The following is a 56,645-nucleotide window of genomic DNA, read 5'->3' as shown; positions in this document are numbered from 1 at the left end:
TTCTGTATCTGTTTTCTTAGCCAATTCAATGGCATCATTTTCATCATCTAATGCTTCCCATCTGTGCTTGATTCTGATTTCCTGTAAAGCCTCTGTGGCTAGTTTTTGTACATGAAAACGGTCAGTAACTCTGGTAGCATTAGGAAAGGCTCTCTTGGCAATTAACTCCATATTAACTGCCATGTCTAAGGTAATTTCTCTGACTTTCTTACGAAGATTGACATGAATTTTCTGTAACACATCAATCACTGTTTCTGCCTTAGTACCTGCTATAATGGCAACAATACTACTTTTCTTGCCCTTTGCTGCCTTGTTAGTCAGGATTGTATAAAGTTCTCCATCTGATAAACTTGTCTCATCGATGGATAAGTGTTTGCCAATATTCTGAGGGAAAAGAAGCCATTTCTTTGCATGACTTTGCTGAGACCAACTCTTAAAATCACTTAGATAGTTTTTATACTGCTCTTGTAGTCTTTTACCATTGACTCCATAATAACTACCTATCGATTGTGTAGCATCTGCATTAGAATCGATTGATAGCTTTTAAAAAAGAAGCAAACTCGTTTGTCATTCGAGTGCCGTCTGCTACTAAGTCCCAGTTCCTATAGACTACTTTACCAAGTGTATGGCTATACCACCTGCGGCGCTTGATGTGTAGAAAAACTTTATGACCTCTGATGGGAAAGTCCTGTACTGTAATCTCATCAAAGAATCCCTTGGATTCTAGTTTTTGACCTTCAAATTCTTTAGGTATTCGATTAATCTCTTGTAGATATAAATGCAGTACTTCTGCTGTAGTCTTATTAGAAGTAAGCTCAAAATTCTCAATAATAATCGCAGGTAGTAATAACTTTATTAATTCTCCGTAACCCTGTTGCATTTTCGCTTTCTTTAAAATGCAAAGATCGAAATTATTCTATCACCCCACAACTTTTAGGGTTGATCCACTTTTTCGATAGAAGAAGTACTAATGCTTCAGCAGAGTCTTTTAATGCAAAAGTAAAAGCGTTAAGAAATCAGTTCAGAGGTGTAAGAAATATTACTTTCTTCCTCTTCAGGCTAGCTAAGATTTATGCTTAGTCCCCAACTTTTTCGCTTGAGCCCTTTTTCAAGAGTATGGCTATACCACCTGCGGCGTTTAATATGTAGAAAAACTTTATGCCCTCGGATTGGAAAGTCCTGAACCGTAATTTCATCGAAGAAGCCTTTGGATTCTAATTTCTGATTCTCAAATTCTTTCGGTATTTGATTAATCTCTTGTAGATATAAATGCATTACTTCTGATGTAGTCTTATACGAAGTAAGCTCAAAATTCTCAACTATGATGGCTGGTAATAATAACTTTAAAATATCCTGGTAACTCTCTTGCATCTATCTTTTCTTAAAATGCAAAGGTCGAAATTATTTCATCTCCCCACAACTTTTAGGTTTGATCCCCATTTTTTATATTCTCCCCAACTTTTTAGATTGATCCTTTATTCGCCCCACAGGTTTTAGGCTTGACCCGTGATACTTGCAATGATACTAAAATTAATATAAAACAAAAAAGCACCTAACATTTCTGCTAAGTGCTTGATTACTAGTATTTTACTAAGAGCCCCCAGCCGGGATCAAACCAGCGACCTACTGATTACAAGTCAGTTGCTCTATCAGCTGAGCTATGGAGGCATTTATTTTTGATTTCAGACTTTCGTTTACCCGTTGTTCTGATTTCGTGATGCAAAATTACGGCTTTCAGATATACTATGCAAGCGTTTATTTGAAATATTTTTTAACAATTTCTTAACTCGCTGACGTCCAGCGAGTTAAGAAATAAAATATTTTTAGTTCGCTGCTACGATGATTTTCAACTTCTGTTTCATCTCAGCCAATTCTTTTTCGGCACCTTTAATCTTCTCTTCGTACTCGGCACGAACAGCAGCGGCGTTTTTAGAACGTGCAAAGAACTCGATATTGTTTTCCCACAAATTGATGTCGTCTTCCAACTTCTTCATCTTGCGGCGAATATCGTTTTCTTTCTTATCCAGTTCTTTAGAGTTGCCTTTGTCACCTTTCAAGGTTACATCGACCTCGTTTTGCAACAACATTTTCTCTTTCTCCGTACCACTCACACCCGAGCTGGCTTTTACATAAGCATTGATGGCATCTACAAAACGGCGTTGAATATTCTGCATTTCTTTGCGTGGTACAAAGCCTATCTCGTTGTAGCGAGACTTATAGCCACCCAGTTTGCTCAAATCAGCTTCGCCTGCTTTCGCTGCTGCTTCAATTTCTTCGCATAGAGCCAATTTTTGTTGTAGGTTCGTTTCGTATTCTTTCTCTACCTCGTTTCCTTTCGCACGTTTGCCATTAAAGAAGGCATCACAGGCTTTTTTGAAACGGTCGTATATTTTATCTTTGAATTTTTCCGGTACATGCCCGATAGTCTTCCAGGTTTTTTGTAATTCTACAACTCTGTCTGTATTGGCAGGGGAGAAGTCGCCTGATTCCAACAATACTTCTACTTGCTCGCACAACGAAGTTTTGGCTTTCAGATTGCTTTCTCTTTCTGCTTCCAGTTTATTGAAGAAATCTCCTTTATTACGGAAGAAAGTTTTCAATGAAGACCAGAATTCACGGCTGATTTCTTTGCCTTTTTCTTTAGGCATAGCACCTTTAATGCCATTCCATTGGTCTTGAATCGCCAGAATCTCTTTAGTTTTGGCATTCCACTCATTGATACTATCGGTATTGAAAGAGATATAAGGTTTCAGGTTCTCAACCAGACGAGATTTAGCCTGAAATATTTCTTCCTGCAAAGCACCAGCCTGCGATGATTGTTCACGACGTTTGTTATGAATAATATCAAAAGCAGCTTTCAGACGTTTCCACAATTCGTCTTGTGCCTCACGTTGCGCAGGGCCAATATGCTTGTATTCTTCTAGTAAATCATTTGCCTGACGCAGCGTAGTATTGCTCAATCCACTTTCTTCCAAAGTTTTGGCTATAGCTTCAATGCGCTCTACTATTTCAGTTTTGGCAGTAAGATTTTTCTTACGGTCAAGGTCTTTTAGCTCATTCTGGATATGACGGATACTGAAATATCTATCAACCAAAGCATTATAAGCTGACCATAAGGAAGTATTATGCGGAGAATTTACATTTCCTGCTGCTTTCCAGTCTTCCTGTAATTTCTTGAATTCCTGCCAGTTGTTTTTAGTACTACCTTGCTCTTCTTGCTCAACTATTTCACGCAAGCGTTGCAATAAATTGGTTTTACGTTCGAAATAATCTTCTTTCTGGCGTTCTATTTTCTGGAAAAAACTGTTTTTTGCATCACGGATTTGTGCGCTCAGAGATTCAAAACGTACAACATAGTTATCGTTTTTGAATTCAAAGCCTTCGTTATTCCCGTTATCTGCAATATATTTTTTTAATGCCTCCGATTTTTCGCGTGCTTTCAGGTCATCAAATATAGGTTTGATTTCCTTCATCACATTGTCGGCATTTTTTACGTCCGATACATTTACGCCATCAGCTTTGATTGAAGCCAATAGTTTCTCACCCAGGTCTACAAAATCCTTTTTAGAGAAGCTACTATAATCCACTTCTTCTGTTGGAGCAGAAGTGGTGTCTTCTTCAATTAAATCTAATGATTGTGGAAGCTCTTCTACAGCAGCTGTTTCAGGCTCAATAGGTTTTGGAGAAACCTCTACCATCGCAGTCGGGTCGTTGCTTACTACAATTTCTTCCATTGGGCTCTCGTCTGCACCTAAAACAGGTTTTGGTGTTTCTTCAATTGCCTCGTCTGGATTGGTAGTAATGGCAACATTTTCAATAGGAGCTTCAGCTGTGGTATCCAATGCAGCAGTAGCCGGCTGATCAGTAGTGGTATCTACTGCGGCAGGCTCAGTTGAAGTGGATACTGGAGTTTCGTCGGTGTTTTCAGCAACGGGCGCTTCATCTTTCACCTCTTTTGTGCTGTCTTCAACAGTTTCATCAGTCGAAGTGTCGATGGAATCTTTCGGTTCGTTCATAATTTCTTTAGAGTCTTGAGTATTGGCCGAAGCCTCTGCATCTGTTAAAGACGAATCTTTCACTTCAGCAGCATCAGAAACAGGTTCTGCTAAATCCAGTTCTTTATGCGTCATTTGTAATTGTTACGATTCGTAGTAACGTGGAATGTTTTCATTAGATTTGCAAATGTAATAAATATACAAATACTTTTGCCTAACAATCCACGCAGAGTAGGTGTAAAAATTATTAATCGGAGAAAAAGGGCTTTTTTCTGCCAGATTAAGCAACATTTATACTAACTCTGTTCTATTTAAAAATAAATCCGCTTATATTTATATACGTAAAAAAAGCCTAAAACGTTGCAAAAAATGAATAAAAAAACAGATGTAGCCGCGCTCCGACTTAATTATTTACTCAACGAATTAGTCGAAGAAAATGTTTTAGATAACCCCATTAAACAATTCGAAAAATGGTTCAACGAGGCCTTAGAAGCCAATGTGCTCGAGCCAAATGCCATGCACTTAGCTACTATATCAAACGGTAAACCTCATGGGCGAATTGTATTGCTGAAAGGATTTGATGAAAGTGGATTCGTTTTTTTTACAAATTATGAAAGCAATAAAGGAAAAGAAATAGCGGAAGTACCCTTTGCCTCACTCACTTTTTTCTGGGGAGCAATGGAACGACAAGTACGGATTGAAGGACAGATCGTCAAGACAACCCCATCAGAATCAGACGAATATTTTCAGGTTCGTCCGCGTGGTAGTCAGATAGGCGCATGGGTCTCGCATCAGTCAATTGTAACAACAAGGGAAGAATTAGAGAAAAGACAAGCGGCACTGGAAGCACAATTTGGCGATGGTTTTATTGCTCGTCCGGCTTATTGGGGAGGTTATCGCTTGATACCTGAAAGAATAGAATTCTGGCAAGGCCGCCCAAGCAGGTTGCATGACAGAATTTTGTTTACGGATATGAATGGTAATTGGAAAATTGAGCGTTTGAGCCCGTAATCAATGATAAGAAGGATAATATTTTTATTGTATGGGTTCAAAATTTTGAACCCATACAAATCCCTGATTTGGTAATAGATGGAGAAAATGCAATACCATTGTCTATAAAAATCTGATAAATAAGTTACCCTAAAACCTATTCAACCCTATGCCATTCGACTACATTATCATCGGTGCCGGTTCGGCAGGCTGTGTAATGGCCAATCGCCTTTCAGAGAATCCAAATCATAAAGTATTATTGATTGAGGCCGGAGGGCCGGATAAGAAAATGGAAATCCATATTCCTGCCGGTTATGCAAAACTGCATAGAAGTGAGGTTGATTGGGGATATTGGTCAGAACCACAAGCACATGTATTGAATCGCAAAATGTATTTGCCAAGAGGTAAAACGCTTGGAGGTTGTAGCTCAACCAATGCAATGGCGTATGTACGTGGTAATAAAGAAGATTATAATGATTGGGCTGATATAGGCAATGAGGGGTGGAGTTATGAAGAGATATTGCCCTATTTCAAGAAATCGGAGCATAATGAGCAAATCAATAATATTTTTCATGGCAAAGATGGCTTGCTGAATGTAACCTATGCCAAACATTTCAAGACCCCTTTTACCGATGCTTTTGTACAAGGCTGTATTGAAAATGGCTTCAAAGAAAATAAAGATTATAATGGAGATAAGCAAGAAGGAGTAGGGCTTTTGCAATTTACTATTAAAGATGCTAAACGCCACAGCGCTGCCACTGCCTTTCTGAAGCCTGCTATGAGCCGGCCCAACCTGACCGTATACACCAATACGATAGTAAAGCAGATTCTGATTGAAAATGATAAGGCTATTGGTGTGGAGGTTATCAGAGGAAAAAACACGACTGAGAAAATATTAGCTAATAAAGAGGTAATTCTGTCGGCAGGATCTTTTAATTCGCCTCAGTTATTAATGCTTTCAGGAGTTGGGGATAAAGACGAACTCAAAAAAGTGGGTATTGCTTGCAAGAAAGAATTGCCGGGAGTAGGTAAAAACCTACAAGACCATCTGTTTATGGGTGTTACGGCTTTGTCTCGCCAACAATTCGGACAAAATCATCATTTGTCTAAATGGAATCAGGCAAAAGCTTTATTACAATATCTTTTTACAAAGAAAGGCATTCTTACTATTGGCCCATTGGAAGCCGTTGCATTTGGTATGACAATCGATAGCCCTGATAGAGTAGATTATCAGTTTCATTATGCTTCTTTACAAATAGGTGATGATTATACAGTTGATATGTATGATACCAATACATTTCCACAAAATGATGGTTTTACGATTCTGCCAACTTTATTAAGACCTAAAAGTAGAGGATATTTGGGTTTAAGGAGCAATAACCCATTAGATGCGCCAATTATTCAACCGAATTTTCTTTCAGAAGAACAGGATAGAATTACATTGATAAAAGCGACAAGAAAAGCCATTGATGTCATTAACTCAAAAGCCTTTGAGCCTTATCGGGACAGGTTAATCACTCCACCCGACAGAAGTTCAGATGAAAGTATTTTACTTCATATTCAAAAGCAATTAGAGACAGTCTATCATCCGGTTGGAACTTGTAAGATGGGCAATGATGAAATGGCGGTAGTAGACAATGAACTTCGCGTAAAAGGGATAGAGGGTTTAAGAGTAATTGATGCCAGCATTATGCCCACGATTGTATCAGGTAATACCAATGCTCCTGTGTACATGATTGCTGAGAAAGGGGCTGATTTGGTGTTGAAGTAAAAGAAATTTAACTAAAAGTAACTGCGATTTATATGAACAGTGATTTGATATTTGAGGAAACTAAGATTGCTACTAATGAAAGCGAAATAGCAAGTTTAGAAAAGCGACTAAATACTACCCTGCCAAGTCAATATAGGGAACATATATTAAAATATAATGGTGGTTTTCCTAATAAAGAATGCTTTAATACTCAAGGTGGAGGTAGATCAAAAATACACTACTTTTATTCTATCTATGATGGAAAATATTCAAATTTCGAAAAGTCTTTCAAGACGTTTAAAGTAATAGAGAAGAGAATGTTGTCTCATATTTTTCCAATAGCGTATGATGATGGTGGGAATCAGATTTGTATTTCTACTGATGATAAAGATTATGGCGCTATCTATTTCTGGAATCATGAGGAAGAAACAGATGAACCGAGCTATGATAATATGTATCTAATTGCAAAATCATTTAATGATTTTTTGAATTGTTTATTTGAATGTCCACCTTTACCAGATAATTTATAGATAAAGTAATGAGCAAGGATCTAAAATCCCACTGGGAAGAAATATATAAAACCAAAAACTTTGAAGAAGTCAGCTGGTTTCAGGCAACTCCAGAAACCTCTATTCAGTTTTTTGAAAAATTGAATTTGCCTAAAACGGCCAGCATCATTGATATGGGAGCAGGAGAAAGCCGTTTTGTTGATTATTTGCTTGATAAAGGATACGAAAATATCACGCTTGTTGATATTTCAGAAGAAGCCCTTAAAAAGACGCAAGCGAGATTAGGTGATAAAGGCAAACCTATACAATATATAGTGGCAGATGCCGGAACATTCAAATCTAAACAAAAATACGATTTCTGGCATGACAGAGCTACCTTTCATTTTCTGACGGGTATTGTAGAAATTGAAAATTATACGCAGAATATCTGTCGGTCTCTTAATTCAGACGCTCATTTTTTGATTGGCACATTTGCAGAAGGCGGCCCAAAAAAGTGTAGTGATTTAGAAATTAATCAATATTCGGCTGATGATTTAAGTGAAGTCTTTGCCCGTTGCCTGACATTAAAAAAATCTATGAAAGTTGAACACAAAACACCAACTGGAGTTAGTCAGAAATTTATGTTTTGTTTGTTTAAGTATGATGGGTGAGGATATATAGCGTCCTTGCTTAGTCAGAGCAAATGATATAATAGTAAGAACAACACACGTTGTTACCTCCTTTAGCAAATCGTCTGTATTAGTTAAGATTGAAATAAAACCTTTAATAATAAGAGAAAAAAGATTTTCTTTGCACAAATCTTATTGAATCAAGTATTTTTAACCCGACTAAATTGCTGCGATGAAGAAAATATTATTGCTGTTTCTTACTCCAATTGTTTTTTCAAGTTGTCAACAAAAGCTAATCCGCCCTTTAAAAGGTTCGTATCCAAGCGATTATACTGTAGTTTCTGAAAAATCTTCCGACGAAATTTGGAATAATGTATTAGCGTTTTGCTCTAAAAATAATATTCCGATAAAACTGACAGATAGGAAGACAGGATTAATCATCTCCAGACCATACAAACTTTTAAGTTATACATACGAGAATCAGGACGGAACGCCACAGGAAAAAGAGGCTAACGTAATTATTGGTTGCGAATCAGTGGGGACTCTTATTGCTGATTGCCAGTTACCTACTATTATCTGGACTAATATAATTTTTAAGTTAAATGAAGAAAACAATAAAACTTCGTTGACTGTCAGATTATCTGATTTAACGGCTTGGTATTCACAATGGAGATATTTGAAAGAAGCTAAATCAACAGGTCGTTTAGAGAAGCAGATTATCAAAGAAATCTTTTAATGCCAATTTTACCCCAAAAAAAGCTGTAATGAAAAAGACCTTTAACTTTCTGATATTAGTATTTTTGATGTCAGCCTGTCGAATCGTATATACTCCTTTAAAGGGCAATTATCCAAGTGATTATACAGTAGTTATTGATGAACCTGCCGACCAGGTAATGACAAATATTATTGAGTATTGTTTGAAAAATAATATCTCCTTAAAGGCAATAGATAGAAAAAGTGGACTAATTATGTCTGAGCCTTATAGAATCGATTCGTTTACATTTGAGAGTCAGAATGGAATGCCTGAAGACAGCAGCTCCCGTGTAATTATTGGCCGGGAAAAATTAAAGGATTATTCCTATGAACCTGAGGTTGTATATACTGATATTATTTTCAGAGTAAAGGAAGAGGATAGTAAAACCTCCATGACTATTATGCTTGCGAATACTGCAGCGTATCTTAGTGCAGGAGGGTCTTGTTTAAGAGAAGTAAAATCTACGGGGTATTTAGAAAAGAAGATTATTGAGGGCATGAAGTAGTTCTGATTTAAAATAAAGCCTGAGATAAGGAACTCTTGGATGGGATTTCCTTATCTCTTTTAACTATAGCTATATTACTTCATCACCACCAGAATAATCCCCGCAAGCACAATCCCCACCAGATGATAGCTTCCACTAATAACACTGTATAATATAGGCCGTGGAATATTAGGGTTAATAGCAATATTGGTTGTATTGGCAACCAGAAAACCTGTTCCAATCAATAATGAAAACCCTATTGCTTCGGTAAAAGATTGGATATTCAGCGCATAGAATAAAATAGCAAAGGTAAGAGTAACTACAAATGTACAAATGGCCGGACCGGCAATGAAGATGGGTTTGTTTGGTAAAGTTTCGTTTTCTTTTCCTAAAGAGATTTTATAGGGTTTAGTAAAAAATAAAGTAAACCATAAGGCGCCTACTACATTATAGACAACAAAGGCAATAATGAAACTAATCCAATTCAGGTTTGCTAATTGATTAATCATAAAATTATGTTTTAAGTTTATGATGCAAACTTAGAGGGGACTTGCGACAACCATATGTCAAAGGTATTTTGGGCACTATTAACTTTTATCAAAAAATTCCTGCAGGGTCATCTGATGAGGAGAGAATTTCTCGGGCAATACGTCTAAATGCTTTATTCTATCAACTCTGAAATACCGGAAATCTTTTCTTAATCTGCACCAAGCGATCAAAAGCCAGTTGTTTTCCATTGTAATTACCAAGGCAAAAGGTTCTATTAATCGAGAAGTAGATTCTTCCTCTTTATTAGTATAGGCAATTCTGACCACAGTAAAATTGGTAAGTGCCCACTGTAAATCTGATAAAATATGACTATTTCTTTCTCTGTTGAGGTTTAAATCAAATCTGGTTCTTTCGGCTAATAAATTGGCTTTATCCCTTTCGCTATATTTAAGTACTGATTTTATTTTATCTATTGCTTCCATATAATCTTTAATAAAAGCAGCATCCGGGTTTTTCAATACTAACTGCTCCGCCAATATCAATGCATTTGCCTGATTTTCGGTGAACATGATAGGAGGTACCCGATAATCTTCCATTAAAGAATATCCTTTGCCATCTTCTGTTACAATTGGTACTCCTGCTTGTTCCAGCGCTTTCATGTCCCGATAAATAGTTCGGGTACTTACCTCAAATCTTTTCGCCAGTTCAGCCGCAGTGATAAGTCGTTTCGTTTGCAATTGGGTTAAAGTTGCAGTTAATCGGGAAAGTCGTTTTATATCGTTACGGCTCATTTTCTGGATTTTCAAACGTTTATAAACAAATATAAAACAAAAAAGAGACAAGGCTTATTCCTTGTCTCTGATAGATGTAAGACGAGCCTATGAATCGTTTATAAATTCTAATTCAGACTATTCAAAATCAATTAGAGTTGGATACTATTAATAGGAATACCGTAGAAATAGCAGTGCCGATAGCCCAGTTTTTCCAGATCTTTTTTGCTTTTGTCTTTTTGGCCTGTGTCATGTATCCTCTGGCATACTCAGGATTACTCTGGTAAGCAGCAATATTTGGTACATTCATGTTATGCATCTTAGGATTTGAAACACTACATGCTACCGCAGGCACCAAGCCAAACAGGCCGTTCAAAAGTAATGAGGTAAGTAGAACGCCAACTTTGCCACTATTCTGGCCTGAATAATAGGTTGAGGCATCAGCTACTCCTTTATCATAAGTGTAGAGAGAAGTTTTGCCCATTGGATTTAACTCAAAAGAACTGCTTTCTACAAAAGCTTCGTTAGCAATCGGTTTATCATTCGAAAAAATATCTTTCTGGCCATTTTCATATTTTATCATCAATATCGATGATTTTAAAATAGTGTAGGTTGGCCCTTGCAGATTGTCAAATTTCAGGTAGCTGATTTCCTGGTCTTTTACTTCTTTTACTTTTGATTTAATTTCTTCTCCGTTTTTTAGGAAAATGACATCTTGTGCATAAGTGTTAATAATTAGTACGCAGCATAGAATGGTAGTGATAATGGTTGGTCTCATAATAAGTGTCTGTGCAAAACTGGTTTTCGGTTAAAAATACAAAAATAGATAATAAGCCAAAATTATACCAATTCGGAACACTTTTCTATGATTAATTTATCACGTCATGATTTTAAATAGCGCTTCCTTAACAAATCTTTCATATATACGTTTATTCCCCATTGATCTGCCAATGGTTGTTTAGTGTAGGGTAGCGTAGGTAAATAATTAGGTGGGCCAAACTCAGTGAGGATTGTCAGAGCATCACCGGATTTTACTTTATATTCAACTACTTTATCCCACCATGCCAGGTGCACTTTTACAACATTTTCCCATTCAGGTGCCCTTGGATCATTTACCTGTGGTCCTTCCTGATGCCCGATTCTTGAGTGAATATGATCTACTCTTGCCAATGCAGCTTGCACGGCTTCAGTCTGGTCTTCTAATAAAGATTCATGCACATTGCACCAATGTGATATATCTAAAGTCAGGCGAAGAGCGGGGTTTTTCTCAATAAAATTATGTGCAATATGGGCAGCAAAAAGCATTCTTCCACGGTGAGTTTCATGTAGAATTTTAACACCGCTTTTCTGACTAGCTTCTGTTGTCAGGTCAATAAATAGTTTATTCTGTTCATAGCTAAAATAATCCCGGCCGCTATGGCAATTAATATATAATGGTTTTTTAGGAGATTGCGTAGCAGCATTAATCGCTTTTCTGAAAGTTTCCAGATGTTCTTTCGGGTCTTTCTGATAGCCTCCACACAGGAAACCCACTTCTAACTGGTGCTTTTCCAAAGCGGCAAATAATTCCATCTGGTCTTTTTTCTCGTTAGGCCACCAGACTTCAATGCCATCATAATTTTCCTTTTTGGCGGCTGCACAAAAGGCATCTGTATTTCCGGGGAATCCCCAGTTGGTAGCCAGAACTTTCAGTTTTAAGTCGGCATTGGGTAGAGTCTGGTAAGGGTTTTGCTGAGCAACAGTCTGAATAGCATTCATCATCATGCCTCCTCCGGTGCTGGCACCAATAAAATCTCGGCGGTTCATAGTTAAAGGTAATGGTTAAAATGGGCTTGATTCGATAAAACCATGTAATATAAACTAATTTGATTGCTTATACCTACTAAATATCAGACGATAGTAAAGAAATTTATTATTAACGCAAAACCACTGAGGCCTCCCATTGGTTATAATGCTGAAATTTATATTTTTATGTTTTCTTCGTTTATTATTTCTAAAACTGTAACCCATGAAAAAAACTTTATTCGCCCTTTTATTTATTACCACACAAGTTTATAGTCAGTCAAAAGTTGAAGCTGTTGTCGGGAGTTCCGAGTCAGGGGCAGCTATCAAAGGTATAAGTAGCAACGCAACAGGTATTGGTGGGCATTTCCTGAATACGGGTTCTGGTAAGGCATTGATTACCTCAGGTGCCTTAAGGTTTGGAGGGAGTAATGTAGGCACAATAGCCAGTGGTAAATTCTTAAAAACTATTAATACAGATGGCGATGCTCAGTGGGCTGATTTATTTCCGGCCGATTATTTTGGGAGTTTAAATAATAACTTTCTGAATCTTCAGAATACAAGCACTACCACTGGCAGCAGTGGTATTTATGTAGCTATCAATTCAACGCAGGACGCAACGGCTGCTTTCCAAGGAAGAGCAAGTAATGTGAGCCCGACAGGACAAACAAGTGCGGTCATTGGAATCAATGAGTCTACCAATGAGAATGGGTATGGTGTTTATGGTATTCATAAGGGTGGAGGCTCAGGAATTTATGGTAAAGCCGATGCAGGAAAAGGTGTAGTGGGGTATTCAGAAGCGGGTATTGGGATGTATGGAATAAGTTTTGGATCAAGTGAGAATAGCATCGGAGTTGAAGGGCTTTCTACTGAGGGGAAAGGCGTATATGGAGTTACTGCCTTCGGATATGCAGTTTATGGCTCTACTGTAGCAAGTGGTACTGGTGGATATTTTAGTTCACAAACCGGATACTCATTGATTACTGGTAAAGGAAGAGTCGGAATAGGTCTCGATACACCTAAGGAAATACTGGATATTAATGGTAGAGTAAGAATTCGGCATACTACAAATACCTCAGGAATTTGGATGAGTAATTCGACTAATAGTTTAGATGGGGCTGATGGCGCGTTTTATGGAATGAAAAGTGATACTGAAACAGGTGTTTACATTGGCAATGCCTGGCGTTTCTGGGTTAATAGTGCTGGGAATGGTTATCTTGGAGGTAATATTATCCTGACTTCAGATAAAAGACTTAAAAAAGATTTTTCCCGATTGAATAATTCTCTTACTACCATTACGCAACTGCATGGCTATCATTATAAATGGATAGAAGAGAGCCGTAATAAAGATTTACAAACCGGTTTGATAGCACAGGAAGTACAACAGATTTTTCCTGAACTGGTTCAAACCGATGAAAAAGGTTTTTTATCCGTCAATTATATAGGACTGATTCCTCATTTGATTGAGGCTGTAAAAGAGCTTCGTCAGGAAAATAGTAATCTGAAAAATAAAAACCAATCCTTAGAAAGTCGTCTTGATAAAATTGAAGCCCTGTTGTCGGCTCAACAACAACAGATGGAAACTACTAAGAGCAAATAGATTATTTGTGGCGCTATCTGTGCAGCCACCGCTCAGATAGCGCCATAACTGCCGGGGTCTTGATACTTCTGCTATAAAAAACTCACCTGTGCATCAAAGCCCGATAGACCAGTCATGGAGTTTAAGGGAATTTTATGTAACTGACCCAAACGGGAATATCCTCAGATTCAGACAGTGGATTGGGGCGTGATTCTCAAGCCAAATTTGCCGACTCAGTAGTTTTACTCACCAAAATCTTCCAACCAATTTCCCTGAATTATCTGCCATTTACCGAAGCCGACTTACCACTTATCTTTCAATACCGCCAATTGTCGAAAATAAGTTACCACTTACCGGAATTTTCTGCCAATTAACCCGGATTTTCTGCCATTGGCCGAAAGTATTCGCCAATTAACCGTCGTTTCCTGCCACTTGTCGATATAACCTGCCAGTTATCTCCTTTATGCTTCCATTCGTCGCCGTTTAATACCAAATAACTTGCAAATGTTTCCAAAAAAACTTTAAATTTGTCACTTCGTCGAAAATCGTCCCAAACCCCTCCTCGAATGATGTAATTTTGAATCATTAAACCAAGAGGGAAAAATAACCCAATAACTATTGAGTAACATGAAAAAGTTTTTGACAATTGCTATTGTAACAATTTTAACTTCAACTGCCGCTTTTGCTAACGATGACACTAACAAATCAACTACTGCAGATTCAACTCAGGAATCTTCTAAAGTTGTAATCACAAAAGAGACAATGAAGTTGATCAAGAAAGAAAGAAAGAAAATGGCTAAGATGTTTAAAGAAAAAAATCTTGTTTGCTAATTCTTAACCGGAGAAAGGAACACGGAAAAAGTAGAAAGAAAACAAAACAACAAAGCTGAAAAAAAAGAACAAAATTAAGAGAGAGCGGAAGAGGAGAAAAAAACCGAAAAATGCAAAAAGTGAAACCGAAAGGGTTGGGTAGGGGAGATAATAGAAAAGTAAAGAATTTGGAACTTAAAAAAGTGATAAAATATAAAATTGAAGAGGTAATGGAGGAGGAGAACGGAAAATAAATAAAGAATTTACAACCACTATAAGGATATTCACTAATTCACAATTAAAAAAGCGAAGCACCTCTCGATACCTCGCTCTTTGAAACAAAACCTAAACTCAAATTTAATCAGTTACACTGGAAATTACACCTTTTGACAATTGATTATCAGGAAAGACCTCACGTCCATTTTTGTTAATAAATCCATTTCTTCCGAAAAGACTAATTCTTGCCATACCTTCTGAAAAGTTATAAGCGTCGTCATAAATTAACGGAATAATTTCTTGTCCGGTTTTGTCAATGTATCCGTACTTACCATTATTAATAGCTCTTGCATATCCATCTGAATAGCCCCAAAGATTATCATACTTTAAAGGCACAATTTCTTTACCGGTTTTGTCAATCACTCCAAATTTTTTGTTAGCATATACGATAATCATCCCTTCAGAAACTCCCTGAATAAATTCATAAGTACTTGCCACTAAATCACTACCGGTTTTGTCAATTACTTTCCATTTATCATTATTGCGAACAACCGCAAGACCCTCTGCATAATTATCTACTTCATCGTATTTAGCAGGAATCACCAGATTGTTGTTTGCATCAATAAATCCCCATTTTTTTGCATCGTTTTTCACCGCTGCACGGCCTTCGATAAAACTTTTAGCTCCTTTGTGTACCATAGGGATCACCTGATTCCCTTTGGCATCAATGAAACCGTATTTTCCGGCAACTGCTACCATCGCTAAACCCTCAGAGAAACTTTCTACTTTATCGAACTGAGGTTTTACAACAAAATGATTTTTAGCATCAATTACTCCCCATTTGCCATCTTGTTTTACAAACGCCAGGTTTTCTTTGAAACTCAAAACTTTATCATAATCGAAAGCAACTTTTACTTTTCCTTTTTTATCTACAAACCCCCATTTGTCGCCCAGTTTAACTGCGGCCAACGATTGAGAGAAATTCTGTACATCTTCGTATTCAAATGGGATAACTTCCTTCCCTGTTTTATTCATAAATCCCCATTTCCCATCTTTACGAATCGCCGCCATATCTTCGGTCATGTCATAGGCACTTTCGTATTTAAGCGGAGCAAGCTCTTTACCTTGTTTGTCAAGAAAACCAACTTTGTTGCCTTTCTCGATACGTACTACACCAGATTGATAGTCAGTAAAGCTTACGTCTGAAGGGAGCTGAGTTTTTGCAGTTATTTGTCCTAATGCAGTTTGTGCGGCAAAAAGAGTCAATCCTAAGATTAAACCTTTGCCATTTGTTATGTTCGTTCTCAAAGCCATTGTTTTTATAGAGTTAAAGCGCTTATTCACTTAATACCTTATTTCATACTAATGCGAAACGTATGCCAATAATTATTATTCAGGCGTAATCTTAGCAAACGGATACATTTTTTTTATTTTCGCAGAGAAACAATAGGGGAAAATTAAGAAATCTTTAGGGTATATTATACAGATTGACTCTATACAAACGAAATGCCAGAATTTTGTTCTTACGTATAATGTTATTAAATGGATACAAAATAATTTTTTTTAGATTTTTTTCTTTCTGGCATAGTATGTCAAATGAGAGTTCTTTCCAATGAGTTTTCTTTTGCCGCCGGTTAATTTTTACTATATTTGGCATGAATCATTCGCTTGTGACTAAATGTTATCCCCTAGACACAAATGGATCCTGACACTATTTCTAAACCCTATGAGCAGACTTCTTCTAATAAAGACTTTATTAGCTGTTACTATTTTAAACATACCTTTTAAAGCATGGTCACAAACCATCACTATTACTGATACAAACCCACAGATTATATGTCCCGGTGTTACGCTTACCATAAATTTTACTCATGCTAATATAGCGCAGGGTAATGTTTTTACGGTGATGATTTCGGACCAGAATGGCTCTTTTGTCAACCCGCTTACTTCTACACTTATTCAAAATAATACGGCTACATCGGCTACGCTCACCATACCTGCAAATGCCACTAGTGGTTCAGGTTATTATCTGAAAGTTGTATCCTCTATTGACTATACCAGCGACACTAAGCCAATTCGGATTGGCGTGCCAACTCCGTATATTGTCAACCAAGCTTTATACTGCCCGGATGGTACCATTACCCTTCAGGTAAAATTATCTTCTGACACCCCTTTTCCTGAAGGTTATACTTTTCAGTGGTTTAAAGATAATGTGGCTATTGCTAATGAGTCGCTAAGTTATGATACCTATTTTAAAGGTCACGCACCTACCAATGCCGATGCGGGTAATTATCAGGTGAAAGCCAGTGCACCTGCAGGTGCTTGCAGTGCTATGTCAGCCCCTGTAAATATGCTTATGCTGGCAAGCTCTCGAACTCCGTTAGTGAGCGTATCTCCTGGTACGATACTCAGTGGTAGCACAGCCACGCTTACAGCAACCGGATGTAGCGGAGAAGTATCTTGGTATAATAGTTATACAAGTTATCATCCAACCGAAACAAGTTATCAGTCACCTTATACTTTTATTACGGCAGAAATAACCAAAGATAAAACCTATTATGTGTCTTGTACTGAAAACAATGATTGTCCGAGCGCAAAAGTGCCTTTTACTGTAAAATCCGATACAACTCAGGCACCACAACCGCCTTCATTGTCTGCATCTGCCAATAATTTTTGCTATTCTACTGTTTCAACAGTTACTATCAGCGCTGCTAATTGTGACGGCGTTGTGCGATGGTATAAAAATACCTATGCCGATGTGATTGAGCTTCTTGAAACAGACGAAAACGCTCCTTTTGAATATGTAATGACATCACCAGATATCAGGACTTACTACGCTGATTGCCGCAGGAATGGGGTACTAAGTACCAGCCGGGCAAGTATTAAATTAAACATAAAACCCTGGACTGATAGCCCCTCTTTATTCCCTTATTCTATTACGGTGAATTACGGCAGCGATGTAACACTCTATGCAAAAGGATGCGAAAATGGGACAATTAACTGGTATGATAATTACTTTGTCAGAAATGTAATTCATACAGGAAGTAGTTTCAATAAAGCTAATATAACGCAGAGTTCATCTTTCTTCTGTAGTTGTGTAGTAAACGGCTGTGAGAGTTATCTAATGGCAGCCTATGTTTATATACCTCGTTCAGGAGCACCTGAACAACCGACATTATATGTAAGTAACAGTACTGTATGCGGTACGGAGTCGCGTACTATAACAGCCATCGGTTGTTCGCAGGGAGTAGTTAATTGGTATAATCAACCCACAGGAGGGAATTTGCTTGGAACAGGACAGACTTTTACAACTACCATAAGTTATAATCCCTTAGGATCAAATTATTCTTATTATGCCGATTGCACAATTTCTGGTTCTTCGCCTAGCAATAGGGGAGAAATCTCTTTTACAGTATTAGAGGCACCGAATATTCCGGTTCCAGCCTCAACTCATATCATCACAGCCTGTGGAATGAGCCCCTCACTTTCTGCATCTGGTTGTAATGGAACTGTAAGATGGTATACCCATTCTACAGAAGTTGGCTTTGAAACAGGCACCACTTTTCAGGCGTATGGTAATTCTACGATATATTATGTAAGTTGCTACATAAATGGCGGCTGTGAATCTGTACGAGTACCCGTCTATATCACCTACTTATGTCCGTCTACTCCAATAATCAATACTATTGGAGGTAATAGTGTCTGTAAGGGAAGTAGCATAACATTAACCGCTACCGGATGTAACGGGTCTATAGTTTTATGGAGTGATGGAGGTACAGGAAATAACCGGGTGATAACACCAAACGAGAATTTTACCCTGGCTGCCAGTTGTACAATCAACTATTACACAACACCGCAGTCTAATACGCTCCCTGTTTCAGTTATTCCCAAACCCGTACTTTCCATTACCAATCCGTCTTCAGTTACCTATCCGGCAACTATCAATCTCACTTCACCTGCCATCACTACAGGTAGTTTTTTGCCATCAGGAACGATTTTGAGTTATTATACAGATATTGCCGGAAATATACCCTTATCCAATCCTTCTGCTATTGTCAGTTCCGGTACTTACTATGTCAAGGCTAGTAATATGGGTAATTGCAAAGACATTAAGTCAGTTTTAGTCAAAGTTTCAAATTGTAACGCCTCTCTGAACTTAATAAGTACACAGGATGACTACATGTCTGGGTTACAGATAAAGAATACAAGTCAGAATATTACTGCTACTAATAAAATAACGGGTGAGGCCAATGTAATTTATCGTTCAGGCAAATCGATTATACTCAATCAAGGTTTCAAAGCTGAAAAAGGAACAATTCTTAAAGCTGAAATAGGCAACTGTGATTAAGTATATAACAGGAAGGCATAGAAAAGGGATTCTATTTATGAGACCTGCTAAACAATCAGATAGAAAGCGAGATTCTGTCTGATATTGGTGCATGAATAAATTAGACCTTTACAAACTATTTAAACCTAAATCCCTATCTTTGCGAAAATTTTGTGGCGGAATTAATCAGTGAAAACTACTGATACTTGTAAGATAGTGGATATTAAATCAATCACTAACTCACTCAATCACTAATTCACTCAATTGCTCCCCCCATTTCACTACAATTATTGTTTGCATGAAAATTTCGTATAATTGGTTAAAGAGTCTGATAGAGATTAAAGAATCACCAGAGGAAATCGGAAAATTATTAACAGGCACAGGCTTAGAAGTTGAAGGAATTGAGGAGATAGAGTCGGTAAAAGGCGGATTAAAAGGCTTTGTGGTAGGAGAGGTACTTACCTGCGAAACTTTCATGGTGAAAGACAAGCAACTAAGCTTAACCACTGTTGATATTGGCGCCGAAACCCCTTCAACGATTGTCTGTGGAGCTTCCAATGTACGCGCAGGGCAAAAGGTAATTGTGGCCACTTTGGGAACAACGATTCATTTTGCCGATGGTAAATCGTTTACGATTGAAAAACGTAAAGTATACGGTCATCCATCAGAAGGAATGATTTGTGCTGAAGATGAAATGGGTATCGGTACTTCGCACGAAGGTATTCTGGTTTTGGATACTGACTTACCTAATGGTACACCAGCGGCTAAATATTTCTCTTTAGAACCTGATTTCCAGATTGAAATTGGTCTGACACCTAACCGTGCCGATGCGGCCTCTCACTTTGGTGTAGCCCGTGATTTAAAGGCCGTATTAGGTCGTGAAATCAAATTGCCTTCTATTGAAAAATTTGCTACCGCTGAACAGAAATCAACATTTGAGGTACTTGTTGAAAATACTGAGGCTTGTCCTCGTTTCTGTGGATTAGAGATTCAAGGCATAACAGTGCAGGAATCACCAGATTGGTTGAAGAAATCATTGCAATCTATCGGGCTGAATCCGATTAATAATATTGTAGATATTACCAATTATATATGCCATACTTTAGGGCAACCAATGCATGCATTTGATGCAGATGAAGTAAAAGGCAAAAAGATTGTAGTTCGAGTACCTGAAAAAGGAACGAAATTCGTAACGCTTGACGGTGTTGAAAGAACGCTTTCAGGTCATGATCTGATGGTATGCAATGCCGAAGAACCAATGGCCATTGCAGGCGTATTTGGCGGACAAAAATCGGGTATTAAAGCAACGACTGGCAATGTATTTTTAGAGGTAGCCTATTTCAGTCCGGTATGGGTGCGACGCACCGCTACATTCCATAGTCTTAAGACGGATGCTTCATTCAGATATGAACGGGGCACTGACCCGAATATGCCACCTTTTGCGATCAGACTAGCGGCCTTGTTGATACAGGAACTGGCAGGAGGAACGATTATGGATGGAGTGATAGATAATTATCCATCACCTATCGAAAACCTGACTATCACGGTTAAACATAAAAACATCAACCGTCTGATTGGTAAAAATCTGGAAGATGAATTGATTCATACAATTCTTGAAAGCCTTGATATAAAAGTATTGAGCGACGATGCCTACGAAATGACTGTAAGCGTGCCGCCATACCGTGTAGATGTAACCAGAGAAGCCGATGTGATTGAGGAAATTCTGCGTATCTATGGCTTTGATAATATCGAACTTTCGGAAAACTTACAGGCTGATTTCTTATCGAGCTTCCCTGATAAAGATGCAGATAAATTACAGATGCGTTTGATTGAATTATTGGCTGCAAATGGCTTTAACGAAATTCAGACACTTTCTATTACGAAACCTGCCTATAACGAAGCCGTACAAAGCATTGCCAAAGGCGGACAAGTTACTTTATTGAATCCATTGAGCGAAGAGCTTTCAGTAATGCGCCAAAGCTTGCTATTGACAGGTATGGAATCAGTGGCTTATAATATCAACCGTCGCCAGAAAGATTTGAAATTATTTGAGTTTGGTCGTTCTTATTTCACCAAACAAGAAGAAGGACAAGAGAAGAAATATAAAGAAAGTAAACACCTGGGTTTGTGGCTTACAGGTAATCAACAAAACGAAACCTGGTTAGCGGCTAATACGCCTGTTACTTTCCACGATTTGGCTCTGGCAGTACAAAAAGTGTTGAAGAGCATGAAAGTAAGCAAATTTGACACGCAAGAGGCTAACACAGGTATCTTCCAATATGGATTGACTTATATTGTTAACAAAAAGCCTGTTGTAAGCCTGGGTTTAGTGAAACCATCTGTGGCAAAATTAGCCGATGTAAAACAAGCTGTTTTCTATGCCGATTTTGACTGGGATTTCTTATTGAAACAATATTCTGATAAAGTAGAATACGTAGAAATACCAAAATTCCCGGAAGTACGCCGCGATTTATCGTTGGTATTAGATACAACAACCACTTTCGAACAGGTATCGGCCATTGCTTACAAGGTAGAACGAAACCTTTTGAAAGCCGTAAACGTATTCGATATCTATGAAGGAGAGAAATTAGGCGAAGGCAAAAAGTCTTATTCAGTAAGCTTCACGCTTCTGGACAAAGAAAAAACCTTAACCGACGAAAGCATTGATAAAACCATGCAACGTCTGATAGGAGCTTATGAGAAGGAACTGGGGGCGATAATTAGAAAATAAAGTTATTGCTTGAGATAACCACAGAGGTGTTTGATACAACTCTGTGGTTTTTTATTTAATATTTCCGCTCCTGACACAACTCAACCAATACTCCATTGCTACTCTTAGGATGTAAAAAACATACCAGTTTATTGTCAGCCCCTAGTTTTGGCTCAGCGTTCAGCAAAATAAAACCTTCACTTTCCAGTCGTTTCATTTCTGCCAGAATATCATCTACTTCAAAGGCAATATGGTGAATACCTTCGCCTTTTTTTTCTATAAATTTAGCAATGGCACTATCAGGATTACTAGCTTCTAATAATTCGATTTTTGTTTCATTTACCTTGAAAAATGAAGTCAGCACTCCTTCACTCTCTACGGATTCAGATTTATAAGGGGCTACGTTCAGTAATTTAGAAAACAAGGCATTAGAAGCCGCCATATCTTTCACGGCAATGCCGATATGTTCAACATTGGTTAGCATGGAAATCAGATTTTGTTTGCGGCAAGTTAGGGATTATTTTACCATAATTCCTATTGTAGTTCAACCCAGATTAAATGATGATCGCTGGCGGCATGAATTTCTTCTACCAGTTCAGGATAAACGTCCCATTTTTTTGGACGAACACCTGGCCAGGCCCCTTTTCTGAAAAGACCACAGGCAGTAATGCGTGCAAATAACGCGGGTGAAAGCAATATGTAATCTATCTTGTTTGCATCTGTACCTGAACCAAAAGTACCTTTTCCTTTAAATCCATTAATTCCAGGCGCATCAAAATTAGGGTGTTTCGATACGTCCTGCAAATCGGTATGTTGAAGCAGAGGACTTAATTCATTGCTATCAGGTGTATCATTCATGTCGCCCAGAATTACTATTTTATCCTTTCCTTCGGCCGTTAATCTCTCATATATTTCTTTAACTCTTGTAGACTGTGAAAGTCTTTTCTTTTTTGATGAGGCATTATTCCCACCGAATTTGCTCTTTAAGTGATTGGGCAAAATCCATATTTCCTCATTTGTTGGAGTATGAATTAAATATTCAGGACAATCTCTGCTGAATATCGATTCTCCAGTCGTAGCATTTTTATCATGTACGTGGCTTTGCATAATCCCAATTCTGAATCCATTTTTTGTCATAATCCCGACATCAATTCCGCGGGTGTCATTCCCATCAATAATCATTACCTCCTCATAAGGGCTACCGCCTACGCTCTTTAAAATTATATCACTATATTGTTTAAGGGCAATTCTATTTTCAGCTTCTATTGCAACAAATATATCCGCATTTACATCTCTGATCACCTGCGCTGTATTTGTAATAGCAGTGGCATTGACTGGTGCAGTTTTTAATTCAATCCAACCGATCCAGTCTTGTCTGCCATTGGCTACAATTTCGACTGATCCATCATTATGTCTTGATATGAGCTTACCACGGTTTTGTCTTAGAAGCACAAACTCACTTTCATCTTTATCTTTTAAGTCTAAATCCGTCAAGAGTTCAAGTATTCTTGCCTTATCGGCAGCAGTATATATGTCTAACTCTAGAAGATTATTCAGTTTAGTGACAATATCATTTATTTTATTACTTTCTTCTTTAGGCTCATTAAATATTTTGGGCCTGTCAAATAGATTTTCAACATTGAAAGATGCAATTTTCATGATGATAATAGATTTATATGAATTAGGTAAAACTTATTGCTGTACACTATCTGTAAACAGAATACGATAACCAATTGTCCAAATAAATATAAGAAGTCAAAATTTAAATAACTATATTTTTTTATTAAGCGGTGTGTGTTTTTTGTGTCTAAAATTATAGGATAGGTAAAGCGGTTTGAAGGTAATATTTAAGATATATTAGCTTAATGTTTACGTAATATTGTAGACAATCATGGTTGTTTATTGCCGAAAATATTATTTCCAATAAAAATTAAGCATATGCCGGGCAGCAGGTATAAGGTCGTCTTGACGAACAATTCAAGGGAATATAATTGACTATTTTAACTTCCTTAATCGCTCACTAAAATAATAAGGCAAGTAGTGTTTAGTAGTTTTGAAGGAGTCATGCCGATAATTTTTAGCAGGAAACTTCTCATACTAAATAAGGTTACAGACCTTACAATGCTTTCTTCTTAAACCAATCAAAAACACTGGGTGCACCCATACAAAGCCATAAAGCTAAAATCGGATCACAGATGGCGCATCCGGCGGAAGAGGAGGGAGACATCGGTACAATCGTATTGCCATAAAGATGATGCAGAATATCATAAACTGTATGCACTAACCAGCCAAGTGCCAGAAATTTATAATCTTTAAGTCCTTTAAACGCCAGATAAATCATTATTACTCCTAATGGAAATTCGTAGAAACCAAGACCACTGCTCCAATAAGTAGCTCCTGCTCCGGCAATAATAAGCGCATTGATAATTTGTCTGTTAGGTTCTTTTACTAACGAAAAGAGGGTAATGTATAAGCCTGCAATGAGTATTGCGGCCAGAGCAGTAATCAAAGTAAATTCCTTTGCCATTTTTTATTGTTTTTAATACAATGGCAAAGTTCAGCGTTTGCAGAGAAAAGAGTTAGGACACTTGAAGCATTCTTTAGGATTTCTCAATCATTTATGCTTATTACATTACCACGCCTCTGGATATGGATGAAAAATCTTATAAATCCGCCATACAATGGCCCCAATCCCAAAGCAGAATAGGGCAGCTGTTTGCCATTGAAAGAAGAGCCGGGCATCTATCTTCTCTATAATAGTCTCTGGTAGCATATAGAACCTTCTGATGAGCCAATACTGAAATGTAAGGAAAGTACCGAATACCAGACTGATGATGATATTGATGCTAAGCCTGCCTAGAATATAATTTTCAGGGGCACCCGTATATAATTCAAACATGGCATCAGGAGATAACAAGGTTTCAGCCGAGATAAAAGTGGTATTAAGTAGCAAAACCACAAAACCCCAGACTGCAATCTCACAATAGCCAAAACACATATAGAGAATAATTCCTAAAAGGGGCTTCATCAGGTTATGGGACTTTTAATTTACAATGTTTATTGCTTCTTGTTCTGCTTTTGCTGAGCCTCTTTTAACCCATTTTTAGCTTCATCTAGATTCGGGTCAAGAGCAAGAGCTGTCTTATAATCTTCAATGGCTTCTCTGTATCGCCTCAAATGATTCAGGACTTTTCCTCTGTAAGCATAATAATTTGCCTGTCTTGGAGTCATTTCAATGGCTTTGTTGAAATCTTGCATTGCTTCATCATAACGTCCGATATTATCTAAACAGATACCTCTGTAATAATAGGTCAAAGAGTTATCTGTTTTGAGTGAAATGGCTTTATCAAAATCCTGAATGGCTTCTGTGTATTTTGTGAAGTTTTTATAGCTTGTTCCTCTATTATGATAAGGCTCTGCGATTTTGCCTTCTTCAATATCTATTACTTTGCTGAAATCTGAAATGGCTTCATCGTAGTGCCCTAAAGCATCCAGACTTAAGCCTCGTTTATTGTAGATATTGACTTTGTTTGTATTAAACTTTATAGCTTTATCAAAATATTCTATGGCTTCTTCATAATCTCCCTTGATATATTTCTTTTCTCCCACCATCTCATAATCCTCAACTGTTTGCGCTTGGACAAATATTATTGATAAAAGAAAAACGAGAAAAAAAACTAAAAAGCTCTTCATTAAACTGAAAGGGTTTGGGTTGATAAGACTTAAAGAAAAAATTAATTTTTATTTAATTTGAGAGACGTCATTTTTCTTCACAGATATTTCAGGTAATTCTACCTGTTTATCATAAATAAAAATACTTATGCAATCTGAGTAAAAAAAGTATATACGTAAGAAATTGCACTAAAGAAAAAAAATCTACCGTTTAATCACGAAAATCGGTATAATATTTGTCTTATTAATAGCATATAAGTACGAAGAAATACGGAAAAGAATCGCTTTTTCCATATTTAAAAGGAAAGTAGAAGAATACACGATAATTTGACCCGATTGACATAAAGACTTCTCGTCAGGATTTACAATGACAAAGACCATGCCAATCAAAATTGAACCCACAGCTATTCATAAAGAGTGATTATCTATAAGAAATTATTTGTACCTATCAGTTCTTACTAAAAAATAAGCTTGTGTTTAAGGCAACTTAAATACATTGATTGTTTTATTTCAATAGATATGGTATTAAGCTCAATAATTTGCTTATCACCATCACTCCGACTGAATTTTTATAGAATACGGCCATCCAAATAAAACTAAGGTAAAACACATTACCAACCCATTTATAAAAAAAGTGCTTTCGTCATAACTTTAATAGTATCGTGTGCGCGCTACTATTTATATTTTAATCATAATTACACTCAAAATCTTTTTTGCTAAAGAGTATGAAAAACGTTATGGATGCCGAAAATTACCATCTATTGCTCGCTGAACTGATTAACGAACATTTGCCTAAAAACCACTCAAGATATAAATTCATGGATGGTTTTTTGAATTCGGTAAACGACCTGTTTGTCAGGTTTGAACACGAAAAAGAACAGCTGAAAGCATTAGTACGCCCGAGTGAAAGAAAGTATGCTGAAACCAACCGTAAACTGAAAGAAGAGATACAACAAAGACGTGAATCTGTTCAGAAACTTTCGGAAGGTATCAGCAAGCTTGATTTACCGAAAAATTACAAACTGCCTGATTTTGATGGAGACAACCTGTTTGAGCTGGCAGTCTTTATCAAAAAACTGTTGATTTATCAGCAAGGAATTGAAATTCAGTTGAGAAAGGCAAAGGAAGATGCCGATAAGGCCTCTGATGCTAAAACGGAATTCTTATCAATGATGAGCCACGAGCTCAGAACACCTCTCAACGGCATTGTGGCCATGACCTACCTCATGCAACAGGAAAATCATAGCCCGGAAATGCTCGAGAATCTTAAGATTTTACAGTTTTCAACCGAAAACCTCAACGTATTGATTAACGACATTCTTGATTTCAGCAAGATAGAAGCAGGTAAAGTTGAGCTTGAATGTATTGATTTCAATATTAAGGATCTGGTTACAAACATCAAGAAATCGATTGAAGTACACGCGGCTTCTAAGGAGGTAGAAATTGAATTAGAATTTGACGACAACATCCCTGAACAACTCATCGGAGACCCATTGCGCCTGAGCCAGATTATGAATAATCTGGTGAACAACGCTGTGAAGTTTACTGATAATGGCCGCATTACTATCAAAGTACAAATGAATCATTTCACAGATGACTCGGTGGCGCTTGATGTTTCGGTGAAGGATACAGGAATCGGAATCGCTAAAGAAAATCTGTCGAGAATTTTTGAGAAATTTGCTCAGGCTGATAAGCAAATTACCCGCCGTTTTGGTGGCACTGGTTTAGGTTTGGGTATTACAAAAAAACTACTGGAGTTGTATGGTAGTAAAATTCAGGTCGAAAGCAAGGTAGGTGAGGGTTCAAACTTCTATTTTACCATCAATCTGAAAGCAACTTCCCAGCCAACTACGATTGTTAGAAAAGAAGAGGTTTTTGACCAGCACACCCTGAAGGGTACAAAGGTTTTGTTAGTAGAAGATTACCCGATTAATATCAAAATCGCAACCCGGTTTTTAGAAAAATGGGGAATGCATTACGATACAGCTGCCAACGGAAAAATTGCTGTTGAAAAACTGGCTACCAACGATTACCAGATTGTATTAATGGACCTTTTAATGCCCGAAATGGATGGTTATACAGCTACTGAAAATATTAGAAAATTCGATAAAAGAACCCCGATTATTGCCCTGACTGCTTCTGTATTAAACACCCAGGACAGAGTTTATCAAGTAGGTATGAACGGTTTTGTAACCAAGCCATTCAACCCTAAAGAATTGTTTCAAAAAATTAACAAATACGCCTTAAGAGCCTAACACCCTGGGCTATTAACGCTTACCACCTTAGTAAAAAGAAAAACATTAACTCCCTGCAAAAGCCTCATTCTCTGGTAGAATTGAGGCTTTTGATTGTTATTAAGGGCTCCATAATCATACCACCATTTTCCTGATTCTATCTAGCTTCCCTCGATAAAAATGCGTAAATTTGTAGTTTAAGGAGATAAAAATCGTATCAAGTGGCACGTCCGTCTAAAGAAGAGTTAATAAAGCAAGCGAAAGAGACCCCTCTCAACCGACAATATAATCAAATCAAATCTAAGTATCCCGGAGCAATGCTATTGTTCCGCGTAGGGGATTTTTATGAAACATTCGGCGAAGATGCCATCAAGGCTTCAAAAATATTAGGCATTGTTCTGACACGCCGCAATAATGGTGGCGCACAAGAAGAATTAGCCGGATTCCCACACCACTCATTGGATACCTATTTGCCTAAATTAGTAAGGGCAGGTCAACGCGTGGCCATATGCGACCAACTCGAAGACCCAAGCACCGCCAAGGGTATCGTAAGAAGAGGCGTTACAGAATTGGTTACTCCTGGTGTATCATTTAATGATAATGTACTGAACACCAAGCAGAATAATTATCTGGCCTCTATCCATTTTGCCAAGCCTGATTACTTTGGTGTGGCGTTCCTGGATGTATCTACGGGAGAGTTTCTGACTACAGAGGGCAACACGGCTTATATTGATAAGCTTTTACAAAGTTTTGCTCCATCAGAAGTATTATACTGCAAAAAACATCGTCAGGAGTTTCAGGGTACTTTTGGAGATAAATTCAATGAGTTCTGTTTTGAAGACTGGGCTTATAAATATGATTTTGCTTATAATTTGCTCACTACTCATTTCAGAACTTCGTCACTGAAAGGCTTTGGTGTCGAAAACCTGGCTGATGGTATTATAGCGGCCGGGGTTATTCTACGCTATTTGTCTGATACAGAGCATAAAGAAATGGGCCATATCTCTCGTCTGACGCGCTTAGATGAAGATAAGTATGTCTGGCTTGATCGGTTTACCATTCGTAATCTGGAGCTCGTCTTTGCACAGCATGAGGGTGGTGTACCTTTGATTCAGGTATTAGACCAGACTATTACGCCAATGGGAGCTCGATTACTCCGCAAATGGTTGGTATTACCTCTGAAAGAAAAAAGCCTGATACAGGAGCGATTAGATACCGTAGAGTTTTTTGTGCAGAACGATGAAATGGCAGAAAACCTCTCGGTTCTTCTAAAGCCAATTGGCGATTTAGAGCGATTAATCTCGAAAGTAGCGGTTCGTCGAATCAATCCGCGTGAAATGGTGCAGCTGAAAAGAGCCCTTTCGCAAATATTACCAATCAAAAAACTATTAGAGATAGGCAGCAAGGAGTTTACTATTTTACAGAAGTATATTCATCAGCTTACCGATTGCCAGTATCTGGTAGATAAAATCGAAAAAGAAATCAGGGATGAACCACCGGTGGTGACTAATCAGGGAAATATGCTCAAATCAGGAGTGGATGCTGATTTAGATGAATTACACAAGATCGCTTTTTCAGGTAAAGACTTTCTGATTGAAATTCAGAACCGTGAGGCACAACGTACAGGTATTCCTTCGCTGAAAATCTCTTATAATAAAGTATTCGGTTATTATCTGGAAGTTTCCAATGCACACAAAAGCAAAGTGCCAAATGACTGGATTCGTAAACAGACCCTGGTAAATGCCGAGCGCTATATTACTGAAGAACTGAAAATCTATGAGGAGAAAATCCTGACGGCTGAAACGAAAATTTTTGAGATTGAGCAGAGATTATTCAATGATCTGGTAGTAACTGCAGGCGAGTTTGTTGCACAGATTCAGCAGAATGCCCGTATTATATCAATTCTGGATGCTTTATCGTCTTTTGCTAAAGTCGCTCTCAAGAATAACTATTGTAAGCCTAAAGTTACTGAAAATAAGATCATTCATATCAAGGAAGGTCGCCATGCTGTAATTGAGCAACAATTGCCTTTAGGTGAAAGCTATGTGCCGAATGATTTATTTCTGGATGATGAAACACAGCAGATCATCATCATTACAGGCCCGAATATGGCCGGGAAATCAGCTTTATTGCGTCAGACGGCTATTATTGTGCTAATGGCACAGGTGGGTAGTTTTGTGCCTGCCCAAAGTGCTGAATTAGGTTTGGTCGATAAAATATTTACCCGCGTAGGGGCAAGTGATAATTTATCAAGGGGAGAATCGACCTTTATGGTTGAAATGACCGAAACGGCCAGCATCCTGAACAACCTGAGCGATAGAAGCCTGATAATTATGGATGAAATCGGGCGTGGAACCAGCACTTACGATGGCGTAAGTATCGCCTGGAGTATTGCCGAATACCTGCACAATCATCCTAAAAACAAGCCTTGGACACTTTTCGCAACTCATTACCATGAGTTAAATCAATTGACAGAAGATTTTACCCGTATCAAGAACTTCAATGTGGCGGTAAAAGAAGTTGATAATAAAATTGTATTCTTACGTAAACTCAAAGAGGGAGGAAGTGAGCATAGTTTCGGTATCCATGTAGCTCAAATAGCCGGAATGCCCCAATCAGTAGTACTGAGAGCCAACGAAATATTACATCATCTGGAGCAAGACCATATCAAAGAAGATAATAAAGAGAAAATACAACAAGCCCCTAAAAATAATATTCAGCTGAGTTTCTTCGAGCCACAAGACCCGAAACTGGAAGAACTGAAGAATAAACTAAAAACCTTGGATGTCAATACCTTATCGCCAATTGAGGCTTTGTTAAAATTGAATGAGTTGGTGAAATTGGTGTAAGTTATTCCTATAAATAAATGTTGGAAATCTCGTATATATAGGATAGATTTACATGAAGAAAAAATTATAAAAATCTAAATGCGGAACACAAAGCCGCATTTTTAGGTTTTATAGAAACCGGCAACTGCATATGTCCACAATTTTTTTGAATCCGCAGTGGCAGAATATTTTCAATTTTAAACGCTAACAGCTATGGCATCATCATTTAACATTGACTTCCCTGGCACTTCCAATCAATTTGTTGTTACAGCCAATAATGCCATCACCCAAAAAGGTGGTATTTTTAAAGGTGATAATAACAAAGGAATGTTTAGCCTTGATACACCTATTGGTGATATCAAAGGCAGTTATCTGGTACTTTCTACAGTAGATAGTCCTCAGACTCATATTGAGGTAACTATCACAGACAAACCTTTTCTGGTTCCCATGAGAAAAATAGAAAATACCATTGCTGAATTTCTTACATAGGCCTATTATTAAATTTTACATAAAAAAGGGCTGTAAAAGCCCTTTCTTTTGTGAGTGCACAAAGCTTACTCTGCCACACCCATTGAGTTTATCTCCGTTAATTCTTTTCTTTGATGGATGTCGGCCAGCCTATCATTTCGGATGTAGATTCTTTGCTGGTCTATCTCTGCCAGAAACTGATAATTTTCATCAACTATTTTTTTTAGTTCCGGCACAGTTTCATAGCCACAATCCTTTCGAACGATAAACGACCCGGCATTTACATGTGTATCAATAAAAACAGGGGCAAGAATCCGTTGAAATTGCTCTACATAGGCTTGCCGGAATAATTTCTGTTGAGGCTCACTATACATACCCCAATAGGTATGGCTCCATCTCACGCCCTGCTTACGTTTCGTTTCCAGATAATGTTTCCCGGATTCTCCCCAGATAACCAGGGGTTCATTTGGCAAAGTATACCGGAGTATTTCCTGACTAATGGGCGAAATATTCATGGGTCTTACCGAATGATTTGCCGTCACATATTCATTTTTGCCTTGAACGTTTACCGTAAATGCTAAAATTACCAATAGTGTAGTGGCTATAACTATTTTTTTTAGTCGGAAATCGGGTAAAATCAGGAATTCATTCAGGAAATAGCCAAATAATAGAACAGTAGGGAAAACTAAAAATAGTAAATAATGATGAAACATAAACCCGGGTTTGAAGACGGCGAAAATGCTGCTACTAATGAAAACCAGTATAAATAAGGAAGTAAAGGTAGGTTTAAACTGCTTTTTATAAAAAAACTGATAGCCAATAAGCATCCCTCCCAGAACGACAATAATCTTAGTGAAAATATTAATCGGGTCACTAAATGAGTGAATGAAACCTGACAGAATAGAAACATTGCTGCCATAGCTCAGATTATTTTTGATGTAAAATACCCAAAGATTTTCAAGAAACCCGAAATAAGCACCAAACACAACGAGCAAACACGGTACACAAAGACCGCCTAAAGTAAATATGCTGAAATAAGAGATAGATTGTTTTTTCTTTTTTTGATAGATAAGCCAATAAGTAATTAATGCCAATAAAGCTGCAATCGGAATTGCCTGTAATTTCGTAAAAGGAACCATGCCTGCCACAAAACCAAACCAGAAAAGATGGCTTTTCTTTAATTCTTGATTTTTGACCATCAGTGCACATAAAAAACTCATGATACTCAACAAAAATATAGGGAGTTTTTCGCTGCTGAAATGTACAAAATCTGGAAGCCTGGTTGTACTCAGAAATGCCATTACGCAAAAGATACTGATAGCAGCAACACGGGTTGAGAAAAACTTTCGCAGGGTAGAGAAATTCAATATAAAATTGGCTATCATCAAAAATAAGCCAACGATGCGCGCAGATACATAATCGTACGGTTGTTTAAAAAGCTCGCAGAAAGCAGTGATTGAATAAAAACTGAACGGTCCACTGGTACATCCATCTACTGATTCCCAATACACTGGGTTTTCGGCAAGTGTCATGGCACCTACAATAAACATGCTTTCATCAGGATTTAACGATGTATTATAGAAAACGACAGGCAGACGAAAAGCCACGTAAGTGACGGCAAAAACGCAGAGCAACAAGTAGTTATAAAACTTAAGCTTTTCCGCAGGATTACGTAACAGAGGATAAAAGCTTAACAAGGCAGAGGCAACCAAGAGCAAGTTACATATTGCCAGATACAATCTGGGTTCAGAGTCAAAGTTTATCATGTGCAGTTTCAGTAATATGGATGAAAGGGTAATCTAATTTAATAAAACTTTCAACCATAAAATAAGTTTTTGACTCTTTAATAAAATTTTTTTTATTAAATGGCGTTACAGCAGATTTGAAAGAGAGAATTGGATAGAGAAAATAGGTTTTTTCAGAACTGGTTAATTATAAGGCTCTTATAAAAGATTTTGTTGGTAACCCATAAACAAAAACGGCCTTTGGATTCCAAAGGCTGTTTTTTTAAGAAAAAAAGCATTATTAGCTGATTTTCAATTTTTGTCCGGTTTTTACGCTATTAGAACGTAAGCCATTCATTTTTTTGATTTTTTCGATAGAAATCCCTCCATATCGTTGTGAAATTTTCCATAGAGTATCACCTCTTTGCACGACATGATACTTAGGTTTGGTTCTTTCAATTTCTTTTTTGGTTTTTCTTTCAGCTTTTATTGTGCGTTCTACTTCTGCTACCTCGTCGTTGTCATCATCCAGAATCACCAATCTCTGGCCTTTCATGATTTTTGAAGACTTCAACTTGTTCCAGACTTTTATGTCATACATATCTACGTCAAACTTATCGGCAATTCTGTTTAATACATCACCTTTTTTTACAACGTAAATCCGTTTCTTAACTCTATGTATTTTCTTTACATCATCTTCTGTTCTTGCGGGTTTCACATTGGCATTGTCGTCCCCGTCGTCATTATCATCATTAGCTGCCGGATATTTGGCATTACCTCCGATAATAATCACACCTGACTCTGTCTGCGGATTGTTAGATGCCAGCATCGCAGGTCCATGATCTTTTGAGGCAGAGTCCAGAATCATCTGACGATTAGCTTCAAAATAAGCAAAACTTTCAGAAGGAATTCTCAATTCCAGTCCGCGATTCCATGATGGAACATAGCCTTTCAATAGATGCGGATTCAACAGTTGAATATCATCAATACTGATGCCACTGGCAGTACAGAAAGCCTCAACATCTACATATCCATCAACCGTTACCGTCTGGAACTCTCTAGGGCTCATTCTCAAAGAATCCTCTGCCGTAATCCCATACTCATCCGCATGATGCATCATATACATAATGGCAGTGAATTGCGGAACATAAGTACGGGTGTCTTTGTGAAGGTAAGGGTGAAGTTGCCAGTAGTTAGTGATGTTTCCGGCGCGGCGGATGGCTCTTCTTAAATTGCCCGGGCCTGTATTATAAGAAGCTAATACCAGTTCCCAGTCACCAAAAATGCGGTATAATTGTCTGAAATATCTACAAGCAGCATCTGTTGCTTTTTCGATATCCATTCTTTCGTCTACATACTCATCAATTCTTAGGCCATGTTCTTTTCCGGTTGGTTTCATGAATTGCCAGAGACCTACGGCTTTAGCTCTTGAAATGGCTTTTGGATTCAGACCTGACTCAATCATTGAAAGGTATTTCAATTCGTCAGGCATTTCATACTTTGCGAGATATTTCTCGAAAATCGGGAAATAAAAATCTTTTCTTTCAAGCATACGCTTGGTGAAGCTCGGTTTTTTGTAGATGAAGTAATCTACAAAACTGTGTACAGCGGCATTGTATTCCAGAGGAATTGTTTTTTGCATTTTCTGGAAACCATCACGTACTTTGTTTACATCAGCTGACGGAATAAATGATTCAACAACTGCTATCTCTTCTTTTTCTTTAAGAGTGTCTTCAGAAGAAACTGTGATAGCTTCTTGAGGAATTACAGACTGAGCGTGCGACGTAAAGCTGGCACTGCCAATAAGGCTCGTCAGGACGAGAAACTTCTTGATTAATGTCATAATTTCAATCTCTTTTACTAAGGGACCTTAGCCTTTGTTATGGATATAGGAAGCAAACTTTTCCAAAAATAGTCCATAACCTCTTGTTTGTCAAGTAATTGTAAAGTTTTTTTTAATATTTTCAATTTTTTCTGAAAAAATAATAAAGGCTTCAGGGTTAGTTTGAGTTATTTTTTTTATCTCAAAATGAGTTATATAAGGCTTCATTTTCAATGAAACAGAGTCATTTTGAGGTAAAGGCATCGTTTTTTCAAACTACTTCTGTGCTTATTATCACTGCAAAAATTTGGCAAACGCGAGCATTTCGCTTTCCTCAAAATTTCTGCCAAGCACCTGAATTCCAATCGGTAAACCTTCAGAATTCTGGCCGTTTGGTATAGAAATACACGGGTTTCCAATTACGTTTGCTTGCACTGTAAAAATATCAGCTAAGAACATCTGCAACTGATCCTCCGATTTTTCTCCAATCTTAAAAGGTGGTGTAGGAGTAGTAGGCGAAATCAAAAAATCGTATGACGCTAAGATTTTATCTGTTGATTCTTTTATTAAACGACGAACACGCTGTGCTTTGGTATAATAGGCATCATAATAATCTGCACTTAATACAAAAGTGCCTAAAACAATGCGTCGGCGCACCTCAGCACCGAATCCCTCTGCACGGGTTTTCTTATATAAATTTTCCAGATTTTTTATTTTATCTGCACTGGCCCTATAACCGTATTTAACGCCATCGAAACGCGACAGATTTGAACTGGCTTCTGCAGTGGTGAGTATATAATATGTAGGTAGTAGATATTTCAGCAATGGGTAGTCGACAGCTTCCACCACATGCCCTTGGTCTCTCAACCAATTTATTTTCTCAAAAGTTCGCTGCTTCACATCTTCGTCAAGTCCTTCACTTTCAAGGGCTTCACGCATATAGGCAATGCGGTATTGTTTTTTAGGTGCCAGTTGTTTAGAATATTCAGGCACCGCTCTGGTTGAAACCGTTGTATCATATTCATCGGCTCCGGCAATAATTTCCAGTAAGAGGGCGGCATCGTCAATATCTCTGGTAATAGGGCCTACACAATCAAATGAGGAAGCATAAGCAACCAGCCCCCATCTCGATACTCTTGAATAAGTAGGTTTTACGCCAATTACGCCACAAAAAGCAGCAGGTTGGCGAACCGAGCCACCTGTATCAGAACCTAAGGAAGCCAGACACATATCAGCTTGCACAGCCACGGCTGATGCTCCTGAAGAACCGCCGGGTACACGAGAAGTATCTGCATAGTTGCGTACTACTCCAAAAGCAGAATTCTCATTAGATGAACCCATCGCAAATTCATCACAGTTCTGGCGGCCAATGATAATCACGTCTTCGTCGATTACCCGCTGTACTGCTGTTGCTGTAAACTGCGATTCAAATTTATCCAGTATTTTACTGGCTGCCTGCAAACCATGGTTTTCGTGCGCCAATACATCTTTTACACCAATCACCATTCCGGCAAGGCGTCCGGCTGTACCGTTCTTAATTTTATTATCAACCTCCTCGGCGTGCTTTAAAGCCTCGTCGGCATATACTTCTAAAAAAACATTAAGATTTTTATTTTCTTCAATCCGTTGCAGATAATATTTGACCAATTCGACACAGGAGGTCTCTTGTTGGCTGATAGCCTCCTGAATTTCTTTTAATGAATTGTATTTCGCCATTTTGTCGGGTTTTTTCGCTTTTTCGTTAGAAAAAATAGTCTATTTGCCACAAAATCGGCTTGATAAAAGCACGTTTAAGTGGAGTAGTTCTGGTTCAAAAAGTCATTTGGAAATGCAATTTCTTAAAAAACTTTCAATAAGAAAAGAAGAAAGGAGAATGAGGCAAGGAAAAAGGAGGCAGAAACCACCCAATTGTGGCGCGAACGTCTTGTTCACATTAGACATTAAAAATAGAATAAATAAGCTACTAAGGCATTCTTCGTTCAATTAAAAGACTGCCTGAATTCTAAAGGAGAAAAATTAGTTTTAGTCTTAAATAATTTACTGAAAGACTGTGGATGTTCAAAGCCCAGGTCATAGGCTATTTCGCTGACTGATAAATCGGTAGTAGATAGTTTTTCCTTGGCTTTATCAATCAGTTTATCATGAATATGCTGTTGCGTACTTTGCCCGGTTAACACTTTCAGTAAACCCCGCAGGTAATTTGGCGATATATTGAGCGTTTCGGAAATAAACTGAACAGTGGGTAGGCCGTTTTTCAATAAATCTTCACTATTGAAATAATCAGTCAATAATTTTTCTAAACGGTCAAGTACCTGATGGTTGGCTTTTTGACGGGTAATAAACTGACGATGGTAAAATCTTTCAGAATAATTGAGCAAGGTTTCAATCTGTGAAATGATAATCTGTTGGCTGAACTTATCAATATTGGAGTGATATTCCTGCTGAATATTCTGGATGATATTAAGCATAATACCCTCTTCTTTCTCAGACATAAATAGGGCTTCATTGACCCCATAGCCAAAATACTCATAATTTTTGATGGTTTTGGCTAACGAAGTATTCCATAAGAAATCGGGATGAATTAGGAGCATCCACCCCGAATGCGTTGATGGAACAGACATATCGACAATAATACCAAATACTTGTCCGGGTGCTATAAAAAACATCACACCTTCATCAAAATCGTATTCCTGCTGCCCATATCTTATTTTAGCAACCGAATTTCGTTTTAAAGAAATCGAATAAAAATCCAGCACACAATGGTATTCATTATGCTCAGCCGTATGCTTTATCTGGCTATAATCCACCACACTGATTAGTGGATGCTCAGGTTTCTGCAAACCACGTAACTGGTGAAATTCGCTGATGGTTTTTATCCGATAAGTTTTGGTAGTTGCCAATGTCGAAATAATTTATTGTTGTTGGTAAACTGCTGCAAACTGTTTGGCAAAATCAACTAATCTGGTTTTGCTGAGCGTTGGTCTATTACGCGCATAATCTTCATATAAAACACCACCACGTCTGCTAGCGTTCATTTCCATAAAACCCTCGGCGGTTTGTGGATTCATGCCAATCGTTATTAAATTGTTCTTGAATTGTTCGTCAGGAATCGCCAGCCATTTTAAATCAGGTTGCCCGATGGCTTCACCTAAAATTTGGGCTACTTCGTTTGGAGATACCTCATCACTTGCGATATAGCGAATTTCTCTGCCATCAAACGGTTTGTCTATTTCCTTTGCAATCACTTCAGCAATATCAACTGGCGAAACCCAGGGTTCTTTCTCATCGCCACCATAATTAGAAATAATGGTATTCTGGCTTTTTATGGTTGGGATGAAAGCAAACATATTATAATAAAAACCAACCGGCCGCATAAATTTGATAGAAACATCATCCGGCAATTGATTCAGGGTTTGCTCAATTCTATAATGAAAGGCAAGCATCCCGTTTCCTTTTTCCATGTGCGCGCCGATACTACTTAAATGAATCACGCGCTTGATGCCCGACTCCTGAATAGCTTGTTTATAATTGCTTCCAATTTGAGACAAAGCCTCCACAATGTCAATATCTTTATCGAAATCACTATCCGAATTAAGTGTCACCATGGTATACACTATATCGTTTCCTTTAAAAGTTTCGGTCAAGAAATGCGCATCTTCCATCGTACCGATGGCAGCTATTGCACCCAAAGCTTCAATTTCAGCTTGTCTTTCAGCTTTACTGCTGATAACCGTAACCGAATGCCCTTTTTGCACCAACGCTTGTGTGAGTGGTTTGCCGATATGGCCTAACGAACCTGTTACTACTATTTTCATTTTTTTCTGTTATTTTGTTGATGCAAAATTCAGTAATAGCCCTAAAACGGATGTAGCCGAATCGCCTTTTGTTGTAGTCAAAAATGAAAGTGAGAGTTTTAGGAGACTATTCAGACTGATTTTGGATAAGATAATCAGGAAACTTTAGTAAAGGAATTCGGTGTTATCTCATAAATTAAACTAACTTGCCACCAGATAAAAATGTCGGCCTGAGTAGGAATAATTGATTTAGCAGATAGTTTTAACCAACGCATTACAACAAAATAAACATATGAAAGTTGAATTAGTCAGAGTAGATGATGCTTTTCATTTTGAGGCAAAAGGAACATCAGATGTAGCAGTAAATATAGATGCCAGCGTAGATATTGGCGGAAACAACCTTGGCGCAAGACCCATGGAATTGTTATTGATGGGTTTAGGCGGTTGCACGGCTATCGATGTGATTTTGGTTTTAAAGAAACAACGCCAGATAATTGAAGACTTAAGGATTTCGGTAGATGGCGAACGTGTACAGATAGAGGGTACAGAAATGAAGCCATTCAGAAAGATTAATGTGCATTTTGCTTTTAAAGGCACGATTGACCCTGAAAAAATAGAAAGAGCCATCAAACTCTCTATGGAAAAATACTGTTCGGCTACTGCCCAATTATCTGCATCAGCCGAAATCACTCATTCATACTCATTGAATCAGTAATTTAAGTATAAAATTAACAACGATATAACCCCAATTGCAATTTTATAAGACAAATTGCAATTGGCATAGTGTTTGTAATGAGTTAAGAACATACGTGTTTTTCAACTATAAACATTATTATCACTATGAAAACCTCAGTGTCTCGTCGTGTCCTTACGATTGCATTTTTTAGTGTTTTTATCGGAGTTTCTGCTTATGCTTTTGATTGGGGGAAAATCAAGAAAAAGAAAGACAAACAAGAAACGAAGTGTTGCAACAAGGCTATGGAAAAAGAATGTGCGAAAGAAATGAAAGAAGCCGCCAAGAGAGAAGGTAAAGCCTGTTGTGATAAAAAGACACGGTAATTTAAGTCGTTTTAACCTAAAATACCTGTAATATAACATTTTTCTGTTTTTGATTATTAGAAAATGGTCCCCGAAGCGTTCGGGGACTTTTTTTTGTACTTTCTCCTCCTTACCTTTTAATGAAGGAGACAAGGCTTTGCCTTTGTTTTTATCAAATATTAATTATACTAATCTCGCATCCACCATTCGCGATTCATTAATAATTTCCTATCTTTATAATCACACAAACCAAATAATACCGCAATGCCTTATAATGAAAATATCTTGCAACGAATCAGAGAAATCCTGATAGATAAACAAGTAGAATTTTCAGAAAAGAAAATGTTCAGTGGCATTTGTATCATGGTTGATGACAAGATGTTTTGCGCCACTCATATTGATAAAAAGACCGGAGATGATGTATTACTTTGTCGGCTAAGCGAGCAGGATTATGAAGCCGCTATGGAAGATGTCAATTGTGTGCCGATGGATTTTACAGGCAAATCTATGAAAGGCTATGTATATGTAACAGAAAATGGTTTCAAAAGCCAGAAGAACCTGGAGCAATGGATACAGAAATGTCTGGACTTTAACCCATTAGCCAAAAAATCGAAGAAATAATGGAGGTGCCATTGATTGACGGTAAGTATACTCTCAAAAAATATGAAGGGAAAGGCGGTTGGACCTATGCAGAAATCCCGGAAATTCCACAGGATAAACGTTCTCCTTTTGGCTGGGTGAGAGTAAGGGGTACAATTGATGATTTTGAAATCAGCGCTTATAATCTGATGCCAATGGGCAATGGGAAACTATTTCTGGCTGTGAAACTGGAAATCAGAAAGAAAATCAAAAAAGAGGCTGGCGATGAGGTACATATAATTCTGTTTGCTGATGATTTACCTACCGAAATCCCAGAGGAATTAAAAGAATGTATGCAAAATGAATTGGGTATTTATGAAAAATTCCTGTCCTATTCTGATGGTGAAAAAAAAGCCTTTATCGATTGGATTTATTCTGCGAAAACCGAAGAAACAAAAGCAGATAGAATAGTAAAAACTTTAGAGAAAATTGAAAAAGGTCAGAAGTTTTATAGGTGATTTTTAGGTTATTTCTACAACAAATGATGAAAACCAGACCACTCCAAACATAAGCACTTTCCAAACAGTTTGATTTTACGAAAAACCTTCTCCAATACTTTGAAAACACAATTTTAAGTCGGAAATTTAGGAAGGCGCTAAGTTTTGGGTAACAATCCGCGACTGGCCGTCCGCAACTAGCCGTCCGTATAACAAAATTATCATGACCGAAGAAAAGAGGAAGTCCAGTCAAAAAAAGAGCTACAAGCAGCATACTGTAAAAATACCAGTCACTCAAATAGCATCAGAAAAGGTAGACACTACGGTGACTACCTTTTTGTCTGAAGGCCTCTACGGTCTAAAGATGATTCAGCGTAATGACCACTCAGGCAGAACCGAAAAAATTGCCTTTATGGTAGGAACCTTTTTGAAAACTGACAGCAAAAGTTACCAAAGTATAAGAATGATGAGTAGGGAGATTCGCTTAATATTTATTCATCAATTCTCCATTCGCTATTCACAATTATTTCCCTAATTTTACCCTCCACATCAAACACAACCGAACCAAATGGAGAACACAAAACTGAAAGCTTTTCTTCCGCTCTTTTATATAGTCTGGTCTGACGACCTCTTAACCCAGAAAGAGTTAAGCACCTTAAAACAATTTATTGACGACCAAACCTGGTTGAGCCAGCAGGAACAAAAGCAATTGATGGAAGAAGTAGATATTGCTGCCCCACCATCAAGACAGCAATTAGCTGAATGGAGAGCCGAAATAGAAGAAGGTTTAAAGGCATTGCCTGATGCCAAAGATATATTTGATATTTCAGTCTGGTTAGCCAAAAATGACCCAACTATTGTCGATCTTGAACCTGTTTTTACGAATCTTGAATTTAATCTGGGACTTGCGGGCGAAGAGGCAATTAGTCAGTTCAAAACGTTTGAAAATACTTTTACCTCTGTTCACCAAACCGTCAGCAGTTTTGATACGCAGAAACTGACACAGCTATTGGATGGAGAGTATACAGATATTATCAAAAAAGTAAAGGGGATTATCAGCCGGCCAGAGTTCGCTTATGAAACCTCAACCGATATAAACGTCTATCGTGAAAAGGTTTTGCAATGGTGCAAGATATTGGCCGATGAAAATATGGGTAATATGGCATACCCGAAGCAATATGGTGGCGGAGAAAACATTGCCGATTATTTTGCCATTATGGAAACGCTCAGCTATCATGATTTGAGTCTGGTAATAAAATTTGGCGTACAATTCGGACTCTGGGGCATGAGTGTCATGTTTTTAGGGACAGAAAAGCATTATAAAAAATACCTGCAAGCCATTGGCTCATTAGAATTGCCCGGTTGCTTTGCCATGACAGAAACTAATCACGGGTCTAATGTGAAGGGTATTGAAACCACTGCCACTTATAATCATGAGAGCCAGACATTTACGATTCATACCCCTCATGCCAATGCAAGAAAAGAATACATAGGCAATGCCGCCAAACATGGGCAAATGGCAACCGTTTTTGCCAAATTAATCATTGATGGAAAAGATTATGGTGTTAATGCCTTTGTAGTACCCTTGCGAGATAAAAAAGGGAATATACTCAAAGGGATTACCATCGGCGATTGCGGCCATAAAATGGGCTTGAATGGCGTTGATAACGGAACTATCATTTTTGATAATGTAGTGATTCCTAAAGAAGATATGCTTGATAAATTCGCCTCGGTCAATGAAAATGGTGAATTTGAAAGCCCGATACCAAGTGATAACCGCCGTTTCTTTACAATGCTGGGGACTTTAGTAGGAGGTAGGATAGGAATCCCTCGTTCGGCACTTTCGGCAGCAAAATCAGGCTTAACTATTGCCATTAAATACGGCGACCAACGCCGACAATTCGGCCCGGAAGGTGGCTCAGAAGTACCAATTTTAAATTATCGGATGCACCAACGCCGGTTGATTCCTTTGTTAGCGAAAACCTATGCCATGCACTTTGGTGTGCGATACCTGACCAACCGATTCCTGCATCGCACAGAAGAAGAAATGCAGGAGATTGAAGCCATCGCTGCCGGAATGAAATCTTATGTAACTTGGAGTGTCAGAGATATTTTGCAAGAATGCCGTGAAGCTTGTGGTGGGAAAGGCTATTTATCTGAAAATCGCATTGATGCCCTGAAAAACGATACAGAGATTTATACCACTTTTGAAGGGGATAATACGGTTCTGATGCAATTGGTGGCTAAAAGTCGTCTGGCAGAATTCAGAAAATCATTTGAAAAAATGGATAGCATGGGTATGCTGAATTATGTCTACGAACAGACCAAGACCGTAATTATGCAGAAAAACCCAATGGCTACCCGCAAGACTGACGAGGCTCATTTATTGGATGATACTTTTCATAAAAACGCCTTTGAATACCGCGAGAAAGTAATACTGGCTTCTGCCGCGAAACGTCTGAAAAAATTGATTGATAGTGGTCTCGATTCTTACGATGCCTTCAACGTAGCGCAGCATCAGATGCTTGATGTGGCTCAGGCTTATCTCGACCGACTGATGTTGGAGCAATTTCAACAAGTTGTAAGTACTGATGAAGACGAAGGAACCAAAAACATACTCACGAAGTTAAAACAATTATTTGCTTTATCGCAGATTGAAAAAAACAAAGGTTGGTATCTGGAAGAAGGTTATATGGAGGCCCCTAAAACCAAAGCTATCAGAAAATTAGTCAATCAGCTATGTTGGGATATCAGAACCGATGCCGTGCCTTTGGTCAAATCATTTGATATACCAGACTCATGTCTGGCAGCACCAATTGCGTTTTTGTAAAACGAAAGCTAGTTGTCTGAGATTAGCCTTCCACTTTTCAAATTGTTTTACAGCTGTATATTTAAAGTAGTTAGGAGCTTGAACATTTAAAGATCGAGACAAGGCATTGCCGTTGCCTTTACTAAATTTTTTCTTTAATGGAGCCTTTTAATTTGCTCGAAAATAACAACTAAAATTATAACCATAAAACATCATTTCCTGTTTGAGTGCGATTAAAAATCAAGAAAGGAGTTATGAAAATATAAATAGTCTATCGGATTTTTAATTGTACGAGTTTAAATGATGCCGGCTTTTTTGGTTACTTTTTTTCCGGTAAAAAAAGTAACATCTTTTAAACAAAGAAAGATTTACAAAAGAAGCTCACTGGAAGATTAACGTCTAGTATTATGTAATTTATTACCTTTGCAAAATAATTCCAAATAGGCATAACACCCCATGAAACAATACCAGGACTTACTACGTCATATCCTCGAAAACGGAACAAAAAAAACAGACCGCACAGGCACAGGAACTATCAGTGTGTTTGGGTATCAGATGCGGTTTAATCTGCAAGAGGGTTTTCCACTCGTTACTACCAAAAAAGTACATACCAAATCTATCATTCATGAATTGTTATGGTTTATCAAAGGAGAAACCAATACGGCATATCTGAAAGAAAATGGGGTATCTATCTGGGACGAATGGGCTGATGCTGAGGGGAATCTTGGGCCGGTTTATGGGAAGCAATGGCGCAGTTGGGCAACAACCGACGGACGCAGTATTGACCAGTTGAAAGAAGTATTAAAGCAGCTAAAAAACTCGCCGGATTCACGTCGCATTATTGTTTCAGCCTGGAATGTGGGTGAATTGTCACAAATGGCACTAATGCCTTGCCATGCGCTGTTTCAGTTTTATGTGGCAGATAATAAACTTTCGTGTCAGCTATATCAACGCAGTGCAGATGTATTTCTGGGTGTGCCTTTTAATATTGCTTCTTATGCCTTATTGACCATGATGATTGCACAGGAATGCGGCTTAGAAGCGCATGAGTTTATCTGGACTGGTGGTGATACGCATATTTACTCAAACCATCTGGAGCAGGTCGAGCTACAATTATCAAGAGAGCCACGCAAGCTCCCTAAAATGTGGATGAATCCTGAGGTCAAAAGCATTTTCGACTTCAAATACGAAGATTTCAAACTGGAAGAATATGACCCGTATCCAGCTATTAAGGCTCCGGTTGCGGTGTAAACGATAGACATTTTACTGTAAGCCTATTTTTGATAGGGCTTACAGTAAGATTTAAGTTGAAACTTATAGCTTACTTCAACACAATCTCCAAAGCTTTATCTTCCTTCAACCAGAACAAACTTTCATTAAAATCAGGTGGCCCCATGATAGCCTTTACATTGTTAGACATTCCCCAACCCTCTTTCGGAATTCCGAACAAACCTGTGTCTAATTTCTTATTGTCATTTTCATCATGAAATACCCTTACAGAGTATTGTCCGGCATTTAAATCCTTTATTTCAACTGATACCTGCTTATTGGCAATGGGCTGTATAAGACGTTTAACCGATTTCTTTTGTGCATCCAATACCTCTAACATCAGGGTGCCTTTATTATTTTCGAACCCTTTAATATTTACTTTTAACATGGGGTTCTGTGCCATAGCAGCACTAGAAATTAGCATAAAAAACAATACCTTTCTCATAATTTATTACGTTCTTTGAATCTGTTTTTTAGGACGCCCAGTGAAGGCTAACATTTCAACAAATATACAAACATGGTTACTAATTCCTATATCGTAGAGACGCTTGAAATTACTGCAAAATTAATGGAATTGCATGACGCAGATGAACTCAGAGTAAGAGTTTTCACAAATGCAATCTATTATATGGATAAATATACAGGAGATCTGGCTGCTTTAGATTTCGGACAACTTACGCAGATTCAAGGAGTTGGAAAAACGATGGCTGGCAAAATCCTGGAGATTGTTAATTCAGGCACATTGAAAGAACTGCAGGAATTGCTCGCCAATACGCCCGAGGGTGTGATTGATATGTTCAAGATAAAGGGCATTGGCGTAAAAAAGATAAAAGTTCTCTGGAAAGAAGTAGGCATAGATAATATCAACGACCTGCAGATTGCCTGCGAAAACGGAAGCCTTGCCAAAGTAAAAGGCTTTGGTGGCAAGACACAGGAGTCGATTCTGCAATCAATTACTTTTGTGAATAGTCAGGCAGGTAAATTGCGTATGGATAAAGCACAGGCATTGGCAGAAGTGATTCAGCAGGAATTGGAAAAATACTTTGCCAAAGTAGAAATATCAGGTGAGGTAAGACGTAAAAGTGAAATAGTAGAGTCATTGTTGTTTTTAGTGACAAATGAAGATAACCATGCAGGAAGCTTCTTTACTAATTTGCCCGAAAGTTTTGTTGAAGACCCGAAATCATCCTCACCTTTTACCTGGAGAGGCGCTTATCTCGACAATAAAATCAATCTGGAAATCAAATGGGTGGCAAATAACCAGCTTTTGCATAAGCAATTTATTTATTCAGCAGATGCTCATCATTTGAATCATAAAAATGAGAAAGGCCAGACGCTTCTGAAACTAAGTAAAGCCGAAGGGCTGAAAAGCGAAGAGGAGATTTATGAAAAGTATGGTATCCCTTACATTATCCCTGAAATGCGTGAAGGTGATTTTGAATTTGACTGGATTCAGAATCGCAAAAATGAAGATTTAGTGACATGGGAAAGCCTGAAAGGAATTATGCACAATCACTCAACCTATTCTGACGGTCGTCATTCTTTAGAGCAAATGGCAAGCTATTGTCAGGAATTAGGCTTTGAGTATTTAGGTATCGCCGACCACTCTCAATCGGCGCAATATGCTTCCGGTCTGTTAATTACCAAAGTGCAGCAACAACACGCTGAAATAGAGCAATTGAATAAAAAACTGAATGTTGCGGGTGGCAAGCCATTCAAGATTTTAAAAGGCATTGAATCTGATATTTTAGGTGATGGGTCATTAGATTATCCGGATGAAGTACTGGCAAGTTTCGATTATATTGTGGCATCTGTTCACTCAAACCTGAATATGACAGAGCCTCGCGCTAATGAGCGACTCGTAAGAGCCATAGAAAATCCTTATACCACTATTTTAGGACATCCAACGGGTCGTTTACTTCTATCAAGACAAGGCTATCCGATTGATTATAAGTTAATCATTGATGCCTGTGCAGCTAATGGGGTTGTGATTGAAATTAATGCGAGTCCATACCGCCTCGATTTAGATTGGCGTTGGATTCAATACTCCTTAGAAAAGGGCGTAATGCTCAGCATTAACCCAGATGCCCATGAAATGGAAGGCTACCATGATATGCGTTATGGCGTAGCGGTTGCCCGTAAAGGTGGATTGACTGCTGATATGACTTTCAATGCCTTAAGTTTGGTGGAAATGGAAGCTTATTTGGCAAAGAAGAGGGGATGATAAGAACGTATTTTTGCAAAAGAGTAGGGGTTCGGAATTTTGAACCCCATTTTTGATAGGTGAAATTATAACTGGCTGTTTTTCAGTACTATTCCTCTGACAATTTTTAATCCATGCAAATCTATCAAATCCTCACACAAATCTATCCTGTTCCTGAAGCATCATTATTGCGACTAATAGCTTGTATCACTGAAGTACATTTCCTGAGAAAACACCTCTTACTAAAAGCAGATACTATCGAGCGAAAAATCTATTTTATCAAAAAAGGTATTGTGAGAGCCTATGCTTATCAGAACGAGGCAGAAATAACATTCTGGTTTGGTAAAGAGGGTGAAACCATTATTTCTATGAAAAGCTATGTAATGAATCAGCCGGGCTACGAGAATATTGAATTATTGGAAGACTGTGAGCTATACGAACTGCAAACCGACAAACTACAAGAGCTTTTTAATCAGGATATTCATATTGCCAATTGGGGTAGAAAATTTGCTGAACAGGAATTGATAAAAACAGAAGAACGATTAATTGCCAGACAATTCAGCACAGCAGCAGAACGCTATGGTGCTTTACTGAAAAATCAGCCGGATTTACTTCAAAGAGTATCATTAGGTTATATCTCTTCTTATTTGGGTATCACCCAAGTAAGTTTAAGTCGAATCAGAGCAGAAATTAAATAACACGATTCATAACTAGCCGTCCGCTTTTTAACATTTGTAAAAGGAATCACTCGCCAATATCCAGACTTTTGTATCATGATTTCAGTAAGAAAACTGTGTAATCGTTAAAACAAAAAGGATATGAATTGGATAGTTTTAATTTTAGCAGGCTTATTTGAAGTAGCCTTTGCCACCTGTTTAGGAAAAGCAAGAACAAGCAATGGAGTTGGAGCGTATTGGTGGTATGCAGGCTTTGTACTATCTTTAATAAGCAGTATGTTGTTATTGATGAAAGCCTTAGATAATCTACCAATTGGCACAGCCTACACGGTTTGGACAGGTATAGGAGCCATCGGGACAGTATTAATCGGCATACTTGTATTTAAAGAGCCTGCTAATTTCTGGAGAATTTTCTTTTTACTAACCCTGATTGGTTCGGTGATAGGCTTAAAGGTTATTTCGCATTGAGAATAAAGTTTATTAACATAGAATTAATAGTTTTCCCTTTAATGCCTGCAAATAAGTGATATTTTTGGTACTCAATTCAAACAGAAATTAAACTATGCAAAAGACCACCACTTTTCTGATGTTTGTAGGCGAACAATTCGGCAAAGCGGAAGAAGCGATCAATTTTTATATTTCATTATTCAAAGACTCAGGCATTCAAAGCATCGAACATTTTAAAGCCAATGAGCCGGGAGGAAAAGAAGGAACAGTAAAACTCGCCACTTTTACTCTTGCCGCACAGTCTTACATGGCCATTGATAGTGGCTTTGAACATAAATTCACTTTTACTCCTGCGATATCGATTTATGTCAATTGCGAATCTGAAGAAGAATTAGAGACACTTTACAAGAGTCTATCTGATGGAGGAAGCATTCTGATGCCCTTAGGGGACTATGGATTCAGTAAAAAATTTGGTTGGGTAGCTGATAAATATGGAGTTAACTGGCAATTGAATTGGGCTTGATACTTAGTTATGCATAATTATCCCTTGTAAAAATAGGGATAATTATATATTTTTAAAGCTAAAATAAAGCTGTGTAATGAAAAGTTTAGTTGCTTCCCTTTTCTTATTTATTATTTTGTTAAGCTGTAAGCAAAATAATGAAATTGATAAACTCCAGACTTTTAAACAAGTCAATCAATTTATTTCTGATAAAATTGATAAAGAATCTTTTTATAGAAGAGAAATAGTTATTGATACAATTCCAGGGGAATTTTATTCGTATACCGATTCAGTTAAATACATTAAAAATAATAAATTCTTTAAGATAGATATTGATAATAATGGCCTTACAGACTTATTGCTGAATAAAAATAGGGTTATTGTAGCATTACTTGACAAAGGAAACAAAAAATATGAAACCCATTTTCTGAATGAGAAAGAAATTGCTCATATATATGCAGATTCACTTATTTCAATAGATAGGCAAAAAGTTATAGTATTACGGGTAGCGCATCCTAAACCAAGAATAGATACACTGATTTATAAATTTGATGGATTTTTAGAATATAATCCAAAAGTAAATACTGATTTTAACTTTAATAAAATGAGGTTTACTACTACTATGTGTTATGGTATATGCCCAGTTTTTGAAATAATAGTTAATAAAGATAGAACAGCTACCTATAATGCTATTCAATATAATAAAAAACAAGGAGAATTTAGAGCAACAATCCCTACTGAAGAATTTGATGAACTTATGGCATTATTGATCTATCTTAATCTAGCTAACCTTAAAGGAAATTATGAGGTTGGATGGACTGATGACCAGACAGCAACAACCCAAATCAGTTATAGTGGTATAAATAAAAGTATTGAAGACTATGGGCTTCAAGGGACTTTTGGTTTAAAGCTATTATATAAGAAAATGTTTGATTGGCGTGAGAGAATAGATTGGAAAAAGTAAAATTTAATAATAAACTAATGAATTGGGAAGCATTTATAAATAACCTTGATTTAACAGATGTAAAATCTACTTACCATTTCAATTCTCCTGCAGCGGATGACCAATTAGAAGAATTGCAAACCAGTTTTCAGCTTAATGAGCTACCACAGGAATTACTTGACTTATATAGACAGGCAAATGGTATTGAGGAGTATCTCAATATTGAAGGAATCTTGAATAATGAAAAAATAGGAGAACTTATCTGGCCAATTGAAAGAGTGATTGAGACTAATAAGGAATTCAGAACTCATCCCAACTTTAAAGATTTATATATATCGTTTGAGCAACTATTATTTGTAGCAGATGCAGGTAATGGGGATTTATTTGGATTTATAACGCTAAATGGAAATTTCGACCGAGATGATATTTTTGTCTGGAATCATGAAAATGATAGTCGCGTATGGGTTGCGCCGAATCTTACAAAATTTGTAGAAGGCTGGCTAAAGGGAGATATTACAGTTTAAAATGTAAATCAATTTTAAAACTTTTAGAATTAAATTAATGCCTGAGCTAATCCATTCAATCAACGAAATTGCCAAATTTGGCCTCCATCCAAACCTAAATGTGGCTGATAAAGAGCTATTTTTAGAAAAACATTTAGTAACGATTTATAAACTCTATTTTGGAGTTGAGTACGAGTTTGATCATCATAACTATCCTGAGTTTGATAAGTCTACATTACCTGATATCCGTAAAAATGTCGAAAGCAATTTTCAGGGATTTGGTTATTATAAAACAGTTATTGATATCAATAACACGACTGATTATACTAATATAGGCTTAGGCGATGCCATTGATGATTTAACTGATATTATAATTGATTTGCTGGAGGTTACGTGGCGAATAGAAAACAATAGCCTCAATGACGGACTCTATTATTTTAAAACTGTTTTCCACTTTCATACACAACAGCATATATTAGACTTGCTGAATTTCATGAAGCAGCGAGAGGGTTGATGGTTAAATAGTTTTATAAGGTCATTATTCTACGGGATATTTTGTGTCTCCAAAAAAATACTGCACAGGTTTAGGCGTATTGCCTATATCTTCATTAGAATAGTATTCATCTTCTAAAACGTTAATAACTAAATTATAAATCATTGCTGAAAATGGATCTTCATGAATTAAAGCGGGTAAGACAAGCGTATATGACCAAAATCTCTTCATCAAAAACCTAATCTCACAATTAATTATACCCTTCTCTATATTAGCTAGAAGTAGGTCTTCAAACTCTTTAGAACTACCTATAATTGAAAAACAGCCTTCACCATTCTCATCTAACTCATACCCTTTCGTTAAATCATCAATCATAATTTTATCTTTACCCACAAATAACCATAATTTTTCAGATGGTACATTTTCAGTTTCTCTAATTACAGCATTGGGCCATATCTTCTTTATTTCATCTTGTATTTTGTCTACTACATCAAAAATAGAAACTTGTGAGTAGATAATATAATCATATCCTGTTACTTCCATAATTGTTAAGCTAAGCTATGTCTGATTGTATTTCTTTTGATTTTTATTTTCTTTTCCACTGCAACATCCACTCATAAATCTCATTCCCCTCATACAAATACTGAATGCTATGCCCTTCATTTTCCAGACGTGTGAATTTGATATTTCCTTTACATTCTTCCAAAGCTTTTACCACTCGTTCAGTTTCGCTGATAGGAATAACATTATCTGCGGTTCCATGAAAAGTCCAGATAGGCATATTTTTTATGGTAGAACATATTATGGTCATATCACTATCGTTGAGACCTCCACATAATGGTGCAATAGCAGCCAGTTTATCTGCATGATCCATTCCGGCTATAAAGGTACCATAACCACCTAAGCTGATTCCAGTCAGATAAATACGGTCTTTATCTATTCTATATTTAGTAGTTAGTTCAGTATATAATGAATCAAACCAGTTTTCGGTACTCCAATATTTCTCGTCAGGACACTGTGGAGAAGCCACGATGAAGTTAAAGTCTTTACCTTTATCAATCACATAGGGTATCCCGTAGCCTTTCAACTTGTTTAAATCATTTCCCCGATGCGAACTCCCATGTAGATAAATAACCAAAGGGTATGGCATAGTTTTTTTATCGTAATCCTTAGGTAAGTACAACAAATAATTATATCTGGCCTTGGGTTTATTAATGGCTTGTCCATAAGTGCAGCTTAAGCAGAGAAGAGAAAGGAGTGAGCAAATAATAAGGCAACGGGTAAAGGAATAATTCAGAAAGCACATAGCGATTTAGTTTGAAATGATTGATTATCAGGGATTTGTCAGGTCAAGTGCTTTAGTAAATCAGCAAACCATTTTTTAGAATAATAATACTGCAATTTAATGAATTTAAGGCATTTTTTTGATGAGTAGTCGGAACATAATTTTTGCATTACTTTGAAAAAAATGTTGGATTAATGCAATAAAATTGTGTAGATAATCTGCTTTTTTGATGTGTTTTATCTACACAACACGTATATTGGTCGCCTAACCCTTAGGCCAGGTTAAACTTTAAATAGTTTTATTATTCCAATGAGATGTTAACTAATTACTAACAATGAATAAGCATCTATTTTTATTGTCATTCACACTTTTAGTTTCTGCCAGACTTTTTGCTCAAGGAGTGGAAGTAACAGGAACAGTTCAGGAAGCAAAAACCAAAATAGCAGTGGTTGGCGCAAGCGTATTACTTATTAATCAGAAAGACAGCACACAACGAAAAGGCGTTCAGGCCGATACTGTCGGATTCTTCAAATTTACCGGAGTTCAAGCCGGGGCTTACCGGTTGCGGGTTACCTCAATCGGTTATGACGACCTCGAAACAAAAGTTACTATTGGTACAACTGCCAAAAATCTGGGAACGATTGTGATGGGCGAAAATGCCCGCCAGCTAAGCGAGGTAGTTGTAAAAGAAAAACAAATCCGTGTAGAGCAAAAAGGCGATACTGTACAGTATAATGCCAGTGCCTATAAAACCAATCCAGATGCTTCGGCCGAAGACCTAGTAAAGAAAATGCCCGGGGTAACAATTGAAAATGGGGTAGTAAAAGCACAAGGGGAAGAGGTAAAAAAAGTGACAGTTGACGGGCAGGAGTTCTTCGGCGATGATGCTACTTTGGCATTAAAGAATCTGCCTGCTGAAATCATAGATAAAGTACAGGTGTTTGACCGTCTGAGCGACCAAGCCCAGTTTACAGGCTTTGATGATGGTAACTCTGTAAAGACCATTAATATTACTACTGTTCAGGGTAAAAACAACGGGCAGTTTGGTAAGATATATGCGGGTTACGGCGAAAACGACCGTTACCAGTCTGGTGTAAGTATGAACTTCTTCAAGAAAGACCAGCGCTTGACTGTTATTGGTTTATCTAATAACATCAATATGCAAAACTTCTCCAATCAAGATATTTTAGGAGTATTGGGTTCTTCAGGCGGTGGAGGCTTTGGAGGTGGTGGCGGCGGCTTCGGTGGCGGTGGTGGTGGACGTCCTGGAGGCGGAGGTGGCAATGCCGGTGGTGGCGGTGGACGTCCTGGTGGTGGCGGTGGAAATGCCGGAGACTTCTTGGTAGGTCAACAGCCAGGAATTGCACACACAACTTCGATTGGTCTGAACTATAGTGATAACCTTGGCAAAAAAGTAAAACTGAACACTAGTTATTTCTTTAATGCAGCAGATAATGGTAATGTAAGCACTTCACACCGTGAGTATTTAGGAACTTTGCCTCAGACTTACGATGCCGTAAGTACCTCTGATAATGATAATCTGAACCATCGGGTAAATATGCGTCTGGAATATAATATCAATAAAAACAATTCAATCATTTTTACGCCTCGTATCAGCTGGCAGGATAATAATTCACTATCAACTTTAAATGCTAAAACAGTATTAGACGGAGCCTTACAGAATACAACCGAGACTTCAAGAAATACCAATACTAAAGGCTTTAATTTATCAGGAGAATTGCTTTACAGACATAGATTTGAAAAACAAGGGCGTACTTTCTCAATTAGTTTACAGGATAATTTGAATGACCGGACAAGTCTGAGTAACCAGTATTCAACGAGCCGTTATTTCTCACCAACTGACACAACACAGATTATCAATCAACGCACCAACTCGTTGACCAATAGTAATCGTATGTCGGCAACTGTAACCTATACAGAACCAGTTAGTAAAACCGGACAGTTGCAGTTTGATCACAATGTTTCATATACTATGAGTTCGTCAGATAAAAGAGTAAATGCTTTTGATGAAAAAACTGACACCTATTCTCTATTGAATCAATCGTTAAGCAGCGTTTTTGACAATGGTTACCTGACTAATCGTACTGGGGTAAGTTATCGGGTTCGTGATCAGCAATCGTTCTTTGTTATTGGAGTGGCATATCAGAATGCGCAATTGGCCAGTGAACAAACTTATCCGCTTGCACAAAATGTAAAATATACTTTCAATAGTATTTTACCGAATGCGATGTTCAATTATCGATTCAAAAACAAATCGAATTTACGTGTATTCTATCGTGCCAATAATAATGCACCATCAGTTAACCAATTGCAGGATGTAATTGATAATAGTAACCCAACACAATTATCGACTGGTAACCCTAATCTGAAACAGGATTATTCTCATAACATTTCAATACGTTACGGTCTGACCCAATCGAAAACAGCGCAAAGTCTGAATTTATTTGCAAACTTTAGCTATTCAAACAATGCGATTGTCCAATCAACATTTATTGCTGATCAGGATTACGAATTAGCCAATGGAATCATCCTTTTCAAAGGTTCTCAACTGACAAAACCTGTCAATATGAATGGTATGCTGAGTGCTCGCACATTCGTAAGCTATGGTTTACCGGTAACAGCCATTAAATCAAATGTGAACTTCAATGCGGGATTCTCTTATGCTCAGAATCCGAACCTGATTAATAATGTGAAGAGTTTCACTGATAACTATGGAATCAACGGTGGAGTTGTAGTAAGTAGTAGTGCAAGTGAGAAACTGGATTTTACATTATCGTTCTCACCAAGTTATAATATTGTTCGTAACAGTTTGCAAACCAACCTTAACAGCAATTATTTTTCGCAGATCAGTAATGCTAAATTGAATTGGTTGTTCGGCAAAGGATTTGTATTCCAGACAGAAGTAGTAAATACATCATATGCAGGTTTGGGGGCAGGATATAATAGAAGCTATACGCTTTGGAATGGTGGCTTAGGATATAAATTCCTGAAAAAACAAGCAGGCGAGCTACGTTTGAGTGTATTCGACATATTGAAACAAAATAATAGCATTAGTCGTAACATATCAACCGCCTATGTGGAAGACGTGAAAAACATGGTACTTGGCCGCTATTATATGCTGACATTCACTTATAGCCTTCGAAATTTCAGATTATAATCTAATATATTCATACAAAAACGCTCTGTCATTTTACGATGGCAGAGCGTTTTTGTATATAATCTTTAATCAGGAAAATGCATTAAATGGATTACTCGTATAGTGGCAAAAACTTAAGCGGCATTTCTTTCAATTTAGGAGGAGTGGCGTTGATATTTTGCTTATTCAATACCATCTCATAATATTTCAGATATTGGTCAGTGGTCTGCTTCATCGTAAAATTATCGGCTACGTATTCAGAACATTTTTTATTGCTGAATTGACCGATGTCTTTAATCTGAGCCACTAATTCTGACTTTTTATCTGATAAGAAACCTACTTCTTTTGTTATTAATTCAGGTAATGAGCCATAAGGTGTACCAAAAACTGGACTACCCAGATATAAACTCTCAATGATAGCAATACCAAAAGGCTCATGCCATAGTACCGGAAACAATAAACCTTTTGAGGTATGAAGCAGTTGGTTTTTCTCTTCCCCACCAATCATGCCATAAAAACTTATGCTTGGGTAAGGCGTAAACCGGAATCCCATTTTAATGTTAAGCCTGGTTCCTCCCAGAACTGCCAGTTTATTATGGCTTCTTCTAGCTATTTCAATAGCTCCTTTGACATTCTTCACACGCCATGCCGCTTTGGCAAGAAAATGCAAGTGAGTCCTTTTTTGGGTAAATGTTGGCTTGCCATATTCTTCCAGCTTCAGACCATTATACACATAAGCATCTGATTGATATCGGGCCGCATGATCTTTAGAAACAAATACGGTATTTATATCAAACTCTTCAAAATCTGACCTGTTTCCCTGATTCATCACAATGTAAGGCTTCGATATAGGTTCTTTAGGCTTTTCGTTCAGGTGTAAGATGTCTATATCATCAGGAATCTGCTGCTCAAGCGGGATTTCAGGATTATAAGTTATTACTCTGGCAAAATCACTTTTCGTGCCCTCAGGAGTTAGAAAAGTAATTTGATGCCCCCTTTTTGTTAAATCTTCACCTAGCCACCACAAAATACGTTCAATACCTCCATATTTAGTCACAGGTAACGCAGTATTACTAGAAATAAGAATATTCATTCAACGAAAGTTTTGGATTTTGTGCAAAGGTAAGAGTTCTAAGTCTAAGTATGAAAAAAAACAAATCAACTATACATTAATATCGATTGGCTATACCTCAATAAAAAAGAAACACCCTACTCGTATCATAAAGTAGAGTGTTTTTCTTAGCTAGAGAAAATGATTAATTATATTCCTCGTTTAGCATCTTCATCTGAAAATAAATACTCTAAGCCACCACAGTTTTTATTAAGCTTACCATTTTTGAATCCTACATAGGCTCTTGGATTAAAGAAACTACGCTTACCAGGCTTACAGGTAGTATCTGCTCCCCAGGCCTCACATTCTTTAATCTCTATGACTCTTTTTCCGTTTGATAGCTGTACGACGATGGAATCTGCTGTTGCCGGAAAAAACCTTAAGAGGTTTTCATCAGTCCAAAAACTAAACTCTACAGATTTATTGCGCTTGAGCTTCTCCGTTTTACCCGTTTTAAGGCTTCGGAAATACCAGCCAAATTCAATTTCATTACTTGAGTCGTTTGTAAATACTATAGAATATCGACAAGTCTTAGGTCCAATACATGACCCACAAATAAACAAACTAGTAGTTAAGGAAAGTAATAATTTAGTTTTCATAAGATTTACTCGATTGTGTAGAAGAGTAATATATTAGTCCTGCAAAAAGTAAGTAAATATATATTATTGTCAAACGATGTAATAGATTTATATGGTTTGTCAGTCTGAAAGAGATGTAAAGAATCAATTTGAACCCAAAAATACACCATATGAAATAAAGTTGCCACTTGCCAAACAAAAAAGGTAATCCAACCGGACTACCTTTTTATCTATTGAAC

General features: G+C 37.5%; 55 protein-coding genes and 1 tRNA gene. 30 read left to right on the top strand and 26 right to left on the bottom strand.

All coding sequences use genetic code 11. The annotated features are described in order from the left end of the window. Both ACYVFA_RS02405 and ACYVFA_RS02400 read right to left on the bottom strand, forming a co-directional pair. Window positions 1-504: ISAon1 family transposase (locus tag ACYVFA_RS02405; RefSeq protein WP_460470196.1), on the bottom strand; the 504-nt coding region annotated here is incomplete at its 3' end. Window positions 505-523: 19 nt separating this feature from the next. After that, window positions 524-880, bottom strand: a complete 357-nt coding sequence (locus ACYVFA_RS02400; protein WP_460470191.1) for an ISAon1 family transposase N-terminal region protein — start codon at window positions 878-880, stop codon at window positions 524-526. Between the two features lie 59 nt (window positions 881-939). Here ACYVFA_RS02400 and ACYVFA_RS02395 point away from each other — a divergent pair, with 59 nt between their 5' ends. Beyond that, window positions 940-1,080, top strand: coding sequence for a transposase (locus tag ACYVFA_RS02395; protein ID WP_460470190.1), 141 nt, complete (start codon window positions 940-942; stop codon window positions 1,078-1,080). On the opposite strand, the gene ACYVFA_RS02390 is transcribed toward ACYVFA_RS02395, so the two are convergent. From ACYVFA_RS02390 to ACYVFA_RS02380, 3 genes are all read right to left on the bottom strand, one after another. Then, a complete protein-coding gene (locus tag ACYVFA_RS02390) occupies window positions 1,060-1,371 on the bottom strand; it encodes an ISAon1 family transposase N-terminal region protein (protein WP_460470189.1) in 312 nt (103 codons plus the stop codon). The two genes, ACYVFA_RS02395 and ACYVFA_RS02390, sit on opposite strands and share 21 nt — an antisense overlap. Window positions 1,372-1,595: 224 nt before the next feature. Beyond that, window positions 1,596-1,668: transfer RNA gene (locus ACYVFA_RS02385), tRNA-Thr, on the bottom strand. Window positions 1,669-1,823: 155 nt separating this feature from the next. After that, the gene (locus ACYVFA_RS02380; protein ID WP_460470188.1) at window positions 1,824-4,130 is read right to left on the bottom strand and encodes a DUF349 domain-containing protein; all 2,307 of its coding nucleotides are present in this window, start codon (window positions 4,128-4,130) and stop codon (window positions 1,824-1,826) included. A 234-nt stretch (window positions 4,131-4,364) separates the two neighbouring features. Here ACYVFA_RS02380 and pdxH point away from each other — a divergent pair, with 234 nt between their 5' ends. From pdxH to ACYVFA_RS02350, 6 genes are all read left to right on the top strand, one after another. After that, on the top strand, window positions 4,365-5,006 hold the full coding sequence (gene pdxH / locus ACYVFA_RS02375) for a pyridoxine/pyridoxamine 5'-phosphate oxidase (RefSeq protein WP_460470187.1): 642 nt from the start codon (window positions 4,365-4,367) through the stop codon (window positions 5,004-5,006). 148 nt (window positions 5,007-5,154) lie between these two features. Beyond that, window positions 5,155-6,756: a GMC family oxidoreductase gene (locus ACYVFA_RS02370; RefSeq protein WP_460470186.1), complete on the top strand. Its 1,602-nt coding sequence runs from the start codon at window positions 5,155-5,157 to the stop codon at window positions 6,754-6,756. A 32-nt stretch (window positions 6,757-6,788) separates the two neighbouring features. Further along, complete coding sequence (locus ACYVFA_RS02365; protein ID WP_460470185.1) at window positions 6,789-7,265, top strand: SMI1/KNR4 family protein; 477 nt, start codon at window positions 6,789-6,791, stop codon at window positions 7,263-7,265. Window positions 7,266-7,273: 8 nt separating this feature from the next. Next, window positions 7,274-7,894, top strand: coding sequence for a class I SAM-dependent methyltransferase (locus ACYVFA_RS02360; RefSeq protein WP_460470184.1), 621 nt, complete (start codon window positions 7,274-7,276; stop codon window positions 7,892-7,894). Window positions 7,895-8,084: 190 nt separating this feature from the next. Beyond that, window positions 8,085-8,588: a hypothetical protein gene (locus ACYVFA_RS02355; RefSeq protein WP_460470183.1), complete on the top strand. Its 504-nt coding sequence runs from the start codon at window positions 8,085-8,087 to the stop codon at window positions 8,586-8,588. Window positions 8,589-8,616: 28 nt separating this feature from the next. Further along, window positions 8,617-9,111 carry a hypothetical protein gene (locus ACYVFA_RS02350; RefSeq protein ID WP_460470182.1) on the top strand — a complete coding sequence of 165 codons (495 nt, stop codon included), beginning with the start codon at window positions 8,617-8,619 and terminating at the stop codon, window positions 9,109-9,111. A gap of 74 nt (window positions 9,112-9,185) precedes the next feature. On the opposite strand, the gene ACYVFA_RS02345 is transcribed toward ACYVFA_RS02350, so the two are convergent. The 4 genes from ACYVFA_RS02345 to ACYVFA_RS02330 form a co-directional block, all read right to left on the bottom strand. Next, entirely contained in the window at window positions 9,186-9,599 is a 414-nt protein-coding gene (locus ACYVFA_RS02345) for a DUF1761 domain-containing protein (protein ID WP_460470181.1), read from the bottom strand. A gap of 78 nt (window positions 9,600-9,677) precedes the next feature. Then, entirely contained in the window at window positions 9,678-10,370 is a 693-nt protein-coding gene (locus ACYVFA_RS02340) for a helix-turn-helix transcriptional regulator (RefSeq protein WP_460470180.1), read from the bottom strand. Window positions 10,371-10,497: 127 nt separating this feature from the next. After that, window positions 10,498-11,127, bottom strand: coding sequence for a hypothetical protein (locus ACYVFA_RS02335; RefSeq protein WP_460470179.1), 630 nt, complete (start codon window positions 11,125-11,127; stop codon window positions 10,498-10,500). 104 nt (window positions 11,128-11,231) lie between these two features. Continuing rightward, complete coding sequence (locus ACYVFA_RS02330) at window positions 11,232-12,155, bottom strand: sugar phosphate isomerase/epimerase family protein (protein WP_460470178.1); 924 nt, start codon at window positions 12,153-12,155, stop codon at window positions 11,232-11,234. Window positions 12,156-12,357: 202 nt separating this feature from the next. Here ACYVFA_RS02330 and ACYVFA_RS02325 point away from each other — a divergent pair, with 202 nt between their 5' ends. After that, window positions 12,358-13,731, top strand: a complete 1,374-nt coding sequence (locus tag ACYVFA_RS02325; protein ID WP_460470177.1) for a tail fiber domain-containing protein — start codon at window positions 12,358-12,360, stop codon at window positions 13,729-13,731. A 349-nt stretch (window positions 13,732-14,080) separates the two neighbouring features. Here ACYVFA_RS02325 and ACYVFA_RS02320 read toward each other — a convergent pair whose 3' ends face one another. Further along, window positions 14,081-14,224, bottom strand: a complete 144-nt coding sequence (locus ACYVFA_RS02320; protein ID WP_460470176.1) for a hypothetical protein — start codon at window positions 14,222-14,224, stop codon at window positions 14,081-14,083. Between the two features lie 113 nt (window positions 14,225-14,337). Between ACYVFA_RS02320 and ACYVFA_RS02315 the strand changes: the two genes are divergently transcribed. Together ACYVFA_RS02315 and ACYVFA_RS02310 are read left to right on the top strand one after the other, a co-directional pair. Next, on the top strand, window positions 14,338-14,541 hold the full coding sequence (locus tag ACYVFA_RS02315) for a hypothetical protein (protein ID WP_460470175.1): 204 nt from the start codon (window positions 14,338-14,340) through the stop codon (window positions 14,539-14,541). A gap of 110 nt (window positions 14,542-14,651) precedes the next feature. After that, a complete protein-coding gene (locus ACYVFA_RS02310) occupies window positions 14,652-14,774 on the top strand; it encodes a hypothetical protein (protein WP_460470174.1) in 123 nt (40 codons plus the stop codon). Between the two features lie 103 nt (window positions 14,775-14,877). Here the strand turns inward: ACYVFA_RS02310 and ACYVFA_RS02305 are convergent, their stop codons facing one another. Beyond that, a complete protein-coding gene (locus ACYVFA_RS02305; protein WP_460470173.1) occupies window positions 14,878-16,044 on the bottom strand; it encodes a WG repeat-containing protein in 1,167 nt (388 codons plus the stop codon). A gap of 418 nt (window positions 16,045-16,462) precedes the next feature. On the opposite strand from ACYVFA_RS02305, the gene ACYVFA_RS02300 reads away from it, so the two are divergent. Beyond that, the gene (locus ACYVFA_RS02300) at window positions 16,463-19,084 is read left to right on the top strand and encodes an Ig-like domain-containing protein (protein ID WP_460470172.1); all 2,622 of its coding nucleotides are present in this window, start codon (window positions 16,463-16,465) and stop codon (window positions 19,082-19,084) included. Window positions 19,085-19,361: 277 nt separating this feature from the next. Further along, window positions 19,362-21,794: a phenylalanine--tRNA ligase subunit beta gene (pheT, locus tag ACYVFA_RS02295; protein WP_460470171.1), complete on the top strand. Its 2,433-nt coding sequence runs from the start codon at window positions 19,362-19,364 to the stop codon at window positions 21,792-21,794. A 55-nt stretch (window positions 21,795-21,849) separates the two neighbouring features. Here the strand turns inward: pheT and mce are convergent, their stop codons facing one another. The 5 genes from mce to ACYVFA_RS02270 form a co-directional block, all read right to left on the bottom strand. After that, on the bottom strand, window positions 21,850-22,257 hold the full coding sequence (mce, locus tag ACYVFA_RS02290) for a VOC family protein (RefSeq protein ID WP_460470170.1): 408 nt from the start codon (window positions 22,255-22,257) through the stop codon (window positions 21,850-21,852). 50 nt (window positions 22,258-22,307) lie between these two features. Next, window positions 22,308-23,432 carry an endonuclease/exonuclease/phosphatase family protein gene (locus tag ACYVFA_RS02285; RefSeq protein WP_460470169.1) on the bottom strand — a complete coding sequence of 375 codons (1,125 nt, stop codon included), beginning with the start codon at window positions 23,430-23,432 and terminating at the stop codon, window positions 22,308-22,310. Between the two features lie 457 nt (window positions 23,433-23,889). Continuing rightward, entirely contained in the window at window positions 23,890-24,300 is a 411-nt protein-coding gene (locus tag ACYVFA_RS02280) for a DUF6010 family protein (protein WP_460470168.1), read from the bottom strand. A gap of 105 nt (window positions 24,301-24,405) precedes the next feature. After that, a complete protein-coding gene (locus ACYVFA_RS02275; protein ID WP_460470167.1) occupies window positions 24,406-24,801 on the bottom strand; it encodes a hypothetical protein in 396 nt (131 codons plus the stop codon). Window positions 24,802-24,830: 29 nt separating this feature from the next. Further along, a complete protein-coding gene (locus tag ACYVFA_RS02270; protein ID WP_460470166.1) occupies window positions 24,831-25,466 on the bottom strand; it encodes a tetratricopeptide repeat protein in 636 nt (211 codons plus the stop codon). A gap of 704 nt (window positions 25,467-26,170) precedes the next feature. On the opposite strand from ACYVFA_RS02270, the gene ACYVFA_RS02265 reads away from it, so the two are divergent. From ACYVFA_RS02265 to ACYVFA_RS02255, 3 genes are all read left to right on the top strand, one after another. Further along, window positions 26,171-27,700: a response regulator gene (locus ACYVFA_RS02265; protein ID WP_460470165.1), complete on the top strand. Its 1,530-nt coding sequence runs from the start codon at window positions 26,171-26,173 to the stop codon at window positions 27,698-27,700. A 200-nt stretch (window positions 27,701-27,900) separates the two neighbouring features. Next, complete coding sequence (gene mutS / locus ACYVFA_RS02260; RefSeq protein ID WP_460470164.1) at window positions 27,901-30,528, top strand: DNA mismatch repair protein MutS; 2,628 nt, start codon at window positions 27,901-27,903, stop codon at window positions 30,526-30,528. Window positions 30,529-30,720: 192 nt separating this feature from the next. Further along, a complete protein-coding gene (locus ACYVFA_RS02255) occupies window positions 30,721-30,996 on the top strand; it encodes a hypothetical protein (protein WP_460470163.1) in 276 nt (91 codons plus the stop codon). A 65-nt stretch (window positions 30,997-31,061) separates the two neighbouring features. Here ACYVFA_RS02255 and ACYVFA_RS02250 read toward each other — a convergent pair whose 3' ends face one another. The 5 genes from ACYVFA_RS02250 to ACYVFA_RS02230 all read right to left on the bottom strand — a co-directional run bounded on the left by ACYVFA_RS02250 (window position 31,062) and on the right by ACYVFA_RS02230 (window position 38,336). Next, entirely contained in the window at window positions 31,062-32,741 is a 1,680-nt protein-coding gene (locus ACYVFA_RS02250) for a hypothetical protein (protein WP_460470162.1), read from the bottom strand. Between the two features lie 259 nt (window positions 32,742-33,000). Further along, complete coding sequence (locus ACYVFA_RS02245; protein WP_460470161.1) at window positions 33,001-34,542, bottom strand: lytic transglycosylase domain-containing protein; 1,542 nt, start codon at window positions 34,540-34,542, stop codon at window positions 33,001-33,003. Window positions 34,543-34,815: 273 nt separating this feature from the next. After that, window positions 34,816-36,237 (bottom strand): amidase, encoded by a 1,422-nt coding sequence (gene gatA, locus ACYVFA_RS02240; protein WP_460470160.1) that lies wholly within the window; start codon window positions 36,235-36,237, stop codon window positions 34,816-34,818. Between the two features lie 263 nt (window positions 36,238-36,500). Next, the gene (locus ACYVFA_RS02235) at window positions 36,501-37,421 is read right to left on the bottom strand and encodes a helix-turn-helix domain-containing protein (protein WP_460470159.1); all 921 of its coding nucleotides are present in this window, start codon (window positions 37,419-37,421) and stop codon (window positions 36,501-36,503) included. Window positions 37,422-37,433: 12 nt separating this feature from the next. Continuing rightward, entirely contained in the window at window positions 37,434-38,336 is a 903-nt protein-coding gene (locus tag ACYVFA_RS02230) for a Rossmann-fold NAD(P)-binding domain-containing protein (RefSeq protein WP_460470158.1), read from the bottom strand. Window positions 38,337-38,607: 271 nt separating this feature from the next. On the opposite strand from ACYVFA_RS02230, the gene ACYVFA_RS02225 reads away from it, so the two are divergent. The 7 genes from ACYVFA_RS02225 to ACYVFA_RS02195 all read left to right on the top strand — a co-directional run bounded on the left by ACYVFA_RS02225 (window position 38,608) and on the right by ACYVFA_RS02195 (window position 44,489). Next, window positions 38,608-39,030 (top strand): OsmC family protein, encoded by a 423-nt coding sequence (locus ACYVFA_RS02225; protein ID WP_460470157.1) that lies wholly within the window; start codon window positions 38,608-38,610, stop codon window positions 39,028-39,030. Between the two features lie 125 nt (window positions 39,031-39,155). Then, window positions 39,156-39,374 carry a hypothetical protein gene (locus ACYVFA_RS02220; RefSeq protein WP_460470156.1) on the top strand — a complete coding sequence of 73 codons (219 nt, stop codon included), beginning with the start codon at window positions 39,156-39,158 and terminating at the stop codon, window positions 39,372-39,374. Between the two features lie 243 nt (window positions 39,375-39,617). Next, the gene (locus ACYVFA_RS02215) at window positions 39,618-39,974 is read left to right on the top strand and encodes a TfoX/Sxy family protein (protein WP_460470155.1); all 357 of its coding nucleotides are present in this window, start codon (window positions 39,618-39,620) and stop codon (window positions 39,972-39,974) included. Further along, entirely contained in the window at window positions 39,974-40,450 is a 477-nt protein-coding gene (locus tag ACYVFA_RS02210) for a YdeI/OmpD-associated family protein (protein WP_460470154.1), read from the top strand. The genes ACYVFA_RS02215 and ACYVFA_RS02210 overlap by 1 nt, the downstream gene beginning before the upstream one ends. 202 nt (window positions 40,451-40,652) lie before the next feature. After that, a complete protein-coding gene (locus ACYVFA_RS02205; RefSeq protein WP_460470153.1) occupies window positions 40,653-40,964 on the top strand; it encodes a hypothetical protein in 312 nt (103 codons plus the stop codon). A 33-nt stretch (window positions 40,965-40,997) separates the two neighbouring features. Further along, window positions 40,998-43,259, top strand: coding sequence for an acyl-CoA dehydrogenase family protein (locus ACYVFA_RS02200; RefSeq protein WP_460470152.1), 2,262 nt, complete (start codon window positions 40,998-41,000; stop codon window positions 43,257-43,259). Window positions 43,260-43,694: 435 nt separating this feature from the next. Beyond that, window positions 43,695-44,489, top strand: coding sequence for a thymidylate synthase (locus ACYVFA_RS02195; protein ID WP_460470151.1), 795 nt, complete (start codon window positions 43,695-43,697; stop codon window positions 44,487-44,489). 70 nt (window positions 44,490-44,559) lie between these two features. Here ACYVFA_RS02195 and ACYVFA_RS02190 read toward each other — a convergent pair whose 3' ends face one another. Further along, window positions 44,560-44,952: a DUF2141 domain-containing protein gene (locus ACYVFA_RS02190; RefSeq protein WP_460470150.1), complete on the bottom strand. Its 393-nt coding sequence runs from the start codon at window positions 44,950-44,952 to the stop codon at window positions 44,560-44,562. Window positions 44,953-45,024: 72 nt separating this feature from the next. On the opposite strand from ACYVFA_RS02190, the gene ACYVFA_RS02185 reads away from it, so the two are divergent. From ACYVFA_RS02185 to ACYVFA_RS02155, 7 genes are all read left to right on the top strand, one after another. Then, entirely contained in the window at window positions 45,025-46,731 is a 1,707-nt protein-coding gene (locus tag ACYVFA_RS02185) for a PHP domain-containing protein (protein ID WP_460470149.1), read from the top strand. 113 nt (window positions 46,732-46,844) lie between these two features. Next, the gene (locus tag ACYVFA_RS02180) at window positions 46,845-47,408 is read left to right on the top strand and encodes a Crp/Fnr family transcriptional regulator (RefSeq protein WP_460470148.1); all 564 of its coding nucleotides are present in this window, start codon (window positions 46,845-46,847) and stop codon (window positions 47,406-47,408) included. A gap of 120 nt (window positions 47,409-47,528) precedes the next feature. Beyond that, a complete protein-coding gene (locus ACYVFA_RS02175) occupies window positions 47,529-47,855 on the top strand; it encodes a DMT family transporter (RefSeq protein ID WP_460470147.1) in 327 nt (108 codons plus the stop codon). Window positions 47,856-47,949: 94 nt separating this feature from the next. Further along, complete coding sequence (locus tag ACYVFA_RS02170) at window positions 47,950-48,357, top strand: VOC family protein (protein WP_460470146.1); 408 nt, start codon at window positions 47,950-47,952, stop codon at window positions 48,355-48,357. Window positions 48,358-48,433: 76 nt separating this feature from the next. Further along, window positions 48,434-49,300 carry a DUF6438 domain-containing protein gene (locus tag ACYVFA_RS02165; protein ID WP_460470145.1) on the top strand — a complete coding sequence of 289 codons (867 nt, stop codon included), beginning with the start codon at window positions 48,434-48,436 and terminating at the stop codon, window positions 49,298-49,300. Window positions 49,301-49,317: 17 nt separating this feature from the next. Further along, on the top strand, window positions 49,318-49,803 hold the full coding sequence (locus tag ACYVFA_RS02160; RefSeq protein WP_460470144.1) for an SMI1/KNR4 family protein: 486 nt from the start codon (window positions 49,318-49,320) through the stop codon (window positions 49,801-49,803). 37 nt (window positions 49,804-49,840) lie between these two features. Further along, a complete protein-coding gene (locus ACYVFA_RS02155) occupies window positions 49,841-50,296 on the top strand; it encodes a hypothetical protein (protein WP_460470143.1) in 456 nt (151 codons plus the stop codon). A 24-nt stretch (window positions 50,297-50,320) separates the two neighbouring features. Here ACYVFA_RS02155 and ACYVFA_RS02150 read toward each other — a convergent pair whose 3' ends face one another. Continuing rightward, on the bottom strand, window positions 50,321-50,818 hold the full coding sequence (locus ACYVFA_RS02150) for a hypothetical protein (protein ID WP_460470142.1): 498 nt from the start codon (window positions 50,816-50,818) through the stop codon (window positions 50,321-50,323). Window positions 50,819-50,861: 43 nt separating this feature from the next. Beyond that, on the bottom strand, window positions 50,862-51,581 hold the full coding sequence (locus tag ACYVFA_RS02145; protein WP_460470141.1) for a carboxylesterase family protein: 720 nt from the start codon (window positions 51,579-51,581) through the stop codon (window positions 50,862-50,864). A 313-nt stretch (window positions 51,582-51,894) separates the two neighbouring features. Here ACYVFA_RS02145 and ACYVFA_RS02140 point away from each other — a divergent pair, with 313 nt between their 5' ends. Then, the gene (locus ACYVFA_RS02140; protein WP_460470140.1) at window positions 51,895-54,738 is read left to right on the top strand and encodes a TonB-dependent receptor; all 2,844 of its coding nucleotides are present in this window, start codon (window positions 51,895-51,897) and stop codon (window positions 54,736-54,738) included. A gap of 91 nt (window positions 54,739-54,829) precedes the next feature. Here ACYVFA_RS02140 and ACYVFA_RS02135 read toward each other — a convergent pair whose 3' ends face one another. Then, the gene (locus tag ACYVFA_RS02135) at window positions 54,830-55,810 is read right to left on the bottom strand and encodes a glycosyltransferase family protein (protein ID WP_460470139.1); all 981 of its coding nucleotides are present in this window, start codon (window positions 55,808-55,810) and stop codon (window positions 54,830-54,832) included. Between the two features lie 167 nt (window positions 55,811-55,977). Beyond that, complete coding sequence (locus tag ACYVFA_RS02130) at window positions 55,978-56,427, bottom strand: hypothetical protein (RefSeq protein ID WP_460470138.1); 450 nt, start codon at window positions 56,425-56,427, stop codon at window positions 55,978-55,980. Window positions 56,428-56,645: the final 218 nt, after the last annotated feature.

Source organism: Emticicia fontis (assembly GCF_054779675.1).
Note: the sequence above shows the minus strand (reverse complement) of the source record. Positions and strands in the feature narration are given on the sequence as shown.

Excerpts from the sequence above, each read along its gene's own strand:
- ACYVFA_RS02400 (WP_460470191.1), bottom strand. The coding sequence starts at position 880 with ATGCAACAGGGTTACGGAGAATTAATAAAGTTATTACTACCTGCGATT.
- ACYVFA_RS02390 (WP_460470189.1), bottom strand. The coding sequence starts at position 1,371 with ATGCAAGAGAGTTACCAGGATATTTTAAAGTTATTATTACCAGCCATC.
- ACYVFA_RS02380 (WP_460470188.1), bottom strand. The coding sequence starts at position 4,130 with ATGACGCATAAAGAACTGGATTTAGCAGAACCTGTTTCTGATGCTGCT.
- pdxH (WP_460470187.1), top strand. The coding sequence starts at position 4,365 with ATGAATAAAAAAACAGATGTAGCCGCGCTCCGACTTAATTATTTACTC.
- ACYVFA_RS02370 (WP_460470186.1), top strand. The coding sequence starts at position 5,155 with ATGCCATTCGACTACATTATCATCGGTGCCGGTTCGGCAGGCTGTGTA.
- ACYVFA_RS02365 (WP_460470185.1), top strand. The coding sequence starts at position 6,789 with ATGAACAGTGATTTGATATTTGAGGAAACTAAGATTGCTACTAATGAA.
- ACYVFA_RS02360 (WP_460470184.1), top strand. The coding sequence starts at position 7,274 with ATGAGCAAGGATCTAAAATCCCACTGGGAAGAAATATATAAAACCAAA.
- ACYVFA_RS02355 (WP_460470183.1), top strand. The coding sequence starts at position 8,085 with ATGAAGAAAATATTATTGCTGTTTCTTACTCCAATTGTTTTTTCAAGT.
- ACYVFA_RS02350 (WP_460470182.1), top strand. The coding sequence starts at position 8,617 with ATGAAAAAGACCTTTAACTTTCTGATATTAGTATTTTTGATGTCAGCC.
- ACYVFA_RS02345 (WP_460470181.1), bottom strand. The coding sequence starts at position 9,599 with ATGATTAATCAATTAGCAAACCTGAATTGGATTAGTTTCATTATTGCC.
- ACYVFA_RS02340 (WP_460470180.1), bottom strand. The coding sequence starts at position 10,370 with ATGAGCCGTAACGATATAAAACGACTTTCCCGATTAACTGCAACTTTA.
- ACYVFA_RS02335 (WP_460470179.1), bottom strand. The coding sequence starts at position 11,127 with ATGAGACCAACCATTATCACTACCATTCTATGCTGCGTACTAATTATT.
- ACYVFA_RS02330 (WP_460470178.1), bottom strand. The coding sequence starts at position 12,155 with ATGAACCGCCGAGATTTTATTGGTGCCAGCACCGGAGGAGGCATGATG.
- ACYVFA_RS02325 (WP_460470177.1), top strand. The coding sequence starts at position 12,358 with ATGAAAAAAACTTTATTCGCCCTTTTATTTATTACCACACAAGTTTAT.
- ACYVFA_RS02315 (WP_460470175.1), top strand. The coding sequence starts at position 14,338 with ATGAAAAAGTTTTTGACAATTGCTATTGTAACAATTTTAACTTCAACT.
- ACYVFA_RS02310 (WP_460470174.1), top strand. The coding sequence starts at position 14,652 with ATGCAAAAAGTGAAACCGAAAGGGTTGGGTAGGGGAGATAATAGAAAA.
- ACYVFA_RS02300 (WP_460470172.1), top strand. The coding sequence starts at position 16,463 with ATGAGCAGACTTCTTCTAATAAAGACTTTATTAGCTGTTACTATTTTA.
- pheT (WP_460470171.1), top strand. The coding sequence starts at position 19,362 with ATGAAAATTTCGTATAATTGGTTAAAGAGTCTGATAGAGATTAAAGAA.
- mce (WP_460470170.1), bottom strand. The coding sequence starts at position 22,257 with ATGCTAACCAATGTTGAACATATCGGCATTGCCGTGAAAGATATGGCG.
- ACYVFA_RS02285 (WP_460470169.1), bottom strand. The coding sequence starts at position 23,432 with ATGAAAATTGCATCTTTCAATGTTGAAAATCTATTTGACAGGCCCAAA.
- ACYVFA_RS02280 (WP_460470168.1), bottom strand. The coding sequence starts at position 24,300 with ATGGCAAAGGAATTTACTTTGATTACTGCTCTGGCCGCAATACTCATT.
- ACYVFA_RS02275 (WP_460470167.1), bottom strand. The coding sequence starts at position 24,801 with ATGAAGCCCCTTTTAGGAATTATTCTCTATATGTGTTTTGGCTATTGT.
- ACYVFA_RS02270 (WP_460470166.1), bottom strand. The coding sequence starts at position 25,466 with ATGAAGAGCTTTTTAGTTTTTTTTCTCGTTTTTCTTTTATCAATAATA.
- ACYVFA_RS02265 (WP_460470165.1), top strand. The coding sequence starts at position 26,171 with ATGAAAAACGTTATGGATGCCGAAAATTACCATCTATTGCTCGCTGAA.
- ACYVFA_RS02255 (WP_460470163.1), top strand. The coding sequence starts at position 30,721 with ATGGCATCATCATTTAACATTGACTTCCCTGGCACTTCCAATCAATTT.
- ACYVFA_RS02250 (WP_460470162.1), bottom strand. The coding sequence starts at position 32,741 with ATGATAAACTTTGACTCTGAACCCAGATTGTATCTGGCAATATGTAAC.
- ACYVFA_RS02245 (WP_460470161.1), bottom strand. The coding sequence starts at position 34,542 with ATGACATTAATCAAGAAGTTTCTCGTCCTGACGAGCCTTATTGGCAGT.
- gatA (WP_460470160.1), bottom strand. The coding sequence starts at position 36,237 with ATGGCGAAATACAATTCATTAAAAGAAATTCAGGAGGCTATCAGCCAA.
- ACYVFA_RS02230 (WP_460470158.1), bottom strand. The coding sequence starts at position 38,336 with ATGAAAATAGTAGTAACAGGTTCGTTAGGCCATATCGGCAAACCACTC.
- ACYVFA_RS02225 (WP_460470157.1), top strand. The coding sequence starts at position 38,608 with ATGAAAGTTGAATTAGTCAGAGTAGATGATGCTTTTCATTTTGAGGCA.
- ACYVFA_RS02220 (WP_460470156.1), top strand. The coding sequence starts at position 39,156 with ATGAAAACCTCAGTGTCTCGTCGTGTCCTTACGATTGCATTTTTTAGT.
- ACYVFA_RS02215 (WP_460470155.1), top strand. The coding sequence starts at position 39,618 with ATGCCTTATAATGAAAATATCTTGCAACGAATCAGAGAAATCCTGATA.
- ACYVFA_RS02210 (WP_460470154.1), top strand. The coding sequence starts at position 39,974 with ATGGAGGTGCCATTGATTGACGGTAAGTATACTCTCAAAAAATATGAA.
- ACYVFA_RS02205 (WP_460470153.1), top strand. The coding sequence starts at position 40,653 with ATGACCGAAGAAAAGAGGAAGTCCAGTCAAAAAAAGAGCTACAAGCAG.
- ACYVFA_RS02200 (WP_460470152.1), top strand. The coding sequence starts at position 40,998 with ATGGAGAACACAAAACTGAAAGCTTTTCTTCCGCTCTTTTATATAGTC.
- ACYVFA_RS02195 (WP_460470151.1), top strand. The coding sequence starts at position 43,695 with ATGAAACAATACCAGGACTTACTACGTCATATCCTCGAAAACGGAACA.
- ACYVFA_RS02190 (WP_460470150.1), bottom strand. The coding sequence starts at position 44,952 with ATGAGAAAGGTATTGTTTTTTATGCTAATTTCTAGTGCTGCTATGGCA.
- ACYVFA_RS02185 (WP_460470149.1), top strand. The coding sequence starts at position 45,025 with ATGGTTACTAATTCCTATATCGTAGAGACGCTTGAAATTACTGCAAAA.
- ACYVFA_RS02180 (WP_460470148.1), top strand. The coding sequence starts at position 46,845 with ATGCAAATCTATCAAATCCTCACACAAATCTATCCTGTTCCTGAAGCA.
- ACYVFA_RS02175 (WP_460470147.1), top strand. The coding sequence starts at position 47,529 with ATGAATTGGATAGTTTTAATTTTAGCAGGCTTATTTGAAGTAGCCTTT.
- ACYVFA_RS02170 (WP_460470146.1), top strand. The coding sequence starts at position 47,950 with ATGCAAAAGACCACCACTTTTCTGATGTTTGTAGGCGAACAATTCGGC.
- ACYVFA_RS02165 (WP_460470145.1), top strand. The coding sequence starts at position 48,434 with ATGAAAAGTTTAGTTGCTTCCCTTTTCTTATTTATTATTTTGTTAAGC.
- ACYVFA_RS02160 (WP_460470144.1), top strand. The coding sequence starts at position 49,318 with ATGAATTGGGAAGCATTTATAAATAACCTTGATTTAACAGATGTAAAA.
- ACYVFA_RS02155 (WP_460470143.1), top strand. The coding sequence starts at position 49,841 with ATGCCTGAGCTAATCCATTCAATCAACGAAATTGCCAAATTTGGCCTC.
- ACYVFA_RS02150 (WP_460470142.1), bottom strand. The coding sequence starts at position 50,818 with ATGGAAGTAACAGGATATGATTATATTATCTACTCACAAGTTTCTATT.
- ACYVFA_RS02145 (WP_460470141.1), bottom strand. The coding sequence starts at position 51,581 with ATGTGCTTTCTGAATTATTCCTTTACCCGTTGCCTTATTATTTGCTCA.
- ACYVFA_RS02140 (WP_460470140.1), top strand. The coding sequence starts at position 51,895 with ATGAATAAGCATCTATTTTTATTGTCATTCACACTTTTAGTTTCTGCC.
- ACYVFA_RS02135 (WP_460470139.1), bottom strand. The coding sequence starts at position 55,810 with ATGAATATTCTTATTTCTAGTAATACTGCGTTACCTGTGACTAAATAT.
- ACYVFA_RS02130 (WP_460470138.1), bottom strand. The coding sequence starts at position 56,427 with ATGAAAACTAAATTATTACTTTCCTTAACTACTAGTTTGTTTATTTGT.